Origin of the sequence: Roseivivax sediminis, from assembly GCF_900112685.1 — a bacterium.
In the GTDB taxonomy this organism is placed as follows: Bacteria; Pseudomonadota; Alphaproteobacteria; order Rhodobacterales; family Rhodobacteraceae; genus Roseivivax; species Roseivivax sediminis.
Genome location: NZ_FOMS01000005.1, coordinates 54,557 through 109,333, shown reverse-complemented (window position 1 = coordinate 109,333; position 54,777 = coordinate 54,557). Strand labels below are relative to the sequence as shown.

The 54,777-nt window shown below is 68.1% G+C and carries 54 protein-coding genes, 1 tRNA gene and 1 riboswitch; of the genes, 28 read left to right on the top strand and 27 right to left on the bottom strand.

The window, feature by feature from the left end; translation table 11 throughout:
- Positions 1-233: 233 nt before the first annotated feature.
- A complete protein-coding gene (locus tag F3H57_RS09450; protein WP_149755657.1) occupies positions 234-1,148 on the top strand; it encodes a UTP--glucose-1-phosphate uridylyltransferase in 915 nt (304 codons plus the stop codon).
- A gap of 100 nt (positions 1,149-1,248) precedes the next feature.
- Here the strand turns inward: F3H57_RS09450 and F3H57_RS09445 are convergent, their stop codons facing one another.
- Positions 1,249-1,956 carry a PAS domain-containing protein gene (locus F3H57_RS09445; RefSeq protein ID WP_149755656.1) on the bottom strand — a complete coding sequence of 236 codons (708 nt, stop codon included), beginning with the start codon at positions 1,954-1,956 and terminating at the stop codon, positions 1,249-1,251.
- A 205-nt stretch (positions 1,957-2,161) separates the two neighbouring features.
- On the opposite strand from F3H57_RS09445, the gene F3H57_RS09440 reads away from it, so the two are divergent.
- The 7 genes from F3H57_RS09440 (at position 2,162) to F3H57_RS09410 (ending at position 8,515) form a co-directional block, all read left to right on the top strand.
- Complete coding sequence (locus tag F3H57_RS09440; protein ID WP_149755655.1) at positions 2,162-3,052, top strand: YicC/YloC family endoribonuclease; 891 nt, start codon at positions 2,162-2,164, stop codon at positions 3,050-3,052.
- A gap of 5 nt (positions 3,053-3,057) precedes the next feature.
- Positions 3,058-3,702: a guanylate kinase gene (gene gmk / locus F3H57_RS09435; protein ID WP_149755654.1), complete on the top strand. Its 645-nt coding sequence runs from the start codon at positions 3,058-3,060 to the stop codon at positions 3,700-3,702.
- A complete protein-coding gene (locus F3H57_RS09430) occupies positions 3,699-4,220 on the top strand; it encodes a gamma carbonic anhydrase family protein (protein ID WP_149755653.1) in 522 nt (173 codons plus the stop codon). Before gmk ends, F3H57_RS09430 begins: the two co-directional genes overlap by 4 nt.
- A 50-nt stretch (positions 4,221-4,270) precedes the next feature.
- Positions 4,271-5,470: a trans-sulfuration enzyme family protein gene (locus tag F3H57_RS09425; RefSeq protein WP_149755652.1), complete on the top strand. Its 1,200-nt coding sequence runs from the start codon at positions 4,271-4,273 to the stop codon at positions 5,468-5,470.
- Positions 5,470-6,507, top strand: a complete 1,038-nt coding sequence (locus tag F3H57_RS09420) for an ATP-binding protein (protein WP_149755651.1) — start codon at positions 5,470-5,472, stop codon at positions 6,505-6,507. The genes F3H57_RS09425 and F3H57_RS09420 overlap by 1 nt, the downstream gene beginning before the upstream one ends.
- 78 nt (positions 6,508-6,585) lie before the next feature.
- A complete protein-coding gene (locus F3H57_RS09415; protein WP_149755650.1) occupies positions 6,586-8,055 on the top strand; it encodes a leucyl aminopeptidase in 1,470 nt (489 codons plus the stop codon).
- Between the two features lies 1 nt (position 8,056).
- Positions 8,057-8,515 carry a DNA polymerase III subunit chi gene (locus F3H57_RS09410; RefSeq protein WP_149755649.1) on the top strand — a complete coding sequence of 153 codons (459 nt, stop codon included), beginning with the start codon at positions 8,057-8,059 and terminating at the stop codon, positions 8,513-8,515.
- A 308-nt stretch (positions 8,516-8,823) separates the two neighbouring features.
- Here the strand turns inward: F3H57_RS09410 and F3H57_RS09405 are convergent, their stop codons facing one another.
- The 3 genes from F3H57_RS09405 to tkt all read right to left on the bottom strand — a co-directional run bounded on the left by F3H57_RS09405 (position 8,824) and on the right by tkt (position 12,962).
- On the bottom strand, positions 8,824-10,026 hold the full coding sequence (locus F3H57_RS09405) for a PQQ-dependent sugar dehydrogenase (protein ID WP_149755648.1): 1,203 nt from the start codon (positions 10,024-10,026) through the stop codon (positions 8,824-8,826).
- 96 nt (positions 10,027-10,122) lie between these two features.
- The gene (locus F3H57_RS09400) at positions 10,123-10,932 is read right to left on the bottom strand and encodes a hypothetical protein (protein WP_149755647.1); all 810 of its coding nucleotides are present in this window, start codon (positions 10,930-10,932) and stop codon (positions 10,123-10,125) included.
- A 14-nt stretch (positions 10,933-10,946) separates the two neighbouring features.
- Positions 10,947-12,962, bottom strand: a complete 2,016-nt coding sequence (gene tkt, locus F3H57_RS09395; RefSeq protein ID WP_149755646.1) for a transketolase — start codon at positions 12,960-12,962, stop codon at positions 10,947-10,949.
- A 192-nt stretch (positions 12,963-13,154) separates the two neighbouring features.
- Between tkt and F3H57_RS09390 the strand changes: the two genes are divergently transcribed.
- Together F3H57_RS09390 and F3H57_RS09385 are read left to right on the top strand one after the other, a co-directional pair.
- Entirely contained in the window at positions 13,155-13,658 is a 504-nt protein-coding gene (locus F3H57_RS09390; RefSeq protein WP_149755645.1) for a hypothetical protein, read from the top strand.
- Entirely contained in the window at positions 13,658-14,071 is a 414-nt protein-coding gene (locus F3H57_RS09385) for a cell division protein ZapA (RefSeq protein ID WP_149755644.1), read from the top strand. The genes F3H57_RS09390 and F3H57_RS09385 overlap by 1 nt, the downstream gene beginning before the upstream one ends.
- A gap of 37 nt (positions 14,072-14,108) precedes the next feature.
- Here F3H57_RS09385 and F3H57_RS09380 read toward each other — a convergent pair whose 3' ends face one another.
- The 6 genes from F3H57_RS09380 to F3H57_RS09355 all read right to left on the bottom strand — a co-directional run bounded on the left by F3H57_RS09380 (position 14,109) and on the right by F3H57_RS09355 (position 19,041).
- Positions 14,109-15,980 (bottom strand): DUF1217 domain-containing protein, encoded by a 1,872-nt coding sequence (locus F3H57_RS09380; RefSeq protein ID WP_149755643.1) that lies wholly within the window; start codon positions 15,978-15,980, stop codon positions 14,109-14,111.
- A gap of 73 nt (positions 15,981-16,053) precedes the next feature.
- Positions 16,054-16,425, bottom strand: coding sequence for a Grx4 family monothiol glutaredoxin (grxD, locus tag F3H57_RS09375; protein WP_149755642.1), 372 nt, complete (start codon positions 16,423-16,425; stop codon positions 16,054-16,056).
- Between the two features lie 49 nt (positions 16,426-16,474).
- The gene (locus F3H57_RS09370; protein ID WP_149755641.1) at positions 16,475-16,717 is read right to left on the bottom strand and encodes a BolA/IbaG family iron-sulfur metabolism protein; all 243 of its coding nucleotides are present in this window, start codon (positions 16,715-16,717) and stop codon (positions 16,475-16,477) included.
- An 84-nt stretch (positions 16,718-16,801) separates the two neighbouring features.
- Positions 16,802-17,611 carry an exodeoxyribonuclease III gene (gene xth / locus F3H57_RS09365; RefSeq protein WP_149755640.1) on the bottom strand — a complete coding sequence of 270 codons (810 nt, stop codon included), beginning with the start codon at positions 17,609-17,611 and terminating at the stop codon, positions 16,802-16,804.
- A complete protein-coding gene (locus F3H57_RS09360) occupies positions 17,608-18,615 on the bottom strand; it encodes a hypothetical protein (RefSeq protein WP_149755639.1) in 1,008 nt (335 codons plus the stop codon). The genes xth and F3H57_RS09360 overlap by 4 nt, the downstream gene beginning before the upstream one ends.
- A gap of 102 nt (positions 18,616-18,717) precedes the next feature.
- Positions 18,718-19,041 (bottom strand): HesB/IscA family protein, encoded by a 324-nt coding sequence (locus F3H57_RS09355; RefSeq protein WP_149755638.1) that lies wholly within the window; start codon positions 19,039-19,041, stop codon positions 18,718-18,720.
- 109 nt (positions 19,042-19,150) lie between these two features.
- Here F3H57_RS09355 and F3H57_RS09350 point away from each other — a divergent pair, with 109 nt between their 5' ends.
- From F3H57_RS09350 to scpB, 7 genes are all read left to right on the top strand, one after another.
- Positions 19,151-20,311 carry a deoxyguanosinetriphosphate triphosphohydrolase gene (locus F3H57_RS09350; RefSeq protein ID WP_149755637.1) on the top strand — a complete coding sequence of 387 codons (1,161 nt, stop codon included), beginning with the start codon at positions 19,151-19,153 and terminating at the stop codon, positions 20,309-20,311.
- A gap of 229 nt (positions 20,312-20,540) precedes the next feature.
- Complete coding sequence (locus F3H57_RS09345; protein ID WP_149755636.1) at positions 20,541-22,355, top strand: cation:proton antiporter; 1,815 nt, start codon at positions 20,541-20,543, stop codon at positions 22,353-22,355.
- Positions 22,356-22,427: 72 nt separating this feature from the next.
- Positions 22,428-24,173, top strand: coding sequence for an arginine--tRNA ligase (gene argS / locus F3H57_RS09340; RefSeq protein ID WP_149755635.1), 1,746 nt, complete (start codon positions 22,428-22,430; stop codon positions 24,171-24,173).
- Between the two features lie 85 nt (positions 24,174-24,258).
- Positions 24,259-25,257, top strand: a complete 999-nt coding sequence (locus F3H57_RS09335) for an SPOR domain-containing protein (RefSeq protein ID WP_149755634.1) — start codon at positions 24,259-24,261, stop codon at positions 25,255-25,257.
- On the top strand, positions 25,254-26,255 hold the full coding sequence (locus tag F3H57_RS09330) for a glycoside hydrolase family 3 N-terminal domain-containing protein (protein WP_149755633.1): 1,002 nt from the start codon (positions 25,254-25,256) through the stop codon (positions 26,253-26,255). The genes F3H57_RS09335 and F3H57_RS09330 overlap by 4 nt, the downstream gene beginning before the upstream one ends.
- A 2-nt stretch (positions 26,256-26,257) precedes the next feature.
- Entirely contained in the window at positions 26,258-27,052 is a 795-nt protein-coding gene (locus F3H57_RS09325; RefSeq protein ID WP_149755632.1) for a segregation and condensation protein A, read from the top strand.
- A 71-nt stretch (positions 27,053-27,123) separates the two neighbouring features.
- Positions 27,124-27,735: an SMC-Scp complex subunit ScpB gene (gene scpB, locus F3H57_RS09320; protein WP_149755833.1), complete on the top strand. Its 612-nt coding sequence runs from the start codon at positions 27,124-27,126 to the stop codon at positions 27,733-27,735.
- 71 nt (positions 27,736-27,806) lie between these two features.
- Here scpB and F3H57_RS09315 read toward each other — a convergent pair whose 3' ends face one another.
- From F3H57_RS09315 to F3H57_RS09275, 9 genes are all read right to left on the bottom strand, one after another.
- The gene (locus F3H57_RS09315; protein WP_149755631.1) at positions 27,807-28,400 is read right to left on the bottom strand and encodes a DUF1236 domain-containing protein; all 594 of its coding nucleotides are present in this window, start codon (positions 28,398-28,400) and stop codon (positions 27,807-27,809) included.
- A 187-nt stretch (positions 28,401-28,587) separates the two neighbouring features.
- Positions 28,588-29,661 carry a 2'-deoxycytidine 5'-triphosphate deaminase gene (locus tag F3H57_RS09310; protein ID WP_149755630.1) on the bottom strand — a complete coding sequence of 358 codons (1,074 nt, stop codon included), beginning with the start codon at positions 29,659-29,661 and terminating at the stop codon, positions 28,588-28,590.
- Positions 29,662-29,706: 45 nt separating this feature from the next.
- Positions 29,707-29,783: transfer RNA gene (locus F3H57_RS09305), tRNA-Pro, on the bottom strand.
- A 96-nt stretch (positions 29,784-29,879) separates the two neighbouring features.
- On the bottom strand, positions 29,880-31,226 hold the full coding sequence (locus F3H57_RS22515; RefSeq protein ID WP_223163028.1) for a MerR family transcriptional regulator: 1,347 nt from the start codon (positions 31,224-31,226) through the stop codon (positions 29,880-29,882).
- A 10-nt stretch (positions 31,227-31,236) separates the two neighbouring features.
- Positions 31,237-31,539 carry an integration host factor subunit alpha gene (ihfA, locus tag F3H57_RS09295; protein WP_149755629.1) on the bottom strand — a complete coding sequence of 101 codons (303 nt, stop codon included), beginning with the start codon at positions 31,537-31,539 and terminating at the stop codon, positions 31,237-31,239.
- A 246-nt stretch (positions 31,540-31,785) separates the two neighbouring features.
- Positions 31,786-32,757 (bottom strand): beta-ketoacyl-ACP synthase III, encoded by a 972-nt coding sequence (locus tag F3H57_RS09290; RefSeq protein WP_149755628.1) that lies wholly within the window; start codon positions 32,755-32,757, stop codon positions 31,786-31,788.
- Positions 32,754-33,887 (bottom strand): phosphate acyltransferase PlsX, encoded by a 1,134-nt coding sequence (plsX, locus tag F3H57_RS09285; RefSeq protein ID WP_149755627.1) that lies wholly within the window; start codon positions 33,885-33,887, stop codon positions 32,754-32,756. Before plsX ends, F3H57_RS09290 begins: the two co-directional genes overlap by 4 nt.
- 25 nt (positions 33,888-33,912) lie before the next feature.
- Positions 33,913-34,119, bottom strand: coding sequence for a 50S ribosomal protein L32 (gene rpmF, locus F3H57_RS09280; RefSeq protein ID WP_149755626.1), 207 nt, complete (start codon positions 34,117-34,119; stop codon positions 33,913-33,915).
- Between the two features lie 205 nt (positions 34,120-34,324).
- A complete protein-coding gene (locus tag F3H57_RS09275) occupies positions 34,325-34,900 on the bottom strand; it encodes a YceD family protein (RefSeq protein WP_149755625.1) in 576 nt (191 codons plus the stop codon).
- Positions 34,901-35,016: 116 nt separating this feature from the next.
- On the opposite strand from F3H57_RS09275, the gene F3H57_RS09270 reads away from it, so the two are divergent.
- The 3 genes from F3H57_RS09270 (at position 35,017) to F3H57_RS09260 (ending at position 38,200) form a co-directional block, all read left to right on the top strand.
- Positions 35,017-35,460, top strand: a complete 444-nt coding sequence (locus tag F3H57_RS09270) for an outer membrane protein assembly factor BamE (protein WP_149755624.1) — start codon at positions 35,017-35,019, stop codon at positions 35,458-35,460.
- A 102-nt stretch (positions 35,461-35,562) separates the two neighbouring features.
- Positions 35,563-36,297, top strand: a complete 735-nt coding sequence (locus F3H57_RS09265; protein ID WP_149755623.1) for a GNAT family N-acetyltransferase — start codon at positions 35,563-35,565, stop codon at positions 36,295-36,297.
- Positions 36,298-36,382: 85 nt separating this feature from the next.
- Positions 36,383-38,200: an ABC-F family ATP-binding cassette domain-containing protein gene (locus tag F3H57_RS09260; protein WP_149755622.1), complete on the top strand. Its 1,818-nt coding sequence runs from the start codon at positions 36,383-36,385 to the stop codon at positions 38,198-38,200.
- A gap of 133 nt (positions 38,201-38,333) precedes the next feature.
- On the opposite strand, the gene F3H57_RS09255 is transcribed toward F3H57_RS09260, so the two are convergent.
- Positions 38,334-39,215, bottom strand: coding sequence for a cytochrome c (locus tag F3H57_RS09255; RefSeq protein WP_149755621.1), 882 nt, complete (start codon positions 39,213-39,215; stop codon positions 38,334-38,336).
- Positions 39,215-39,667, bottom strand: coding sequence for a c-type cytochrome (locus tag F3H57_RS09250; RefSeq protein ID WP_149755620.1), 453 nt, complete (start codon positions 39,665-39,667; stop codon positions 39,215-39,217). The genes F3H57_RS09255 and F3H57_RS09250 overlap by 1 nt, the downstream gene beginning before the upstream one ends.
- Positions 39,668-40,032: 365 nt before the next feature.
- On the opposite strand from F3H57_RS09250, the gene pyrF reads away from it, so the two are divergent.
- Complete coding sequence (pyrF, locus tag F3H57_RS09245) at positions 40,033-41,196, top strand: orotidine-5'-phosphate decarboxylase (protein WP_223163027.1); 1,164 nt, start codon at positions 40,033-40,035, stop codon at positions 41,194-41,196.
- Between the two features lie 47 nt (positions 41,197-41,243).
- On the opposite strand, the gene F3H57_RS09240 is transcribed toward pyrF, so the two are convergent.
- Positions 41,244-41,705, bottom strand: a complete 462-nt coding sequence (locus F3H57_RS09240) for an Lrp/AsnC family transcriptional regulator (RefSeq protein WP_149755619.1) — start codon at positions 41,703-41,705, stop codon at positions 41,244-41,246.
- A gap of 214 nt (positions 41,706-41,919) precedes the next feature.
- Between F3H57_RS09240 and F3H57_RS09235 the strand changes: the two genes are divergently transcribed.
- Positions 41,920-42,804: a DMT family transporter gene (locus tag F3H57_RS09235; protein WP_149755618.1), complete on the top strand. Its 885-nt coding sequence runs from the start codon at positions 41,920-41,922 to the stop codon at positions 42,802-42,804.
- Between the two features lie 44 nt (positions 42,805-42,848).
- On the opposite strand, the gene F3H57_RS09230 is transcribed toward F3H57_RS09235, so the two are convergent.
- A complete protein-coding gene (locus F3H57_RS09230) occupies positions 42,849-43,742 on the bottom strand; it encodes a LysR substrate-binding domain-containing protein (RefSeq protein ID WP_149755617.1) in 894 nt (297 codons plus the stop codon).
- Between the two features lie 171 nt (positions 43,743-43,913).
- Between F3H57_RS09230 and F3H57_RS09225 the strand changes: the two genes are divergently transcribed.
- From F3H57_RS09225 to F3H57_RS09195, 6 genes are all read left to right on the top strand, one after another.
- Complete coding sequence (locus F3H57_RS09225; protein ID WP_223163026.1) at positions 43,914-44,759, top strand: DMT family transporter; 846 nt, start codon at positions 43,914-43,916, stop codon at positions 44,757-44,759.
- A gap of 98 nt (positions 44,760-44,857) precedes the next feature.
- Positions 44,858-44,974: riboswitch (TPP riboswitch) on the top strand.
- 99 nt (positions 44,975-45,073) lie between these two features.
- Positions 45,074-46,876, top strand: coding sequence for a phosphomethylpyrimidine synthase ThiC (gene thiC, locus F3H57_RS09220; RefSeq protein WP_149755615.1), 1,803 nt, complete (start codon positions 45,074-45,076; stop codon positions 46,874-46,876).
- An 864-nt stretch (positions 46,877-47,740) separates the two neighbouring features.
- A complete protein-coding gene (locus tag F3H57_RS09210; protein WP_149755614.1) occupies positions 47,741-48,031 on the top strand; it encodes a ribbon-helix-helix domain-containing protein in 291 nt (96 codons plus the stop codon).
- 97 nt (positions 48,032-48,128) lie between these two features.
- Positions 48,129-48,524, top strand: coding sequence for a VOC family protein (locus F3H57_RS09205; protein ID WP_149755613.1), 396 nt, complete (start codon positions 48,129-48,131; stop codon positions 48,522-48,524).
- Between the two features lie 74 nt (positions 48,525-48,598).
- Positions 48,599-49,123 carry a Twin-arginine translocation pathway signal gene (locus F3H57_RS09200; protein WP_149755612.1) on the top strand — a complete coding sequence of 175 codons (525 nt, stop codon included), beginning with the start codon at positions 48,599-48,601 and terminating at the stop codon, positions 49,121-49,123.
- A gap of 17 nt (positions 49,124-49,140) precedes the next feature.
- Positions 49,141-50,709: a GMC family oxidoreductase gene (locus tag F3H57_RS09195; RefSeq protein ID WP_149755611.1), complete on the top strand. Its 1,569-nt coding sequence runs from the start codon at positions 49,141-49,143 to the stop codon at positions 50,707-50,709.
- Between the two features lie 456 nt (positions 50,710-51,165).
- Here F3H57_RS09195 and F3H57_RS09190 read toward each other — a convergent pair whose 3' ends face one another.
- From F3H57_RS09190 to F3H57_RS09175, 4 genes are read right to left on the bottom strand one after another with little or no spacing between them, the layout of a single operon-like run.
- A complete protein-coding gene (locus tag F3H57_RS09190; protein WP_223163025.1) occupies positions 51,166-52,449 on the bottom strand; it encodes a TRAP transporter large permease in 1,284 nt (427 codons plus the stop codon).
- A complete protein-coding gene (locus F3H57_RS09185; protein ID WP_149755610.1) occupies positions 52,446-52,958 on the bottom strand; it encodes a TRAP transporter small permease in 513 nt (170 codons plus the stop codon). Before F3H57_RS09185 ends, F3H57_RS09190 begins: the two co-directional genes overlap by 4 nt.
- Entirely contained in the window at positions 52,955-53,755 is an 801-nt protein-coding gene (locus tag F3H57_RS09180; protein WP_149755609.1) for a maleate cis-trans isomerase family protein, read from the bottom strand. The genes F3H57_RS09185 and F3H57_RS09180 overlap by 4 nt, the downstream gene beginning before the upstream one ends.
- Positions 53,752-54,720: a TRAP transporter substrate-binding protein gene (locus F3H57_RS09175; RefSeq protein ID WP_149755608.1), complete on the bottom strand. Its 969-nt coding sequence runs from the start codon at positions 54,718-54,720 to the stop codon at positions 53,752-53,754. Before F3H57_RS09175 ends, F3H57_RS09180 begins: the two co-directional genes overlap by 4 nt.
- Positions 54,721-54,777 lie beyond the last annotated feature (57 nt).

Sequence of the window (54,777 nt, the reverse complement as noted above, 5' to 3'; positions counted from 1 at the left end):
AAAAGTTAACCAAAACATACCGAATTTGCGCCCCACGGGCGCCATATGCCGATGCAAGACCATGGTTAACCGCGTTCGGCAGGTATTTGTAAGCTTCTGAAATTGTTGAATCGCAACCGCGGGAACCCCGGATGCAGTTGCAGCATTTTTGACTTGTTCAGCCGAAGGCGTAGTCTCTTCGTCCAACGCCGCGCTGCGGCATTCGGTCCAACGTTCAAGGAGTCCCGAGACTTATGACCACACGACCCAAAGCCTATCACAGCCGAGTGCGCACCGCGATCTTCCCGGTGGCCGGGCTGGGCACGCGGTTCCTGCCGGCGACCAAATCGACGCCGAAAGAGCTGCTTCCGGTCCTCGATCGGCCGCTGATCCAGTTCGCCATCGACGAGGCCCGTGCCGCTGGGATCGAGAAGATGGTCTTTGTCAGCCACCCGTCGAAGGACGCGATCGAGCGCTACGTGGCGGAGGATGCGGACCTTGAGAACACGCTGCGTGCGAAGGGCAAGGACGACATCGCCGACATGCTGCGCGACAATGCGCTGACGGAAGGCGGCGTCGAGGTATCCTTCGTGATGCAGGACGAGCCGCTGGGTCTCGGGCACGCGGTCCTGTGCGCGGCCGGCGAGGCGCTGCCGGGGCCGGTCGCGGTAATCCTGCCAGACGATCTGATCCTCGGGGAGCCGGGCTGTATCGCAGAAATGATCGGGGCTTACGATCCGGAAAAGGCCGGCCATATGGTCGCGACGATGCAGGTGGCCGAGGACGAGGTGAAGAGCTACGGAATCCTGTCAGTGACGGGCCGCGACGGCCCCCTGATCCTGGCCGACGGCATGGTCGAGAAACCGGAACCGGCCGAGGCCCCCTCGCGCCAGGCGGTGGTCGGGCGCTACGTGCTCGACGGATCGATCTTCGACGATCTGCGCGGCCTGCCGCCGGGCGCTGGCGGAGAGATCCAGCTCACCGACGCGATCGCCAAGGGCGCGGGCACGGTGGGCATGTGCGGCTTCCGCTTCACCGGCACGCGCTACGATTGCGGGTCGAAGTCCGGGATGCTGCAGGCGACCATTGCCTATGCCGGGCAGCATCCGGAGTTCCGCGCGACGCTCGCCACGCTGGACCTGCCCACGGACGCAATGGCGGCCCAGTAAGCGGCCCGGTCACGACGCGAACCGGGGGCGGCGCGGTTTCCGCGTCGCCTCGGGTTTTGGCGAAACGAGGGCGGGCCGGGAGCGGCGCGTCGCCTATTGGTCAATCGTTGGAAACGACGAGGCGCAGATAGGGCTTGCGCGTCTTGTCCGCGTCCTCGGCCCGGCGCACGTGCTGAGCGGCCTCGAACGGGATCCGTGGTTCGGCAAAGCCCGGCATCCCCGCTTCGTCCGGCGCAGGCGCGTTGGCCGGCGCAGCGGAAATGGCGAGCGGCGCGAGGTGCAGATCGCTCAGATCGAACCGGCGCGGCACGCGGCCGATCTGGCCGATCGTGACCAGGGCGCCGAGCGCGCGGTCGACGGCCCCTGCCTCCGAGCGCAGCGGCAGGATCAGAAGATGCGCCCGCAGGTCCGGCCGACCGAGCCCCTGGGTCGCCCGAAATTCCGCGTGCAGCGCGCCCTCGCCCGAGAACATGCGTTCGATCCCGGTTCCGATGGCCCCGCGGCTGTCGGGCATTATGAAGGCGCTGAGCGGCAGGCCCGCAACCTCCATTCCCATAAGGTCCGACAGATGCGCGCCGGCGACCCGCAAGCGGGCGATGCGCGGTGCGATGCGCTCGGCCAGGAAAGCGAATTCCAGCGCGTCCTGGATGCCGCGTGGATCGACGCTGTCGCGGTGCGGCACGTCGCCGGTCTCGTCGGCAAGCTCCTGCCAGTAGGTTTCGATCAGGCGCAGCGGGCGCAGCCGCCGGGCGCGTTCGTGATCGGTCATGGATACCACCCGCGACGGGAACTTGCTGCGGTCGAACATCTTCCAGCCTCCTTGGCCTCGGCCGGCCGCGGAAGCTGTCGCCCCGATCGCAGCGTTGCCGGTGTTTCCTAATATTCTCTTAACATACCGTATCGCGTCCGAGTCGCGCCCCAATTCTGTCCCAAAGGTTAACGCCGGGCGGCGCGCTTGCCATGCCGCGCGGCCTCGCGTACCCCGCGCACGGAACACAAAGACGGGGGCGGGCATGGTGCAATCGATGACGGGCTTTGCCAGCGCGCAAGGCGCCGATGCGCATGCCGCCTGGGCCTGGGAGATCCGCAGCGTCAACGGCAAGGGCGTCGATGTCCGGTTGCGGCTGCCCGACTGGATCGAGGGACTCGAGCCTGACGTGCGCGCCGCGTTTCAGGGGCGGATCGCGCGCGGGTCGGTCACCGTGTCGCTCAAGGTCACGACCAAGGAGGGCAGCGGCGCTGCGACCCTCGATCCCGAGGCGCTGGACGCGGTGCTGGATGCGATGGCGCGTATCGAGGCGGAGGCGATGGCGCGCGGGATCTCTCTCGCACCCTCGACGGCCGCCGAGATCGTCGGCCTCCGCGGGATGCTGACCTCGGGGCAGGAAGCGCCGGACACCGCCACGCTGCGCGAGGCGGTGATGGCGGACCTGCCGCCGCTGGTGGAGGCGTTCGTGGCGATGCGCGCCGAGGAGGGCGCCGCCATCGCGGCGCTGCTCGATGCGCAGCTGGCGGAAATCGCGGCGCTGGTGGAGACCGCGCGCGCCGCCGCCATCGCTCGCGAGGGAGAACAGCGCGAGCGTCTGCGCCAGCAGCTTGAGCGGGTGACGCAGAACGCCGACGGCGCCGACCCTGACCGCGTTGCGCAGGAACTGGCGCTGATCGTCGTGAAATCCGACATCACCGAGGAGATCGACCGGCTGACCGCCCATGTGGACGCCGCCCGGCGCCTTCTGGCGGAGGACGGGCCGGTGGGCCGCAAGCTCGATTTCCTGATGCAGGAGTTCAACCGGGAGGCCAACACGCTGTGTTCAAAGGCCGGTTCGGCGCCGCTGACCGAGGCCGGACTCGGGCTGAAGACGGTCATCGACCGGATGCGCGAGCAGGTCCAGAACGTGGAGTGAGGCAGATGGAAACGCGGCGCGGATTGCTCATCATCCTGTCTTCGCCCTCGGGCGCGGGCAAATCGACGCTGGCGCGGCGGCTTCGCGCCTGGGATCCGAAAATCGTCTTCTCGGTTTCGGCCACCACGCGGGAGGCGCGGACCGGGGAAGTCGACGGCGCGGATTACCACTTCCTGCCGGAATCGGAGTTCAAGAAGAGCGTCGCGAATGGCGGGATGCTCGAACACGCCCATGTCTTCGGCAACTTCTACGGCTCGCCCAAGGCGCCGGTGCGAGAGGCGATCGACGACGGCTGCGATGTACTCTTCGACATCGACTGGCAGGGCGCGCAGCAGATCCGCAACTCGGAACTCGGATTGCACACGCTGTCGATTTTCCTGCTGCCGCCGTCCATCGCGGAGCTGAAGCGCCGGCTGGAGGCGCGGGGCCAGGACGCCGAGGAGGTGATTTCGCGCCGGATGCAGAAAAGCTGGGACGAGATCAGCCACTGGGACGGCTACGATTTCGTGCTGGTGAACCAGGACCTCGACGAGACCGAGGAAAAGCTCAAATCCATCGTAACCGCGGCGCGGCTGCGACGCAGCCAGCAGCCGGGCCTGACCGCACATGTGCGCCGGCTGCAATCGGAATTCGAGGAGGGACAGGCATGACGCTTTATGCGCTGGGGGACGACAGGCCGGTTGTGGCGGCGGATGCCTGGGTGGCGCCCGATGCGAACGTGATCGGAAAGATCGTGCTGGAGGCACGAACCTCGGTCTGGTTCGGAGTCACCCTGCGCGGCGACAACGAGACGATCCTCGTGGGCGAGGGCAGCAACCTTCAGGAAAACGTCGTCTGCCACACCGACATGGGCTTTCCGCTGACCATCGGGCCGAACTGCACGATCGGCCACAAGGCGATGCTGCACGGCTGCACGCTCGGGGAGAATACGCTCATCGGCATGGGCGCGATGGTGCTCAATGGCGCCAAGGTCGGCAGAAACTGCCTGATCGGTGCCGGCGCGCTGGTGACCGAGGGCAAGGAGATCCCGGACGGATCGCTCGTCATGGGCATGCCCGGCAAGGTGGTGCGGCAGCTTGACGAAGCGGCGATCCAGCGCCAGCGCGCCACCGCGCTACACTACCAGGAGAACGCCGAGCGCTATCGCGGCGGATTTCGGCCGCTGTGATGCGCCTGCGGCGTTGTGTTCGGTAGCATGTAACGGATGGAGATGTGGCGATGGCCGATGAGAAGGCGCCCCTGGTGAAATCCTCGCTCCTGCGGCCCGCCGGGCCGCACAAGGGCGCCTCGCAGCCGGTAGTGACGCCGATCATGCCGTCGGTGGTCTATGCCAGCGAGACGCCCGACGCGCTCGATGCGCAATACGAGGGGCGGGCAGAGGGCCACACCTATGCGCGCGAGGGACATCCCAACGCCGACGTGCTGGCCCGGCGCATCGACGCGTTGGAGGGGGTGAGCGGCGGTCTGGTGACCGGCTCGGGCATGGCGGCGGTGACGGCGGCGCTTCTTGGATTGTGCGGCAGCGGCGATCACGTTGTCGGGGGCGACCAGCTCTACGGCCGGTCGCTGCGGATGATGCGCGATGACCTGCCGCGCTTCGGGATAGACACAACGCTGGCCGACCCCACCGACGTCGCGGCGGTCGAGGCCGCGCTGCGCCCCGAGACACGGATGGTGCTGATCGAGGTCGTCTCGAACCCGACGCTGCGCATCGCCGATATCGAAGGCATCGCGGAGCTGTGCCGCGCACGCGGTATCCTGCTTGCGGTCGACAACACGTTCACCACGCCCGCCGCGGTGAAGCCCGCCGAATTTGGCGCGGATATCGTGATCCACTCCGTGACGAAGCTGCTGGCCGGCCATTCGGACGTCACGCTCGGCTGGCTCTGGGCGCGCGACGAGGACCGTCGCAAGGCGATCCGCGATTTCGCCGTGACCAGCGGCCTGACGCCAAGTCCGTTCGATTGCTGGCTGGCGGAGCGCGGACTACTGACCTTCGCGCTGCGCTACGCGGCGGCGCAGGACAACGCGGAAGCGCTGGCCCGGCATCTCGCCGGGAAGGACGGGTTGCGCCGGGTGCTCTACCCGACGCGCAGCGACCATCCAGACGCGGCACGCGCGCAGGCGGTGCTGCGCGGGCAGGGCGGGCACATGGTCACCTTCGAACTGGACGGCGGGCGCGAGGCGGCGAACGCCTTCACCGCCGGGGCCGAGGGGCTCGCCTTCGCACCGACGCTGGGGGACGTGGCGACCACGCTGTCGCATCCGGCCTCCTCCTCCCACCGGGCGCTCGGTGCGGAGGCACGGGCGGCCATCGGCATCTCGGAAGGCACGTTCCGCGTGTCCGTCGGGCTTGAGGAGCGCGCGGCGCTGCTGGACGCGATCGACCGGGGTCTCGACGCGGCGGCCAGGGCCTGATGGCCGCACCGCCGGGGAGCGTCGTCGCGGCGATCCCGATGCCGGCACTGATGATCGGCGCGGATGAGCGCATCGTCGCGGCCAACCAGGAGGCGCTGACACTTCTTGGGAGTGCCATCGAGGGGCGCCACTTCATCACCGCGATGCGCCAGCCCCAGACGCTGGACGCGGTGGAAAACGCGTTCCGCAGCGGCACCCCGGGCGAGGCCGTTTATCTCTCGAACGACGGGCGGCAGGACACCAGTTTCCGCGTCACAGCGCGGCCGGTGTCGGAGGGCGGGCTATCCGGCGTGATCGTCTGTTTCGAGGACGAGACGCACCGCGCCCATGCCGAGCAGATGCGCCGCGACTTCGTCGCCAATGTCAGCCACGAGCTGAAGACGCCGTTGACCGCGCTGATCGGCTTCATCGACACGTTGCGCGGGCCGGCACGGGCCGACGCGGCGGCGCGCGACCGCTTCCTCGGTATCATGGAATCGGAGGCCAACCGGATGAACCGGCTGGTCCGGGATCTTCTGTCGCTCAGCCGCGTGGAGGCCGAGGAGCGCGTGCGTCCGACCGAGCGGATCGACCTTGTCGCCCTCATCCGGGAGACGGCGCGGTCGCTGCAGCCGCTGGCGCAGGAGACCGGCGTGGAGGTGACCACCGAACTGCCCGCCGGGACGACCGATATCCTCGGCGACACGGATCAGCTTCGGCAGGTGCTCGTGAACCTTGTGGAGAACGCGGTGAAATATGCCGGGGCCGGGGCGGTGGTGCGGGTGTCGTTGACCGGTCCGGCCTACGAGCCGCGGGTGCGGGGGTACGGCGTGCGGATCCGGGTGACGGATACCGGGCCGGGGATCGACCCGGTGCATATCCCGCGCCTGACCGAACGGTTCTATCGCATCGACACCCACCGCTCGCGCGAACGCGGGGGCACCGGGCTGGGCCTTGCCATCGTCAAGCACATCGTCAACCGCCATCGTGGCCGGCTATTCGTCGAAAGCACACTGGGCGAGGGGACGGAGTTCACGGTGGTCCTGCCGGCGGGCTGACCGGCCTCCCCGCTCTGGCCATCGCCCCCCGAAGCCGCTAGGCCTGTGCGCCAGATGGACCGATCAAGGAGCCCCCGGATGACCGATCTTCGCGACTGCACCTTCCAGGCGACCGACCTCGACGCGCTGGCCGAGGCCCCGGGCCGCATCGCGGTGCTGATCCCGGCGGACGGCACGATGAGCCCCGGGGCGCGGCGGCTCAACCGCCTGACCAAGGGCGCCGTCGCGCGCGCCGTGGAGTCGGAGGGCTGGCAGAAGCTCGGCGCGGGCGACCGCATGTCGCTCGGCTTTCCGGCGGGGCTTTCGGCCGAGGGCGTGGACCTTGTCTGCCTTTCGCGCCGCCCCTCGCTGGCCGAGGCGCGCAAGGCCGGGGCGAGCATCGCCAAGGCCGCCGGTAGCGCGCCGGTGACGCTCCTGACCGAGAGCGTAAAGCACGCGCACGAGGTTGTGCTGGGGCTGATCCTGCGCTCCTACAAGTTCACCGCGCGCAAGTCCGAACCGGCGGAAACGCCCGGCGCGGTGACGGTCCACGCCTCCAAGCCCGATGAGGTGGAAGCCGCCTTCGCCGCATCCCGGGCCGTGGCCGAGGGCGTCGCCTTCACCCGCGACCTGGTGAGCGAGCCGGCCAACGTGCTGTCGACGACGGAATTCGCCGACCGGCTGGTGGCGCTCGGCGATCTCGGGCTCGAGATCGAGGTGCTGGAGGAAGACGAGATGGAGCGGCTCGGCATGGGCGCGTTCCTCGCCGTCTCGCACGGGTCGGAGACGCCGGCCAAGCTGGTGGTGATGAAGTGGATGAAGGGCAGCGACGAGCCGCCGCTGGCACTGGTCGGCAAGGGCGTTGTGTTCGACACCGGCGGCATCTCCATCAAGCCGAGCCAGGGCATGGAATCGATGACCATGGACATGGGCGGCGCGGGCACCGTCGCGGGCACGATGATGGCGCTGGCCAAGCGCGGCGCCAAGGCGAATGTCGTCGGTCTCGTCGGCCTTGTGGAGAACATGCCGGACGGGCGCGCCTACCGGCCGGGCGACGTGCTGACCTCCATGAAGGGCGACACGGTGGAGGTGATCTCCACCGACGCCGAGGGGCGGCTCGTGCTGGCGGACGTGCTGTGGTACGCGCAGGAGACATACAAGCCGGCCGGGGTGATCGACCTCGCCACGCTGACCGGGGCCTGCGTGATCGCGCTCGGCCACGAGAACGCGGCCTATTATTCCACCCACGAAGATTTCGGGAAGCGCTTCGCCAAGGCGGCGGAAGCCGAGGGCGAGGGCGCCTGGCAGATGCCGTTCGGCAAGGGCTACTTCGAGCAGATCAAGTCGGACGTCGCGGACATCAAGAACGCCGGCGGCCGGCCGGCGGGGTCGATCACAGCGGCGGAGTTCCTGAAGGTCTTCGTCAAGGACGAGGTGCCGTGGATTCACATCGACATCGCCGGCGTCGCCACTGTCGCCAAGGAGACCGCACTGGCCCCCAAGGGCGCGACCGGCTGGGGGGTGATGGCGCTCGACCGGCTGGTGCGGGACGCCTACGAGACGGAGTGAGATGGGCGCGGCCTATTTCTATCACCTGACGCGCCGGCCGCTCGAAGTCACGCTGCCGGTGCTTCTGGACAAGGCGCTCGGCGCCGGCTGGCGGGTGGCGGTGCGCGGCACGCGCCGCGACCGGCTGGAATGGCTCGACGAGAAGCTGTGGCTCGGGCCCGAGGACGGGTTCCTGCCGCACGGGCTTGCCGGCGGGCCGCACGACGCGGCGCAACCGGTGCTTCTGACCGACCGGGCCGAGGCGCCGAACGGCGCGCGCTGCGTCATGGCCATCGACGGCGCCGAGGTGGCGGCGGACGAGGTGCGGGTGCTGGAGCGTGTGTGCATCCTCTTCGACGGAGCGGACGCGGCGGCGGTGCAGGAAGCGCGAGGCCAGTGGAAGGCGCTGACCGGCGCGGGCTGCGCGGCGCAATACTGGTCCGAGGAGTCGGGACGGTGGGAGAAGAAGGCGGAGGCGTGAGGGGCGCGCTCTGCCTGCCATCTTACGTCAGATCAGCGAGATCCAACCCGCCCGAATAGCACCGAAGGTGCCGGGCGCGCGCCGGACCGGCCCTCCGGTCTGGCGCGATGTCACCCTTGTGCAGCGTTCGTATTGCGGAGGAATGTGGCCGGGATAAAGAGCGGACCTCAGATGTCGTGGCGCCAGCCCCCGGTCCGCCGCGCGCCCGGCACCTTCGGTGGCTCTTTGGAGGGTCGGTCGATCAAGGGCCGGCAATAGAACCGGGCAGGCCACAGGCCCGCCCCATTCTCAAACCTTCGACGTGCCGGTCAGCTTCCGCTCGCAGGCAGGATTTTTACGATCTCGCCATCCTCGAAATCGGTGATCGCGAGGAGGCCGCCGTCATCGTCCACCGTTACGTCGCGCACCCGGCCGAGGTCCATCTGCAGGCGCTCCTCCGCCACGACGGTGCCGCCGTCGAGTTCCAGCCGGACGATGCCGCCGGGGCTGAGCGAGCCGATGAAAAGATCGCCCTGCCAGTCGCTGAAGGCCGAACCGTCGTACATCGTCATGCCGCCGGGCGCGATCACCGGATCCCAGAAATAGACCGGCTGCTCCATGCCCTCCTGCTGCGCGATACCCTCGCCGACCTCGCTGCCGTTGTAGTTCTGCCCGTAGGAGATCACCGGCCAGCCATAGTTGAGGCCCGGCTCCACCGCGTTGAGTTCGTCACCTCCTGCGGGGCCATGCTCGATCACCCAAAGATCGCCGTCCTGCACCATCGCGCCCTGCGGGTTGCGGTGGCCATAGGACCAGATCGACGGTACCGCGCCCTCCTCGCCGACGAAGGGGTTGTCCTGCGGCACCTCGCCGTCGAGCGTCAGGCGGATGGTCTTGCCGTAGGTCTTGTCGAGATCCTGCGCGAAGACGCGGGTCTCGGGCGAGGAATGCTCGCCCGTCGTGATGTAGACATGGCCGTTACCGTCGAAATCCACCCGGCTGCCGAAATGCATCGGCACCGTGGAGCCCGGCTCCTGCACGAAGATCTCGGTCACGTCCTCGAGCGCGGTCATGTCCTCGCTGAGCGTGGCATAGGCGGCGGCAGTGGCCGAGAGGCCGTCGCCGACGGGTTTGGCATAGCTCAGGTAGATCCGGCGGCTGTCTTCGAAATCGGGGGCAAGCGCGACGTCAAGGAGCCCCCCCTGGCGCTGGTTCAGCACCTCGGGCACGCCGGAAATCGGGTCCGACACGATGCCGTCCCGCGACACCGTGCGGAGGCGGCCCGGGCGTTCCGTCACGAGATAACCCTGTTCGCCGGGCAGTACCTCGATGCCCCAGGGGTGGACGAGCCCGCCCGCGATCACCGTGGTGTCGAGCGTGATGTCGGTGGTCTCGAGCGGTGCGCGGAACTGATCTTCGGAGGCGGGCTCAAGGTCGGTGTTGCGCGGCCCGCGCTCGAACTCCTGCGCGGCGACGGGGCCGGCCGCGAGGCAGAGGGCGAGGGGGGCGCTTAGGGCGGTGAGATGGCGCATCGTGTCGTCTCCCTTCCAATGGTCGCGAGACGAGATAGGGCGCAGTGGCGTCGATGGCGATCACAACACGGTCAGAGACTCCGCGCCTGGCCGCTCTCACGAGTTGTCTACGAAGGTCATGCCCCGCTTGGGTTCGGTCTTCTTGTAGCCAGCGTTCGACAAGGTCTTCGCGATCGCTTCGTGATCGCCCTCCAGACCGAGCGTCTCGCTCAGGTCGCGCACGAAGGCCATCGGGCGGCGACGCACGATGTCCATGTCGCAGATGATCGACGGCACATTCTTCTGGCGGATCAGGAATTGCAGCGCCGGCACCCAGCGCAGGGCGGCATGGGTGATCTGTTCGATCCCGCCAGTATCGGTTTCCGAGCGCCGGACCATGGACTTGCCGGTGCCAACGGGATTGCGGACACAGAGCATCACGACCGGATTGCGCAGAAGCTGGACCAGCTCTTCGACATGATCGACGGCATGCGGGATCTTGAAGCCCCATCTTTCGTATGTCGCGTTCCGCTCCGCCACCAGTCTGGCGAAGTCCGGACGGCCCGACAGCGGACCCCACATGTACTGACGCGGCGGCATCGCTTCGCGCATGTCCACGTCTTCGAAGTTCAGGTGCTGGAGCCGCTCCCCGAGGAAGTACCCCTGTTCGAACAGCGTGTAGGCCGCGACGGAGGTCATGCCGCGCGCGGCGCCGCAGCAGATCAGCGTCTCCGAGCCGAGCGTCTCTTCCAGGAGTTTCGGGTTCACCACCAGGGAGACGCGCTTGAAGACGAATTCGGCATCGGTCCCGGTGGCATGCGGGTCGTGCAGGACATGAGACCGCGGCCCGCGGTCGCCGCCGAGTCGGCGTCGCAGCGTCCGCGCGCCTGCAATCAGGCGCGCGGGAAGGGACGGAAAGGAGCTCATTCGAGATCCGCCGGTCAGAGCAGCGATTTGACGCGCTCGGCCACCGCTTCGGCGGTGATGCCGAAATGGCCGAAGAGCTCTTCGGCCGGCGCGGAGGCGCCGAAGCCCTCCATGCCGACGAAAGCCGCTCTCTGCGCCTTGCCGCGTTCGCCGCAGAGCCAGCGGTCCCAGCCCATGCCGCAGGCGGCTTCCACGCCAACGCGCACCGGCCCGGCGGGAAGAACGCGCTTGCGATAAGCCTCGTCCTGCTGTGCGAAAAGTTCCCAGCAGGGCATGGAGACGACGCGCGTGCCGATCCCCTCGGCCTCGAGCGCCTCGCGCGCGTCGAGTGCGACGGAGACTTCGGAGCCGGTGGCCAGGATGATCGCCTGTCGCTTTCCGGTTGCGTCCGCAAGAACATAGGCGCCCTGTGCGGAGAGGTTTTTGGTCTTGTGATCGGTCCGCACGGTCGGCAGGCCCTGGCGCGTCAAGGACAGAACCGACGGCGTGCTCGTCTGGGTCAGCGCGATTTCCCAGGCCTCGGCCGTCTCCACGGTGTCGGCCGGGCGGAAGACCAGCGTGTTGGGCGTCGCGCGGCTGATCGCCAGATGCTCGATCGGCTGGTGCGTCGGGCCGTCCTCCCCGAGGCCGATGCTGTCATGGGTCATCACGAAGACGGTCGGCACCTGCTGGAGCGCGGCCAGGCGCATCGCGGGCCGGGCGTAGTCGGTGAAGCACATGAACGTGCCGCCATACGGGCGGATGCCGCCGTGCAGCGCCATGCCGTTCATCGCCGCGGCCATACCGTGTTCGCGGATGCCGTAATAGACGTAGCGGCCCTTGCGCTCCTCGATGTCGAAAACGCCCAGATCGGCGGTCTTGGTGTTGTTCGACCCCGTCAGGTCGGCCGAGCCGCCCAGCGTCTCGGGCATGACCGGGTTCACCACTTCGAGTACGTTCTCGGAGGCTTTGCGCGTGGCGACCTTGGGCGCGGTCTCGGAGGTCTGCTTCTTCAGCGCCTTGATGGTTGCCGAGAGCTTCTTCGGCGCTTCGCCGGCGAAGCTGCGGCGGAACTCCGCCTGACGTGAAGCCGAAGCGGCGGCAAGCCGCTCTTCCCAGGCCTCGCGCTCCCCCGCGCCGCGGCGGCCGAAGGCTTCCCATGTCTCTTTGATCTCTTGCGGGATCTCGAAGGGGCCGTAGCTCCAGCCGTAGAGCTCCTTGGCGTCGAGGAGCTGCTGGCCGTCGGTCAGGGCGCCGTGGCCCTTGGACGTGTCCTGCGCCGCATGGCCAAGCGCGATGTGCGTCTCGCAGGCGATCATCGACGGGCGCGGATCCTTCTTCGCCGCCTCGATGGCGGCGTCGATGGCGGCCGGGTCGTGGCCGTCGATTTCCTGCACGTGCCAGCCGGCGGCCTCGAAGCGCTTGGGCTGGTCGGTGCGGTCGGCGATATCGAGGGCGCCGTCGATGGTGATGCTGTTGTTGTCCCAGAAAGCGATCAGGCGGCCAAGCTGCTGACGCCCCGCAAGGGTGATCGCCTCCTGGCTCACACCCTCCATCAGGCAGCCGTCGCCGGCGATGACGTAGGTATGATGATCCATCAGCTTCTTGCCGAAGCGCGCGCGCAGGCTCTCCTCGGCGATGGCGAAGCCGACGGACATGGCGAGGCCCTGCCCGAGCGGGCCTGTCGTCGTCTCGATCCCCTGGGCGAGGAAATTCTCGGGGTGACCGGCGGTGCGCGAGCCGAGCTGGCGGAAATTGCGGATCTCGTCCAGCGTGATCTCCGGATCGCCCGAGAGGTACAGCAACGAGTAGAGCAGCATGGAGCCGTGGCCCGCCGACAGGATGAAGCGATCGCGGTCGGGCCAGTTGGGGTGCGCGGCGTCGAAGCGCAGGTGCTTCGACCACAGCACGGTGGCAACGTCGGCCATGCCCATCGGCATGCCCGAATGCCCCGACTTCGCCGCGGCGACGGCGTCGAGCGTCAGCGTTCGGATGGCCGCGGCGGTCATCCAGTGGTCGGGGTCGCGGCTGCGGAGCGTCTCGATATCCACCTCGGGCAGTCCTTTTCACGAGAAAACGGCGTCGGCTCCGCTCATATCAAGCCATGGGCGAAGATCAAGCACGGCCCGCAAGGCCTTGACAGCCCGGCACCGTGGCCCTTGCATTGGTCGGCAATTGGCGGCAGCGCGCCGGTGCGGTACGATTCGTGCGGCGGGCAACCAGACCAGAGAGGCAGCAGAGCGATGAACGAGATAGACGAGCTCCAGAGCCGGATCACGGCCGCGCTCGACCGGATCCGGATGGGAGTCGACCGGCTCGGCCTCCCTGCGGAGGCCACCGGCGCGGGTCCCGAGGAGGTCGCCGCGCTGCAGCAGGCGCTGGAGGAGGAACGGCTCGCCAATGCCCAACTGGAGGAACGCGTGCACGGCATCCGCGACAAGCAGGAGCGGCAGGTCTCCGAGTTGCGCGAGCAGGTCGCGGCGAGCCGCGAGGCGCTGGCGCAGCTCGACGGGGAACTGGGGCGTCTGCGGCAGGCCAACGAGGTGCTGTCGGCCACCATCGAGGAATTGACGACGACGGCGATGGCGGAAGGCGGAGGCGATCCTCACCTGGTGAATCAGGCGATGCGGGCGGAGCTGGAGGCGCTCCGTGCCGCCCGGGCCACCGACAAGGCCGAGAGCGCCGCGCTTGTCGCCACGCTGCAACCGCTTCTGGCGGATGCGGCCGAAAAGGAGGAGGAGGCGTGATGCCCGAGGTCGAGATTTCCATCGGCGGGCGCAGCTTCACCGTCGCCTGCCAGGAGGGCGAGGAGGAGTACCTCCACACCGCGGCGGCGATGCTGCACACCGAGGCGCAGGTGCTGGTGGACCAGCTGGGCCGCGTGCCGGAAGCGCGGATGCTGCTGATGGCGGGGCTGATGCTTGCCGACAAGACCGCCGGCATGGAGGAACGTGCGGAGGCGGCGGAGGCGAAGGTCGCCGCGCTGAACGCCGAACTCGTGGCGCTGAAGGACGCGCCGGCCCCCGCGCCGCCGCCGCCAGAAAGGATCGAGGTGCCGGTGCTGCCCGCGGGCGTGACCGACACGCTGGCCGAGCTTGCGGCGCGAGCCGAGGCGCTGGCCGCGGATGTGGAGGACAAGGCGGTGGAGCGCGAGGGCTGAGCGCCGATGGCGCGCCACGGCCGAGCTGTGATCGCGCTCAGATGATCCGGCCGGCCGAGCCGGACAGCAGCATCATCACCGGATTGGCGGCGGCAGCGTTGTCGGTGGCGGCTGTTGACACGGCTGTCAGGTAGCGCTGGCGCAGCGTGTCGATCGTGTCGGACGAGACCAGGTCCGCCAGTCGGGACGTGCCGAACTGGCGTGCAGAGCGCTCCTTGAGATCCCCCAATTGCCGGTCGAGGTCGAGCGCGGCGAAGCTCTGCGGCAGGCCGAAAGTGGTCTCGAATGCCGCACGCAGCGGCTTGGACGCCATCACCGCGTACCAGCGCGCGTCGTTGGTGGACACGCGCGAGACGACATCCGCCAGTTCGCGTTCGAGTGACATCGCAATGCGCAGCTCGGGATCGATCTCGCCCACCGAAATCTCGAACTGGCGTTCCAGATAGGCCTCCGTGATCGCTTCGCCGAAGCCGGGAGGATAGGTGCGGCCCGCAGGTTCGGGCTGGAAATTCATCGCGTCGTAGAGCGCGCGGTAGCGCGGATCGTCGGTGAATTCGATCCCCGCATTCTGCCCGCCTTCGTAGGAACGCAGCACGATCTGCGCGAACCGCGCCTCCGAGGCCCCCTGCGGCAGCCCGAAGAAGTTGGTGGTCGCCAGCATCAGTCGCGCGTCCTTGAAGAGCCCGTCGACATCGGCCGCCTGCCGCGTGGCCTTTTGCGTCGCGGTGATGAGGTTCCCGATTCGCTCCTGCGCTTCCGCGCGCGGGGTGCCGGCGGCGATCTCGGCGAAGCCGAACGCCTCGGCGATGGCGCGGTAGCGCGGATCCTCCTGCTGGTTCGCCACCGAAGCGGGGTCCGTCAGATCGCTGTCGAGGACCTGCTCGAATAGGTCCAGATCGACGTCCTGTAGCCCGAAGACGTCGAACACGGACTGCAGGAGCGCCTCGTCCGAGAGCAGCGCCTCTGCGGTTGTCAGCGTGTCGAGTTTGCCCGAGACTGCCTCCGCGAAGCCGTAGACGGAGGCGCTGGCGGCGGCGCGGGCCTCGAAATCGAAGGCGGCGGCGAGATCGCGCCAGGCCGGATCGCCCATCCGGTTGGCAAGGGAGGCCGGGTCGTCCAGATCGCTGTTCAGTACGTCGCGCAGCACGAAGCGATTGTCGATCTGGTCCTCCAGCCCGAAGACCCGCAGGGTGCTGCGCAGAAGCCCCCGGTCGGATAGAAGATCGTCGGCGGAGCCGAGGCCCTGCAGCTTGCTGGCCACCTCGTCGCTCACGCGGGCGACAAGGTCTGCGGATATCGCGCTGTGCTTGCCCTGGAACGCGCGGGCCAGCGAGACGTAGCGCAGATCGCCCAGACGGTTCACCAGGGAATTCGCGTCGTCCGGGTCGGACGTCAGTACCTTTTGCAGGAAGACCTTGCGCGAAGCGTCGCCTTCGAGGTCGAAGGCCTTCAACGTCCGGGCCAGGAGCGCGTCGTCGGCCAGGAGGGCCGCCGCGCTCGGCACCGATTTCAGCGCGGCCCGGACGTCTTCGGCGGCACTGCTTCCGGGCAGCCGCGCGCCGCCCTGGCCGCCGAAGTTGAACGCTTTGGCCAGTGCGAGGTAGCGCTTGTCCGCCAGACGGTTGGCGAGCGACGTCGGATCGCCGATATCGGAGTCCAGCACCTTCTGCAGGAACACGCGGTTGTCGATGTCCTCGCCCAGACCGAAGGCGCCGAGGGCGACGCGGAGAAGTTCCCTGTCGGCGAGAAGATCGTCCGACGTTTCGACGCTGCCGATACGGGACTCGAACGCCTGCATATCGCGCGCGAGACGGGGCGAGCGCGCGAAGGTGTCGAGCTGCGTCTCGCGGGTGCGTTCCAGAAAACTGTAGCCGACAAGCCCGCCGCCGACGATTGATGGTGTAAACACGGCTGCGCCCTCCAGACCCCCGCCATGACGATTGGCGAGAGCCTAGGGGCAAAAACTGAACGCTTTGTTACCGTCAGCCGTTGGCTTCGCGGATCTTCTCTGCGGCGTCCTTGTCGTAAGCCACGCCGTTCTGGTCGAAGACCTGGTCGAGCTCGCCCGACAGCGTCATCTCGGTGATGATGTCGCAGCCGCCGACGAATTCGCCCTTCACGTAGAGCTGCGGGATCGTCGGCCAGTCGGAATAGTCCTTGATGCCCTGACGAATTTCCTCGTCGGCGAGCACGTTCACGTCGGTGAATTCCACGCCCATGTAGTTCAGGACGCCCGCCACGCGGCTGGAGAAGCCGCATTGCGGCATCGTCTTGGTACCCTTCATGTAGAGAACGACGTCGTTCGCCTTGACGGTCTCCGCGATGCGGGTCTGTGCGTCGGTGGTGGTGGTCATTTCGTCCAACCTTTCGGTCTATGGGGCGCCGGCACTGGCCGGCGCGCGATCATTCCGGCACCTTGGTGGTCAGCGCCAGCGCATGCAACTCGCCGTTGGCACCGTCCATCTTGCCCTTGAGGGCAGCATAGACCGCCCGTTGCTGCTGCACCCGGTTCTGGCCGCGGAAGCTTTCGTCGATCACCTCGGCGGCGTAGTGATTGCCGTCCCCGGCAAGGTCGGTGATCGTGACCTTTGCGTCCGGAAACGCCTCCCGGATCAGCGCCTCGATCTCGTTTGCCTCGATGGCCATGTCGTCTCCCGGCTGGATGCTGCTCTGACATCGGAATGTAGGCCAGCCCAAATCCGCGCACAAGGGACGGGCGGGCGGCGGCGGTCAGGCGGCGAGGTCGACCCAGACCGGCACGTGGTCGGACGGCTTCTCGCGGTCGCGTTCGTCGCGGTCGATGCCGGCATCGGTCAACAGGTCGGCCGCCTCGGGCGTCAGCAGGACATGGTCGATGCGGATGCCGTTGTTCCGCTCCCACGACCGCGCCTGATAGTCCCAGAAGGTGTAATGCCCCGGGCCGGGCTGGCGCGTGCCGATCGCCTCGGTGAAACCGAGGTTGAGCACCCGGCGGAAGGCCGCGCGGCTGTCGAGCAGAAACAGCGCGTCGCGCACCCATTCCTTCGGGTTGGCGGCGTCCTCTTCCTGCGGGATGACGTTGTAGTCTCCGGCCATGAGCGCCGGCATTTCCGCGGCGCGCAGGTCACGGGCGCGCGCCTCCAGCCGCGCCATCCAAGACAGCTTGTAGCCGTACTTGCCGGTCGCCTCGGGCCGGCCCGCCGCATCGAAGCTCACCGGGTTGCCGTTCGGCAGATAGAGGCCGCAGACCCGCACCGACCGGTGCTTTCCGGTGACGGTCGCCTCGATCCAGCGGGCGTGGTCGTCGTCCTCGTCACCCGGCAGGCCGCGCGCGACATCGCCCATCGGTAGCTTCGACAGGATGGCGACGCCGTTGAAGCTCTTCTGGCCGTGCGTCTCGACGGCGTAGCCGCGTGCCTCGATCTCCGCGGCCGGGAAATTCTCGTCGAGCGACTTGATCTCCTGCAGGACGACAACGTCGGGCGCGGCGCGGTCCAGCCAGTCGATGAGAGCAGCGAGGCGGGCCTTGATGCCGTTGATGTTGAAGGTCGCGACTTTCATGGCTGGATCCGTTTCAGATTGGCGCCCGGGACCTTCCCGTTGCGGATCATGCGCATCATGGCGTCATGCCGCAAGGAGCCATGGGTGAAGATCGCGCCGAGCACTTCCAGCGCCTTGTCGGAATACTTGGGCACCCGGCCGACCACATGCGGGATCATGAAGAAGGGCAGGGCGTTCTTGTCGCTCCGCGTTTCCCAGAAATAGCGTTCCTGGTTCTGGGTCAGCACCACGTCGGGGCGTACCATGTCGACGATTTCGCGGTGCATGAAGCGCGCGCGGCAATGCACGGTCACCTCGAAAATCCGGCCAAGGATCGGCAGCATGATCTGGGTGGAGCTGGTGCCGAAGACCAGCAGCGTCTGCCGGACCAGCGGATCGGAATTGACCACCGCCCGTACGGTGCCTTCGTTGCCGGCCGGTTCAAGACCGTTGTGATACTGCGTCGTGGCGTGGTTCGGCGGCATGAAGGACGCCATTTCGGACCGGGCCGGTTTGAGCTTCAGGCCCAGATCGCCATTGTAGGAGCGTTCGACCAGTTCCTCGCGCCATCCGCCAACCGTCGGGGCATGCTCGGCAAGGCCGATCTCGCACAGGAACGCTTCGGCGACCTTGAGCTGTCCGATCGTGTTCCAGTGGCTGTCGGTGACGAAGTAGTCCTCGCGCCCAAGATAGGGCGCCGGCCAGATGAAGGGCGTGTCGAGTTCTTCGCGTACCGCGGCACCGATGGAATAGAGGTTCCGCACCGGGTGGTCTTCGGCCATCACCACCTGTTTGTCGGGCGACAGAAGATGCGCGTAACGGACCCGGCGCTCGTCGCAATAGGCGCGCCGCTCTTCCAGGTTGCGGGCGAAGGCATCGCGTTCCAGAGGCTTCAGAGGACGCTTGCCCTGCGCCTGGTCGTAGAGCTTGTGGCCGCCCTGGTGGATGAAGAGCGTCCCGTTACGTCCTATGAGAACGTCATTTTCGACTTCCGGACGAAATTTGGCACCCAGCTTTGAGAACATCGCCCACGGCCTTCCCTGATCGTCGCAGCCACAGAATCGGCCGCCTCCGGCCGCTTTAGCCGGTCGCGCTGCCGATTGCACCCGGGCCGCGTGCGGCCGGTGCTACATCGCGAAACTGGTGCCGCAGCCGCACGAGCTGGCGACGTTGGGGTTCTCGATCACGAAGCGCGCGCCGATCAGTTCCTCGGTGAAGTCGATCACGGCGTTCTCGAGGAAGGGCAGGGAGATCTCGTCGACCACGACCTTCTGGCCCTGGCCCTCGAGCACCAGATCGCCATCCTCGGGCGCGTCGAGCTTGATGTCGTACTGGAAGCCCGAGCAGCCGCCACCCTCGACGGCCACGCGCAGCGCGTGCCCCTCCTTCGAGGCGCCGATCTCGGCGAGGCGGGCAAAGGCGCGATCGGTGACTTTCGGCGGCAGGTGCATCTGGCGGCTCCTCTTCTCGGGCGGCGCGGTTTCCTTCCCGCGACGCTTGAAATATATGGGCTTCGCGAGCCGGTCTCAAGGACGCCTGACAGGAGCAACGATCCCCGACATGCGTGCGCCCTTCGCCTGCGATCCCGCCCGGTCCCGCGGCCGCCTGCACCCGGAAGAAGAGAGCGCCTTCCGCTCCTGTTTCCAGCGCGACCGCGACCGGATCATCCACGCCTCGGCCTTTCGACGGCTCAAGCACAAGACGCAGGTCTTCGTGGAGCACGAGGGCGATTTCTACCGCACCCGGCTGACCCATTCCATCGAGGTGGCGCAGGTGGCGCGCACGATATCGAACGCGCTCGATCTCGACACCGACCTGACCGAGGCGGTGGCGCTGGCGCACGACCTCGGCCACACGCCGTTCGGCCATACCGGGGAGGACGCGCTCGACGCGCTGATGGCGCCCTACGGGGGGTTCGACCACAACGCGCAGACGATCCGCATCGTTACCGCGCTGGAGCGGCACTACGCGGAATTCGACGGGCTGAACCTGACCTGGGAGACGCTGGAGGGCATCGCCAAGCACAACGGGCCGGTGACCGGTGATCTGCCCTACGCGCTGGCCGAATACGACGCGGTTCACCCGCTGGAGTTGCCCACTCATGCCGGTGCAGAGGCGCAGGTTGCGGCACTGGCCGACGACATCGCCTACAACAACCACGACCTGCATGACGGGCTGCGCGCGCGGCTCTTCACCGAGGCGGACATCGCGGCGCTGCCGGTCGTCGGCGCGGCCTATGCGGAAGTCGACCGGCTCTATCCCGGGCTCGAGGCCGCGCGCCGGCGCCACGAGGCGCTGCGACGGGTGTTCGGCGCCATGGTCGCCGACGTGATCGGGACGGCCTCGGCGCGGCTGGCGGAGGCGGCGCCAGAGTGTCCGGAGGCGGTGCGCCGGCTCGGGGCGCCGGTGATCGCCTTCTCGGCGGAGATGCACGCGGCGATCCAGGAGATACGGGCGTTCCTCTTCGAGCGGATGTATCGCGCGTCGTCGGTGATGGAGCAGCGCATGCGCGTCACCGCGGCGGTCAACGACCTCTTTCCGATCTACCTGGAGCGGCCGGAGCTTATGCCGGGCCGCTGGCAGCCGCAGATCGCCGCGGCCTCGGGCCCTGCGGCGCTTGCGCGGCTGGTGGCGGACTATATCGCGGGCATGACCGACCGATACGCGCTGCAGAGTCATGCGCGGCTGACCGGGGTCGACGTGATGACCGACGCGACCTGAGCCGCCCGCCGGTGCGTGTGGCAGATTGCGGGAGCGAGGGGCCAGCCCCTCGCGCTCCCCGGGATATTTATGGGCAGATGAAGCCAGGGGTGCGTCTGCCCGGCGTGGGACGCGCGGGCGGAGAGGCAGGCGGCGCGGCCCGGGGGGTATGAGGGCGAGGCATATAAGTCTCGCAATCCTGCCCCGGCGGGCTAGACCGCAGGTCCGGGACATCTGAGGGAGATTCAACATGGCGACCGGAACCGAGGGCGGACTGGCGCCGCTCCTGGGCTTTGCGCTTGTCGGCGGGCTCGGCGTCGGGGCGCAGTGGCTGGCCTGGCGGCTCCGGATGCCGGCGATCGTGCTGATGCTGGCGGCGGGGCTCGCGGTCGGGCCGGGGCTGGGGCTGCTCGATCCGGGGCGGGATTTCGGCGACCTGTTGCAGCCGATGGTGGCGATCGCGGTGGCGATCATCCTGTTCGAGGGCGGGCTCAGCCTCAACGTGCACAGCCTGTCCGATGCGGCGGCGGGGGTGCGGCGGCTGGTGGTGCTGGGGGCGCCGCTGGGCTGGCTTGCCTCGGCGGCGGCGCTGCACTGGGGCGCCGGGCTGAGCTGGGAGACCTCGGCGGTCTTCGGCGGCATCATGATCGTCACCGGGCCGACGGTGATCGCGCCGCTTCTGCGGCAGGCCCGGCTGCGGCGGCGGCCGGCGGCGCTGCTGCAATGGGAGGCGATCGTCAACGATCCGGTGGGCGCGCTGGCCGCGGTGCTCGCCTTCGAGGTGGTGCTGGTGCTGCGCACCGCGACCGGCGTTGGCGAGGCGGTGGTCGACCTGGCGCTCGGCATCGCGGTCGCCTCGGCGCTTGGCCTCGCGGCCGGTTGGGCGCTGGCGCGCGGCTTCGCGCGGGGACGCGTTCCCGAATACATGAAGGTGCCGGTGCTCTTCGCCTCTGTGCTCGGGGTCTTCGCGCTATCGGACTTCGTGCTGCACGAGTCGGGGCTTCTGGCGGTGACGCTCATGGGCCTGTGGATCGCGAACGTAGAGCTGCCGTCCTACGTGGAACTGCGCCGCTTCAAGGAACACGCGACCGTGCTGCTGGTGTCGGGCGTGTTCATCCTGCTGGCTGCCGACATGGACCGCGCGACGCTCGCCGCGCTCGACCTGCAGGCCCTTCTCTTCGTGCTGGTCGTGGTGCTTGTGGCGCGACCGGTGGCGGTCCTGCTGTCGCTCGCCGGGTCGGACGTGCCCTGGCCGGAGCGGCTGCTGGTCGCCTTCACCGGCCCCCGCGGCGTGGTGCTGGTCGCCGTCGCCGGGCTCTTCGGTGCGCGGCTGGCGGAGATCGGCGTGGCGGACGGCGCCGCGATGGCGCCGCTTGCCTTCGCGCTGGTGGGGGCGACCGTCGTCCTGCACGGCTTCACGCTGGCGCCGCTGGCGCGGTTGCTGGGGCTGACCGCGGCAGACCGGCCGGGCGTGCTGATCGTCGGCGGCGGGCCCTGGTCGGTGGCGCTGGCCGAAGCGCTGGCCAAGCTCGACCTGCCGGTGATGATCGCCGATCCCAACCATGCGCGCCTGCGCGCCGCCCGGGAGGCCGGGATCGACACGTTCTTCGGCGACGTGCTGTCCGAGGGCGCCGAACACCGGCTCGACCTCGTGCGCTACGAGCAGATCGTCGCGGCCACCGACAACGACGCCTACAACACGTTGGTCACCACCGACCTCGCGCCCGAATTCGGCCGCGAGAAGGTGTTCCAGCTGCGCCGGTCGCAGGACGCCTCGCGCCGGCACGCGCTGCCGGCAACATTGGGCGGGCGGGCGATCGGCGCGGACGAGACCTTGGAGGACGCGCAGGCCCGGCTGCGCGAGGGGTGGGAGTTCCGGGTGACCACGCTGACCGAGGAATTCGACCTCGCCGCCTGGCGCGGCAAGAATCCCGACGCGATCCCGGTCGCGACCCTGGACGAGGCCGGGGAGCTGCGGTTTCTCGGGCCGGAGGACGCCCCGCAGGAATCGGACACGCGCCTGATGTCGCTGTCGCCGCAGCGCGAGGAGCGGCGCGGCGCGTGACTGGATCGCCTTGCGTTGACGCCCTGACCGCCCGTGGATAGACGAGCGGTCAATGATCCGGGACACAACACCATGAACCTCTTCACCGATATCGGCGTGCTGGTGACGGACGCGATCGGCGCGCTCGTCGCCGAGGGCACGCTGCCCGAGGGCCTGAACCTCGCCCCCGTGACCGTGGAGCCGCCGCGCGATCCGGCTCATGGCGATATGGCGACGAACGCCGCGATGGTGCTGGCCAAGCCGGCGGGGCAGAAGCCGCGCGACATCGCAGAGGCGCTGGTGCCGAAGCTCTCGGCCGACCCCCGCGTCGCCACCGCCGAGGTCGCGGGGCCCGGCTTCATCAACCTGCGGCTCGCCGGCAAGGTCTGGCAGGAAATCGCGCGCGACGTGCTGACCGAGGGCGCCGATTACGGCCGGTCGCTGATGGGCGAGGGCAAGTCGGTGAACGTCGAATACGTCTCGGCCAACCCGACGGGGCCGCTTCACGTGGGCCACACCCGCGGCGCGGTGTTCGGCGATGCGCTGGCCTCGTTGCTCGATTACGCGGGCTATGACGTCACGCGGGAATACTACATCAACGACGGTGGCGCGCAGGTCGATACGCTCGCGCGGTCGGTCTACCTGCGCTACCTTGAGGCGCACGGGCGCGAGGTGGAGTTCGCGGACGGCACCTATCCCGGCGAATACCTGATCGACGTCGGCGCGGCGCTGAAGGCCAAGGTCGGCGACGCCTACGTGGATGCGCCCGAGGAAAAATGGCTCGATGAGGTCCGCGAATTCGCCACCGAGGCGATGATGGACCTGATCCGGGCGGACCTGAAGCTTCTCGGCGTGGAGATGGATCGGTTCTTCTCGGAGAAGTCGCTCTACGGCACCGGCCGGATCGAAGAGGCCATCGGTGCATTGCGCGCCAAGGACCTGATCTATCGCGGTACGCTGGAGCCGCCGAAGGGCAAGACCCCCGAGGATTGGGAGCCGCGCGAGCAGACGCTGTTCCGCTCCACCGCGCATGGCGACGACGTCGACCGGCCGATCATGAAGTCGGACGGGGCGTGGACCTATTTCGCCCCCGACATCGCCTATCACTGGGACAAGGTGGGCCGGGACTACGATCTGCTGATCGATGTGTTCGGCGCCGATCACGGCGGTTACGTCAAGCGGATGAAAGCGGCCGTCTCGGCTCTGTCGGACGGGACCGTGCCGCTCGACATCAAGCTGTGCCAGCTCGTCAAGCTGTGGAAGAACGGCGAGCCGTTCAAGATGTCCAAGCGGGCAGGGACCTTCATCACTCTGCGCGACGTGGTCGAGCAGGTCGGCCCGGACGTCACCCGCTTCGTGATGCTGACGCGCAAGAACGATGCGCCGCTCGACTTCGATTTCGACAAGGTGCTGGAGCAATCCAAGGACAACCCGGTCTTCTACGTGCAATACGCCCATGCGCGGATCTGTTCGGTCCTGCGCAAGGCGCGCGAGGCCGGGATCGACGTGGACGACCCGGTACTGGCCGGGGCGGACCTCTCGGCCATGACCCACGAGGCGGAGCTCGCGGTGGCGAAAAAGCTGGCCGAATGGCCGCGCCAGGTGGAGATCGCCGCGAAGACGTCGGAGCCGCACCGGGTGGCCTTCTACCTCTACGATCTCGCCTCGGATCTGCACGCATTGTGGAACCGCGGCAACGATGTGCCCGAGCTGCGTTTCCTGCAGGAGGACGACCCGGACACCAGCCGCGCGAAAATCGCGCTGGCGCGGGCGGTGTCGGTTGTCATTTCGGCGGGTTTGGGTATCCTCGGCGTCACACCGGTGGAAGAGATGCGCTGAACCAACAAAGCGCGCGGCCGGTGGCGAGGCAGAGCAGGACACCGGCGGCGGCGCCAAACCGCCAGAGGCCGGCCGAGAGGCAGTGATGGCGGATATCTACACCACCGGCCTGGAAGAGGCCGCAGCTCCGGGTGAACGGGGGTTGATCGCGCGGGCCACCAGTTACGCAGGCGCGGCAATGTCGTTGGGCCTGGTCGTCGGGATCGGCATCTGGGGCACGCAGATCATCCTGCGCGACGTCAGCGACATTCCCGTGGTGAAGGCGGCCGAGGGGCCGATGCGGATCGCCCCCGACCGGCCTGGCGGCGAGCCGGCCGATCACCAGGGGCTTTCGGTCAACGCCGTGGCAGGCACCGGCACCGCCGCGAAACCCGCCGACACGCTGCGCCTTGCACCCGGCGCCGATCCCCTGACCGACGAGGACGTGGCCTTTGCCGAGATCGCGCCCCGAAGCGCCGAGGCGGCGGCGACGCCCGCCGCGCAGGCGCCGCTTCCCTCGCTCGCGGAACTGACCGAAAGCGCGGAGAGTCCAGAGGCCGCGTTGCAGGCGTTGGCTGACCAGCTGGCCGCCGGCGCCGCGCCGCTCAGCGATCTCGAGCCCGAAGCGGACAGGACCGCCAGGGCGGTGGATGCCGCCGTGGCCGAGGCGATGGGAGAGACACCGGACATGACCGTCAAGGCCGCGTCGATCATTCCGGCGAGCGTGCCGGGCGTTGCCGTGTCCCTGCGCCCGACGGTGCGCCCGGCGAGCCTGTCGACCAGCCGCCCGGTCGCCACTCCGGCCGTTCAGGAAAAGCCCGAGACGCCCGAGATCGCCGCCGCGGAAATCGCCGACGGCACACGGCTGGTGCAACTCGGCGCCTATGACAGCGCCGAGACCGCGCGCAGCGAATGGGATCGGCTCGAGGCGCGCTTCGAGGAATACATGGACGGGCACGCCCGCGTGATTCAGCGTGCCTCCTCGGGCGGCAAGACTTTCTACCGCCTTCGCGCGCACGGCTTCGAATCGCTGTCGGATGCGCGCCGCTTCTGCGCCGCCTTCGTTGCCGGCAACGCCGACTGCATCCCGGTGGTCGCGCGATGAGTTACGGCGCCGCGATCCTCGGCTGTGCCGGGACGCGGCTCTCGGGGGCGGAGAAGCGGTTCTTCCGCGACGCCGACCCGTTCGGCTACATCCTGTTCGCGCGCAACCTCGAGGACGCAGGCCAGATCCGCGCCCTGACGGCGGAGCTGCGCGAGGCGGTGGGCCGCGCGGCGCCGATCTTCATCGACCAGGAGGGCGGCCGCGTGCAGCGCCTGCGCCCGCCGCTGGCTCGCGACTGGCCGCCGCCCTTCGACCATGTGCGCCAGCACCGCCTGCACGCGGGACGGGCGATGTACCTGCGCTACCGCATCATCGCGGCCGAGCTGCGCGCGCTCGGCATCGACGGCAATTGCGCGCCGATGCTCGACGTCGCGCGGCCGGATACGCACCCGTTCCTGCGCAACCGCTGCTACGGCGAGACGCGCGATCTGGTGATCGAGATCGGCCGCGCGGTGGCGCAAGGGCATCTCGACGGCGGCGTCCTTCCGGTGATGAAACACATGCCGGGCCACGGCCTCGCGCAGCGCGACAGTCACCATGCCCTGCCGAGGATCACCCAAAGCGATGCGGAGCTCGACGCCACCGATTTCGCCGCTTTCAGGCCCTTCGCTGACCTGCCGCTCGGCATGACCGCGCACCTGGTGTTCGAGGCGCTGGACCCCGAGCCGGCGACCGTGTCGCCCCGGATGATCGCGCTGATCCGCGAACGGCTGGGCTTCGACGGCTTCCTGATGACCGACGACATCTCCATGGAGGCGCTTTCGGGCAGCGTGCCGGAGAGGGGGCGCGCATCGATCGAAGCGGGCTGCGACGCGGTGCTGCACTGCAACGGCGACATGACCGAGATGCTGGCGCTGATGCGCTATGTCGGCACCATGGGCGACGCGGCGGAGGCGCGGGCCGAGGCCGCGCTCGCCGCCCGCCGCGCGGCGCCGGACGTTGACATCGCGGACCTCGCGGACCAGCTTGAGGCGCTTCCCACCGAACGCCCGGCCTGACCATGACCGACGACCAGGACAGCCAGATCGCGCATATGAGCGTCGCCGAACGGCTCGACGCCGAGGCGCTGATCGTGGATGTCGACGGCTTCGAGGGGCCGCTCGACCTGCTGCTCACCCTGTCGCGGACGCAGAAGGTGGACCTGCGGCGCATCTCCGTGCTGGAACTCGCCCGGCAATACCTCTCCTTCGTAGAGAAGGCCAAGGAGCTGCGGATCGAGCTCGCGGCCGACTACCTCGTCATGGCCGCCTGGCTCGCCTTCCTGAAATCGCGCCTTCTGCTGCCCCCCGATCCGGCCGAAGAAGGCCCGACGGGCGAGGACATGGCCGCGCACCTGGCCTTCCAGCTCGAACGGTTGCAGGCGATGCGCGAGCGGGCCGCCGAGCTCATGGCGCGCGACCGCCTGGGGCGCGACGTCTTCGCCCGCGGCCAGCCCGAACGGGTGGAGCGGGCGCGCCGCATCGACTACACCGCGACGCTTCTCGATCTCATGCAGGCCTATGCGCGGATCCGCACGCGGGACGAGTTTCGCCCCTTCGTGATGGACCGCGACCGCGTCTACACGATGGAGCAGGCGCTGGAGCGGATGCGCGGGCTGATCGGCTTCGCCGGCACCTGGACCGACATCGCCTCCTACCTGCCCGAAGGCTGGCACGACGATCCGGTCAAGCGCCGCTCGGCGACCGCCGCGACCTTCGCCGCCTCGCTGGAACTGGTGAAGGAGGGCAAGCTGTCAATCCGCCAGTCCGACACCTTCGCGCCGATCGAGGTGCGCCGGACGGAGCGGCCGTCGTGACCGGTCCGGCCGAGGATTCTCCGGACGGCTCGGAGGACGTCCCGCGCGAGACGCTTTTCGACGCGCCGGTGATGGCCGAGCAGGAGCGCATGGTCGAGGCCATGCTCTTCGCCTCGGCCGAACCGCTCACCGTGCGCGCCCTCAACGACCGGATGCCGCATGGCTGCGATGCGGCCGAGGCGCTTGTGCTCCTCAGGCGGCGCTACGATGGCCGGGGTGTGCGCGTAGTGCGCGTGGGCGACGCCTGGGCGATCCGCACCGCACCCGATCTCGGTTTCCTCATGCGCGAGGAGACGGTGGAGACCCGCAAGCTGTCGCGCGCGGCGATCGAGACGCTGGCCATCATCGCCTATCACCAGCCCGTAACCCGCGCCGAGATCGAGGAGATCCGCGGCGTATCGGTCTCGCGCGGGACGGTCGATCAGCTTCTCGACATGGAGTGGATCCGCTTCGGCCGCCGCAAGATGACGCCGGGCCGCCCGGTCACGTTCGTGGTGACCGAGGCGTTCCTCGACCATTTCGGGCTGGAGAACGCACGCGACCTTCCGGGCCTGAAGGAGCTGCGCGCCGCAGGCCTGCTCGAGAGCCGCCCGCCGGTTGGCGATGCGCCGCAGGCAGGCGAGGGCGATGTCGACGCCGAGGACCAGAGCGAAAGCGGGCAGAGCGAGCTTTTCGAGGATTGACCGGCGGCCGCGCGCCGCATCAGTCCCGAGCGCGCGGAAAGGTCCCGGCCGCGAGGGCCGGGACCATCCGATCAGCGCAACACCTGCACGATGCGGCCGGTTGCCGGATCGACGATGACAGGCTGCTGATTCACCACGACGTAGGAGACGTCCGCGTCGGGCACGCGATAGATCTCGACGCTTTCGGGGAGGGTCGCGCCGACCGCGACTTCACCGTCGAGCCAAACCGGATCCACCGGGTTTTCGCGGACGTAGGTCACCGTGGTCTCATCGACGGTGCCGACGCTCACGGCGGCCGGATCGCCGGCGGTGATCGTGCCCACGGTCTCCTCGGCGGGAACCGCGTCCGCCTCGTAGATCACCGTCTCCACGGTCGGAGCTTCGGTGATCGCCATCGGCTGCTCTTCCACGGGCGTTGTCAGGTAGGTGGAATAGGCCCAACCGCTCATACCGTCATGGATGACTTCGCACCATGCGCCGTCCTCGAGACAGCCGGCCACGTCGACGCTCTCGCCGCTCGGGATGATGCCTTGCGTGGCGTATTGCGGGCCGGGTCCTGCGCGGAAGTTGAGATCGGTGGTCGCCGTCGCGGCGGTCTGCGCGGCGAGCGGGGTGGCCAGGACGCCGAGCGTGGCTGCGGCCAGGATGTAGCTCTTGGTGGTCATGGGTACGTATCCCTTTTCGAGATTTGGGTCGGAGCCCGTGCGGGCCCAGCCGCCCAGCGGGCTGCCTGGCACAACAAGGCTACGTGGCGCCGCGCCGTTCCGCGCCGCCGGACCCGTGTTTCAGGAATTGGGCCGTCTTCCGCCCGGCCGGCACGTGCCATGGGCGCCGCGCCGCCGGTTCCCTCGCTCAGGCGCGGAAATGCTTGGAGAGCTTGAGCCCCTGGCCCTGGTAATTCGAGGCGATGCCGTCGCCGTAAAGCGTGCGCGGCACCGTGTCCATACGCTCGTAGACCAGCCGTCCGACGACCTGCCCGTGCTCCAGCACGAAGGGCGCCTCGTGGCAGCGCACTTCCAGCACACCGCGCGATCCGCTCCCGCCGGCGCCGCCATGCCCGAAGCCGGGATCGAAGAACCCTGCGTAATGCACCCGGAATTCGCCGACCATGGCGAGGTAGGGCGCCATTTCGGCGGCGTAGCCCGGCGGTATATGCACCGCCTCGCGGCTGACCAGGATGTAGAACGCGTCGGGATCGAGGATGATCCGCCGCTCGCTCGTGCGGATCTCTTCCCAGAACTCGGCCGGGTCGTAATGCCCGATCCGGTCGAGGTCGATCACCCCGGTATGCGGCTTGGCACGGTAGCCAACGAGCCCGCCGGCATCTGCACTGAGATCGACCGAAAAGCCCAGGCCCTCGCCGATCACCGCCGGTCCGCTCACAAGCGTTTCGGCCGCGTGGAGATCGGCCAGTTCGGTATCGTCCAGTACCGAGCGACCGCGCCGGAAGCGGATCTGGTTGAGACGCATGCCCGGTCGCACCAGCACGGAAAAGGAGCGCGGGCAGATCTCGGCGTAAAGCGCCCCGTCGTAGCCGGCGACGATGCGGTCGAACTCCGTCCCGCCATCGGTGATCGTGCGGGTCAGAAGGTCGAGCCGTCCGGTGGAGGACTTGGCGTTGGCCACCGCCGCCACGTCGGCCGGAAGGCGCGCGCGCTCCATCAGCGGGACGACGTAGACACAGCCCTTCTCCAGCACCGCGCCCTCTGTCAGGTCGACCCGGTGCATCTCGAATTCCGCGATCCGCTCGGCGACGCTGCGCCCTTCGCCCGACAGGAACGAGGCGCGCACCCGGTGCGCGACGCGCCCGAGCCGCAGGTCGAGACTCGCCGGCTGGATCTGACCGGGCGCGAGCGGAGTCTCGGCCGACAGGGCGCCGGTCTCGAAGAGCGATTCAATCTGCTGGAGCGCCAGGACGCCGGTCATCGCGGTCGCTCCTCACTCTGCCGTTCGGTTCGGTGCGGGGAAATTTGGTCGGGCTAGCAGGACTCGAACCTGCGACCTTCCGTCCCCCAGACGGACGCGCTACCAGGCTGCGCCATAGCCCGACTTGGTGTCGGGTGTCATACAAGGTTTGCGCGCCGTCGCAACCCCTTCGCGGCGGAAAATCGGCACGCCGTTCACGCTGCTCCCGGTTCATCGTCCTAGCGGTCGCGGAACGCGCTGAGCCGCTCTACAAGCGGTGCGATCCGGGCCGCCTGCGCGGCCGTCAGGCGGTTGATCCGCGCCACGTGGAAGAGAGGCCCGGGCGGCGGCGGCAGATCCTCGGGCTGGGGCCTGTCGGGCGCGGCCGCGATCGCCGGGGAGGCCGCTTCTTCCCGGGCGTCCACGGGGTCGTGCGGGGTCTCCGCGGTGTCTCCCGGGATCGCGGCGGGCCTGCCGGTGCCGGATTCGGCGGCGTGCCCGGCCTCGGTCTCGAAAGGTTCCGCCGGACCGGTCAGGTCGGCCGCGGCGATCCCTGTGTCGACCTCGGTGTGCTCCGCGGGCGGCGCCGGCGGGGGTGTGTCGTCCGCGCTCCCCGCCTCGTCACCGGCTCCGGGGCGCTCGGACAGGGGCGTGCTCAGGAAGGACGGCACGTGGCCCGCGGCGACGGGAAAGAGGTCGCCCTGTGACGTGTCGAGCGCCTCTGCACCGGGCTCGCCCACGGCCGGCGCTTCGGGCGCAACGGCAAAGCCCGTGGCCGCTTCGTCGCTCTCAGCGGATGGCAGGCCGTCGGAGGCGCGCGCGCCATCGTCGCCGGAATCGGCGGCCTCGGGGGATGTATCGGTGCCGGTCCCGACATCGAGACCGGTCACCGGGAGCGGGGGCCTGTCCGCGCCGGTTTCCTCTCCGCTGGTCTCATCGGTGTCGATATCCGGCGCCGGCGCATCGGCGTGATCGCGCGCCGTCGCCGCGACATCCAGCTCGGGGCGCGGATCGGCCGGTGGCTCGGGCAGGGCGCCCGGATCAAGTGCCGGCTCGGCCGCTCCGGACGCGTCCGATGCGCCATCGCCCGCGGCCTCCCCGGCCTCGCGCATCGGTTCCGGCGCGGTCCGGACCGATTTGTCGGCAAGCGCCCCGGCCTCCTCGACCGCGGTGCCCTCGCCGGCCGCGGCCGGCGTGGTTTCCTCCGTGGCCGAACGTTCCGCCTCGCCACGCTCCGTGGGCGTGTCGACCTCACGGGCACGCGCCTCTTCCGGATCAGGTCTGGCCGTCACCGCCTCGATGTCGGGCCCGTCCACGGCAGGAGAAAGCGCCGCGACAGCCTTCACGCCCTTGTCCGACAGCATTTTCTGCACACCCTTGATGGTCATGCCGTCGTCGTGCAGCAGCTTCTTGATGCCGCCGAGCAGTTCCATGTCGGCGGGCCGATAATAGCGCCGCCCTCCGGCACGTTTGACCGGCTTCACCTGGGTGAACTTGCTTTCCCAGAAACGCAGGACATGCGCCGGAGTATCGAGCCATTCCGCGACTTCGCTGATGGTGCGGAACGCGTCGGGGGACTTCGCCATGCCGTCGGCCTCAGGCCTTGTTGCCGGCCGCCACGCGCTCTTTCATCAGATGCGAGGGCCGGAAGGTCAGGACCCGGCGGGGCTGTATGGGGACTTCCTCGCCGGTTTTCGGGTTGCGGCCCACCCGGGCAGCCTTGTCGCGTACCGAGAAGGTGCCGAAGGAGGAGATCTTCACCTGCTCGCCCTCGACCAGCGCATCCGACATGTGCGTCAGCACCGACTCCACGAGTTCGGCGCTTTCGTTGCGTGACAGTCCGACCTCGCGAAACACCGCCTCGCTCAGATCCATGCGCGTGAGTGTCTTTTCGCCCATCCGTCCCTCCCGGTTTTGCCGAAGAGTGAACGCGGCGCATTTCCGAGTCAATATCAACGGGTTGCGAAACGACCTTGGAGTGCACGTCGGCATGCGCGCAAATCGGGCACGATCTACCTGCGATCCTGGCCGGACAAAGGGCGTCCGACCCAGCGCACGCAGCGACCTGAATTCATCTGCCCGGAAATATCCCGGGGAGCGCGAGGGGCTGGCCCCTCGTTCCCGCAAGCTGCCAAAGGCGCTCCGTTACCAGCGCAGCACCACCGCGCCCCAGGCGAGCCCGCCGCCTATCGCTTCGGTGACGATGAGATCGCCGCGCTGGACCTGGCCGCGGGCGGCGCCCACCGACAGCGCCAGCGGGATCGACGCGGCCGAGGTGTTGCCGTGGTCCTGCACGGTGACCACAACCCGCTCCATGCTCAGTCCCAGCTTCTTCGCGGTGCCCTGAATGATGCGGATATTGGCCTGGTGCGGCACGACCCAGTCGATCTCGTCCGCGCGCACCCCCGCTTTTTCCATCGCTGCCTCGGCGGTCGAGGCGAGCTTTTCCACCGCGTGGCGGAAGACCTCGCGCCCCTGCATGCGCAAATGGCCGGTCGATTGCGTGGACACGCCACCGTCGACATAGAGGATGTCGCGGTGCCGCCCGTCGGAATGCAGGTCGGTGGCGAGAATGCCGCGGTCGGCGGGTGTGCCGTCCCCCTCGGCGGCTTCCAGCACCAGCGCGCCGGCGCCGTCGCCGAACAGCACGCAGGTCGACCGGTCGCTCCAGTCCATGATGCGGCTGAAGGTTTCCGCCCCGATCACCAGTACGCGCCGCGCCTGGTCCGAGGCAATCAGGGCGGAGGCGTTCGACAGCGCGTAGACGAAGCCGGCGCAGACCGCCTGCACGTCGAATGCGAAGCCGTTGGTCATGCCGAGCTCGGCCTGCACCATGGTCGCGGCCGAGGGGAAGGTGAGGTCCGGCGTGGAGGTGGCGACGATGATCGCGTCGATTTCGGAGACGTCCCGTCCGGCATCGGTGAGGGCGGCGCGCGCGGCGCGGGCGGCCATGTCAGACGTGGTCTGTCCCTCGGCCGCGAAATGGCGCCGTTCGATTCCGGAGCGTGCGCGGATCCATTCGTCCGTGGTATCCAGGGTTTTTTCGAACTCGGTGTTCTCGACGACCCGGTCCGGAAGATAGTGGCCGCATCCGGCGACGACCGCGCGTAGCGTCATGGGTTGGTTCCGTCCTTCGCGGCGTGTGCAGATTCATACGCCGCGACGGCATCCTGTGTCTGCTCGGCGGCGGATGCAACCCGTGCCGCAATCCTGTCGGAAAAGCCAGACTGGGCCAGGCGGAAGGCCAGCTTCACCGCCGCCGACACGCCGGTCGAATCAGCGGATCCGTGCGATTTCACGACGGTGCCGTTCAGCCCCAGGAACACCCCGCCGTTCACTCGCCGCGGGTCGATCCGCTTCTTCAGGCGGCGCATCGACGTCAGCGCCAGGAGCGAGGCGATGCGCGAGAGCGGGGTATATGCAAATGCCTCTTTCAGCAGGTCGCCGATCAGGCTCGCCGTGCCTTCGCCGGTCTTGAGCGCGACATTGCCGGTGAAGCCGTCCGTGACGATCACGTCGCAGCGCTCACCTGGGATGTCGCCGCCCTCGACGAAACCGACGAAATCGAACGTGTCGCCTGCGGCCGCTTCGATGAGATCGTGGGCGCTGCGCAGCTCGGGCCGGCCCTTGTGCTCTTCGGTGCCGACGTTGAGAAGACCGACCCGCGGACGCGAGAGCGCGAGACCGTTGCGCGCGTAGGAGGCGCCCATCAGCGCGTATTGCAGAAGGTCTTCGGCCTCGGCGCGGATATCGGCGCCGACATCGAGCATGACGTTGAATTTCTGCGGATTGCGCGAGGGCCAGAGCACGGCGATGGCCGGGCGATTCACCCCCGGCAGTTTGCGCAGGCGGACCATCGACAGCGCCATGAGCGCGCCGGTATTGCCGCAACTCACCGCGACGGTCGCCTCCTTGTTGCGCACCGATTCGAGCGCCGACCACATGGAGGTGCCCTGGCCGCGACGCATCACCTGGCTCGGCTTGTCCTCCATCGTGACGATCTCGGTCGCGTTCACGAAGGTGCAGCGACCGTCAAGATGACGGGCGTAGAGCCGTTTCGCCGCCAGCCGCCGCAACTCCGCCTCGTCGCCATGCAGGATGAAGCGGATGTCGGGATTTTTCTGCGCCGAATTGGCGATGCCGGCGATCACGGCCGCCGGACCGCGGTCGCCCCCCATCGCATCGACAGAAATCACCACGGGGCCGGAGCCCGCAGCCGCCGCGTCGGGTCTTGGCCGAGAGGTCATGGCGCGGGCCTACCGGGCACTCTGATCAGGCGGCGTCGTCGTCCAGGTCGATCTCGTCGCCGGCGGCGATGACCTCACGCTCGGCGTAGTGGCCGCAGGAGGGGCAGACGTGATGCGGGCGCTTCAGCTCGCCGCAATTGCCGCACTCATTGGGGTTCGCGCCCCGGAGCCCGTCATGCGCACGGCGGTTGTTGCGGCGCGATTTCGATACTTTGTTCTGTTGGACGGCCATGTCTCAACCTCGGTGCTGTCTGAGGGCGGGGCGCCTGCGGCAACGGGCCGCGCACGATCCCCCCGTGAATGTCGGAAATCACCGCGCACATAGTGCCCAGAGAGGGGCGGTGACAACCCTGAATCTCTCGTGAGGGCGCGAACATACGCAGCAAATCGCAAATGACAAGACGATTTCCCGCCGAAATCGTGCCAGGGCCGGTCCGTCAGGCGTCTCCGCCGCCGCTGTCGCCGCCGGTGAGCCGGCCGCGCAGCGCTTCCAGCCCGGCAAAGGGCTTGAGATCGGCATCGCGGATCGGCGCGGCGCCGTCGGGTTCGGCGGTGCGGCCCTCGAACTCGGCCTCCGCGGCGCGCGGATATTCCGGCACCGCCAGCGCAAGCGCCTCGTGCATCACCGCCTCGGGTGCGATCTCCTCGCCCAGGGGCTCGAGCGTTTCGTCCTCGGGCATCTCGACCTCGGCGCCGGCCTCGGCGGGTTCAAGTTCGGAAGGCGGCACATAGGCGCGGGCGACCTCGGTCTCGATCCGCGTGGTGACGGGGGCGAGCGTGACCACGCATTCCTGCACCAGCGTGGCGCCGAGTCGGCCGGTGAGGTGGAAGCCGCGCTTTCCGACCGGCCGGATTTCGCCGTCGAACGTGAGCTTGCGCAGCCCAAGAAGGCCGAGTTCCGTCGCGAGCGCGTCGCGCGCGGAAGCGTCGGGGACGACAGAGAACGCGATTGGCCGTCTTTGCGGCAGGTCGGCCGTGCGGAACGGACCGCTGGAGGGGGTGTCGGAGACCATGGGCGGGTCGGGTTTCCTTTACTTGATTGATCCTGCGTCCTTGTATATCCGCAATAAAAGTCGGACGCAGCCGATGACAAGGGGACAGGATGCGGGGCAGGGGTGTGACAGCGAACATGCGCACAGTCGCGGTGATGGCGCTGGCGGTTGCCGCGTTTTCGGGCTGCACCGCGCAGTACCGCAATCACGGCTACATCCCGCCCGAGGAGGAGCTGGCCCGCATCGTGCCTGGAATCGACACGCGCGCGACGGTCGAAGATGTCGTCGGCGTGCCGACCTCCGAAAGCATGCTGGCCGACCGCGGCTATTACTGGGTATCGAGCCGCATGCGCTCATTCGCCTGGCAGCGCCCGGAAGTCGTGCAGCGCCAGGTCGTGGCGATCTCGTTCGATCCCGGCGGCGTCGTGCAGGGGGTGGAGCGCTACGGGCTGGAGGACGGACGCGTGGTGCCGATCACCCGGCGCGTGACCGACAACGCCGACAGCGATATCGGTTTCATCCGTCGTCTGTTCGGCAATATCGGCGGGCTGCAGCTGTCGGATCTGGCGAACCGGAACTGAGCCCGGCACGCCGCACGGCCAGCCGCCCTGCGCCTCTCGCGATGGCGTAGCACAGGCGCGGACGTGGAACGAGTGTCCGGACCGGCCAGACGGGGGCAAGCCATGCTGGACCTCATCAAGGGGCGCTACCGCGTCCGGATGGCCGGGACCGCAAGCGACGTGGCCGCGGCGCAGCGGCTGCGGCACCTCTGCTTTCGCGGAACGGCGGACGGTCTGGACAGGGACGGATTCGACCCGCTCTGCCTCCATGTTCTCGTCGAGGAGCGCTCCGGCGGACGGCTGGTCGGTTGCTTCCGGCTGCTGCCGATCAACGGCGGCGCGGAGATCCAGCGCTCCTATGCCGCACAGTTCTACGAGCTGTCGGGCCTGCAGGATTTCGATGGCCCGCTGCTGGAGCTCGGCCGATTCTGCATCCACCCGGAGGTGCACGACGCCGACGTGCTGCGCGTCGCCTGGGGCGCGATGACCGCCTATGTGGACCGCGAGGGGGTGGAGATGCTGTTCGGCTGCGCCTCCTTCGCGGGAACGGACTGGGGCGCCCATGTGGACGCCTTCGCGATGCTGAAGGCGTGCCATCTCGGGCCGTCACGCTGGCTGCCGCAGGTCAAGGCGCCGGACGTTTTCCGCTTCGGGCAGGGGCTGCGGCGCGCGCCCGATGCGAAAAAGGCGATGCTGGGCATGCCGCCGCTTCTGCGCAGCTATCTGATGATGGGCGGCTGGGTCAGCGATCATGCCGTGGTCGATCCGGACATGAACACGCTGCACGTCTTCACCGGGGTCGAGATCGGCCGTATCCCCCCGGCTCGCAAGCGTTTGCTTCGGGCCGTCGCCGGATAGTCCCTCGAGCCCGTGCGAGCTTCCTCACCCGGGCGCGCTTCGCACGATTGTTGACGCCGCCGCGGCCGCGGGGTAGCGCCCGCACATGGCCCAACCCCCGCTCCTGCAGCTTTCCGACATCTCCCTCACCTTCGGCGGCGCGCCGGTCTTCGACGCGCTGAGCCTCGTCGTCCAGCCCGGCGACCGCGTGGCGCTCGTGGGGCGCAACGGATCGGGCAAGTCGACGCTGATGAAAGTCATGGCCGGCCTCGTGGAGCCGGACCGCGGCGACCGCGTCGTGCCGCCCGGCGCCGGCGTCGGCTACATGGAGCAGGACCCGGACCTCTCCGGCTTCGAGACGCTCGGCGATTTCGCCGCCGCGACGCTCGATCCGTCGGAGGCCTACCGGATCGAGGCCGCGTCCGAGGGTCTGAAGTTCGATCCCGCCAAACCCGTCGCCGCCGCCTCGGGCGGCGAGCGTCGGCGCGCCGCGCTTGCCCGGCTGATGGCCGAGGATCCCGACCTGATGCTGCTCGACGAGCCGACCAACCACCTCGACATCGAGGCGATCGGCTGGCTCGAGCGCGAGCTCAAGGCAACCCGCAAGGCGTTCGTACTGATTTCGCACGACCGGCGCTTCCTGTCGGAGCTCACGCGCGCGACCCTCTGGATCGACCGCGGCGCGGTGCGCCGGCAGGAACAGGGGTTCGCCCATTTCGAGGCCTGGCGCGACAAGGTCTGGGACGAGGAGGACCAGCAGCGCCACAAGATGGACCGCAAGATCAAGGCCGAGGCGCGGTGGGCCGTCGAGGGCATCAGCGCCCGGCGCAAGCGCAACCAGGGCCGCGTGCGGGCACTGCGGGACCTGCGCGCCGAACGCGCGAACATGACCCGCCGGCAGGGCACCGCGGCGATGGATCTGGCCTCCGGCCCGACCTCGGGCAAGCGGGTGATCGAGGCCGAGGGCCTCTCGAAACGCTACGACCAAAAGACGATCTGCAGCGACTTCTCCCTGCGCGTGCTCCGCGGCGACCGCATCGCCTTCGTCGGCCCGAACGGCGTCGGCAAGACCACGCTGATCAAGATGCTCACCGGCGAGGTCGCGCCCGATTCCGGGACGGTCACGCTCGGCACCAACCTCGTGCCGGCGATCTTCGACCAGGCCCGCGCCCGGCTCGACGAGAATGCTACGCTCTGGGAGAATCTCACCGGCGATCCCGAGATGCGCGTCTCCGGCAAGGCCGATCAGGTGCTGGTGCGCGGAGAGCCCAAGCACGTCGTCGCCTATCTCAAGGATTTCCTCTTCGACGAACGCCAGGCTCGCGCGCCAGTGCGCTCGCTCTCGGGCGGGGAGAAGGCGCGGCTGCTGCTGGCGCGGATCATGGCGGCCGAATCGAACCTTCTGGTCCTCGACGAGCCGACCAACGATCTCGACGTGGAGACGCTGGATCTGTTGCAGGATCTGCTCGGCGAGTACGACGGCACGGTGCTCCTCATCAGCCACGACCGCGATTTCCTCGACCGCGTCGCCACCGCGACTGTGGCGATGGAAGGCGATGGCCGCGCCACTGTCTTTCCCGGCGGCTGGTCCGATTACCAAAGTCAGCGCCAGCCCGCCGCCGCCCCGGCAGAGCCGCGCAAGACTCAGAAACCCGGCGCCGCGTCCGCCGGCAAACGGAAAGGGGGCGCCACCTCCGGGCTCAGTTTCACCGAGCGTCACCGGCTTGAGGAACTGCCCTCGGTGATCGAACGGCTCGAGGCGGAGCTCGCCAAGCTAAACGCGCTCCTGACCGATCCCGATCTTTACGACCGCGAACCGGTCAAGTTCCGCAAGGCGACCGAGGCGCTGTCCGAACGCGAGGCAAAACTCGCCGCCGCCGAAGAGGAATGGCTCGCCCTCGAAGAAAAGGCCGGCGCCTCCTGACCCCCGCCCGCCGGGCGTCCAGCGTCGATCAGGGGCGCCTACGGGCCTTCATCTGCCCGAAAATATCCCGGGGGTGCGGGGGCTGGCCCCCGCTCCCGACCTTGCGGTCGCGCAGCCGGCGCACCCGCGCGCCTCACCCCTCCGGCAGCGCCTTGAGATAGGCCGCGACTGCCGCGCGATCCCCCGCCGGCAGCTGCGCGAAATTGTCCACCACAGCGACCATGTGTCCGCCGACGCTGTCATAGGCCGGAGTGAACCCCGATTCGAGGTAATAGGCGATGTCGTTCGCCGACCAGTCGAGCGCCCCCGGCCTGAGCGACGGGATGCGTCCGTCTCCGGCCGGGTTCGCGGCGCCGCCGAGCCAGTCGCCGGTGTCGAGCCCGCCCAGCGCCCCGCGCGGCGTGTGGCACTCGCCGCAATGCGCCAGCACCTCCACGAGGTAGCGACCGCGCTCCAGTTCCGCAGTATCGGCCGGCATCACCCAATCCTCCGAGAGGTAGAGCGTATTCCAGAGGCCGAGGCCCCGGCGGATGTTGAAGGGAAAGCCCACCTCGTGCGCGGCGCTCGGCGTCGGGTCCGCCGGCAGGGTTCGCATGTAGGCCCAGAGGTCGGCGATGTCCGCATCCGCCATCCGCGTATAGGCGGTGTAGGGAAAGGCCGGATAATAATGCGTCCCCTCGGGCGACACGCCCCGCGTCAGCGCACCGGCGAAGTCCGCCAGGGTCCAGTCGCCGATCCCCTCGGACGACGGCGAGATGTTGGGCGCAACGAAGGTGCCGAACTCCGACGGGAATCGCTGGCCGCCGGCGAGCACCAGCTCGGCCTCGCCCTCGGCCTCCGGCGCGTGGTGGCAGGAGGCGCAGCCGGCGGCGATGAACACCGTCTCGCCGGCGGCGGCATCGCCTTCGAGCCCCTCGAAACGGGCCGCGTCCACGGGCTGCGCGCGGGTCAGCCAGAGGCCAGCCGCGCCGATCAGGACGATCAGCGCGGCGAGCGGTATCAGCAGTTTGCGCATCACTCGGGCGACGCGCGATACTCGTCATGGCAGTTCTTGCAGGCATTGCCCACAGGGCCGAGCGCGGGCCCGAGCGCCTCGCGGCCGTTGCCCGCGACCTCCTGCATGCCGGCGGCGGCCTCGCCCAGATCTGCCCATTTCGCGCCGAGATCGTCGACGTTCTCCCAGATCGCCGGCAGCGCGCGTGTGCCGTCGAGGGCTTCGTTGTCCGAGCCTTCCGGGAAGAGCGGCAGCGGATTGATCGAGGTTATCGCGACGAGGTTGTCGGCGGCCATTTGCGCCTGCTCGGCGTCGTACTCGGTCTCGCCCTTGGCCATGTCGCCGATAATGCCGAGGTTGATCGCAAGGATCTGGAACATGCCCTGACGGCCCTTGAGGGGGCCGTCGAAATCCTGCGCGACGGCGGGGGTGGCGATGGCGAGGGCCGCGACGAAGGCGGTGCTGCGGATCATGGCTGTGCTCCCTGTGTGTCGTTGACGCACGGGCACGTTAAACGCCGGAAATGACACGGCAATGCGCGTATTGCGCAGGGAGGCGGCGCCGGTCCGGTGAGTTGTCCGCCCTGACTTGCCGGGATGCTCATTCCGATCAGAGACTTGCGGCCCGACGCTGGCCCATCGCGTGAAGTCGCTTGCCCCGGGCGGGACATATCCGTTCACCCGAACGTGATGCCGGCACGCGTCGCCGTTTTCTCCTGCCACTTGCGTCGGGCGCCGCGCTCCGCCGCGCGGACACGGCGTTGCCTGCCGGGCCGGCGTGGCTTAGGGCAGGTGTCGCCGGACGGGCCGGGGCCGGTGGAGAACGGGGACGACAGCGCATGTTCGACAGGATGATCGACACTCTCGCGGCGGGAGATCAGGCCGCGCTCGACCGTCTGGTGCGGATGGCGCCGGGCCTCGCCGCGGGCGATCCGGACCGGGCGGCTGCCTACCTCGCCCTCGGCGCGGCGGCACGGGAGGCCGGTGCCGTCCACCCGGCGCCGGGGCCCGAGATTCTGGCGCTGTTCGAAACCGGCTGCCGGCGACTCGATGCCGCCTGGCAGAGCGGGGATGCCGCCGAAGCGCTGCGCGCGCTCAACGCGGTGGTGTACGATCTTGCGCGGCTGGAGCCGCCGGCGCGCGAGGCCGCCGCGCCCGCGACGTTTGCAGAGCGGTTCGCCGATCTCGCGGCGCGGCGCTCGGGCTTCTGCATGGGAATGGACCCCTCGCCGCAGGTGTTGCGGGACTGGGGCCTGCCGGTGAGCGTGGCCGGTCTGGCCGACTTCGTGTCAATCGCGCTCGAGGCGGCGGAGGGCAGCGTCGCGGTGGTCAAGCCGCAGGTGGCCTTCTTCGAGGCATTCGGCCCGGCCGGCATGGCAGAACTCGGACGACTGATCTCGGGCGCACGGGCGCGCGGTCTCCTTGTCATCGCCGACGCCAAGCGCGGCGATATCGGCACCTCCAGCGCCGCCTATGCGCGGGCCTGGCTCGGTCCGGGCGGGTTCGACGCGGATGCGGTCACGCTCAACACCTATCTGGGTCTGGGCGCGCTCGGGCCGGTGTTCGAGCGCGCCCAGGAGGTCGGCGGCGGTACCTTCGTGGTGGTGCGCTCCTCCAATCCCGAGGGTTCGGCGCTTCAATCGGCGGATATGGGCGGGCTGCCGCTGGCCGACCGTGTGGCGGACGCGATGCGCGAGCGGAACGCGCAGCTTGCTCCGGGCGGGGTCGGTCCGGTCGGCGCGGTAATCGGCGCCACGCTCGGCGCCGAAGCGGCCCGAACCGTACAGCGCTTGCCCAACGCGCTCTTCCTGGTGCCGGGCCTCGGCCAGCAGGGTGCGACCATGGACGATCTCGCGAAGCTCTTCGGCGCCGCCGGACCGCGCGTGGTGCCGACCTCTTCGCGCGCCGTGCTGGCAGCGGGACCGCGTGTGGCCGCGCTGAAGGCCCGGCTGGCCGAGGAGACCGCCGCGGCGATGCCGCTGCAGGAGGCAGCGGCGGCCTAGATGGCCGTGTCCGCGCCACCCCGGGCATCTGCCAGGCGCCGCTTGTCCTAGAGAGGAAGCTGCGTGGTGTATTTCAGTTCGTCGAGCAGGACGGAACTCTGGATCTCCTGAACCCCGGGCAGCAAGACGATCTGGTCCCGCAGCAGCGTGTGAAAATGATCCATGTCCCGCACGACGACGCGCACGTTGAAATCGTAGTCGCCCAGCATGAGCTGCACCACCTGCACCTCGGGAATGCGCAGCACGGCCCGCTGGAACTGGTCGAAGGATTTTCGGCCGTGGGAGGTCAGCTTGATACGCACAAGGACGATGGCGTTGAAGCCGAGTTTCTTGCGATCGAGGATCACCGTCTTTCCGAGAATGATCCGGGTCTCCGTAAGCCGGGAGACGCGCCGCGAGCAGGGGGACTGTGACAGACCGATCCGTTCGGCGATTTCCGTGACCGAGAGCGTTCCGTCCGACTGCATGACCCGCAGAATGCGGCGGTCCACGTCGTCGATGTCGTGCATGAGATCCCCCCTTGATCGGCATTTTCTCGCTGTCTTTTGCTGATTTCAGGCGATTTTCCAGCAAGAAAGCAAGAAGAAGACCGTGATCTCTGCATAACATAGACGCAGGGAGGTAGCTTCGATCTGTTGCGGCTGCCGGCGCATGCGGTGGCAACGCGAGGCCGGCGCGCCCATCCAGGTGGCGGCGGACTAGGACCGCAGGGGGACGACGAGAATGAACACCGCAGCCTCCGGCGCAGTCGGGCCTCATACGCAGGGCATCTTGCTGATGTGCTTCGGGGTGGCGTGTCTGAGCGCCAATGATGCGATCGCGAAGACGCTGACCGCCGGGTATTCCCCGCTTCAGATCCTGTTCCTTCGCAACCTGATCGCGCTGCCCGTCACCATCGCCATCACATTGGTCATGGGCGGTCCATCGGCCCTGCGCTCGCACCGGCCGCTTGCCCATCTGCTGCGCGGTGCGCTCTGGGTCGTGGCCGCGATGATGTTCTTCACCAGCTTCATCTATCTCGGGTTGGCCGAGGCCACCGCGCTGATCTTCGGCGCCCCGTTCTTCATCACCCTGATTTCCGGGCTCTTCCTGGGGGAGGAGGTCGGTTGGCGGCGCTGGCTGGCGGTACTGGCGGGGTTTGTCGGGGTGCTCGTGGTCATCCGGCCGGGCGGAGCGGCGTTTCAGCCAGTCTCGCTGCTGCCGGTCGCGACGGCGCTTGTCTACGCCCTGCTGATGCTCAGCGCCCGTTGGGTGGATCGCCGCGAGAGCGTTTGGACCCTGCTTGTCTACCTTACCGGGGCCGGGGCGTTGCTGAGTGCGCTGGTCGTGCCCTTCGTCTGGGTTCCGGTCCGCGCCGGCGACCTCTGGCTGTTCGCCGGAATCGCCTTGTTCGGCACCGCCGGCATGACGATGATGACACAGGCCTTCCGCATCGCTCCGGCGGTGGTGGTGGCGCCTTTGGATTACACGGCCCTTCTTTGGGCCACGCTCTTCGGATGGCTGATCTGGCGCGACAGCCCCGACGCGATGACCGTCGTCGGCGCGGCGATCATCATCGCCAGCGGCGTGTTCACGATCCTTCGCGAGCACCGGCAGGCCGGGGCCTGAATCCCCCTGGCGGCTGTCGGGGACCTGTGCCGGGAAGCGATACGTCAGGCCAGTTCCGCCTTCAGCCATGCGATGAGGCTGTCCACGGCGGCATGGCTGCCGCGCCGGGAGCCTCGAAAGACCGAGATTTCGCTCGGCCTGTCGACCGACAGATTGCACGCGGCTCGCAGCTTGCCGTCCTCGATCAGTCCGGCGACCGTTCTGTTCCAGCCAAGTGCGACGCCTTGTCCGGCGACCGCGGCTTGCAGGACGAGCGGATAGCTGTCGAACGACACCTTCCGCAGCCGGGAGGTGTGGGGGAGCCCGGCCGTTGCGAGCCAGTCCGGCCAGTCGAACCAGTCCTGCGGCGTGACGCGGTGCGACAGGAGCGGCAGCTCGAGAAGCGACGCAGGGGCAAGCGGACCGGGGTGATCGGCCAGCAGTGACGGGGCGCAGACCGGAAAGATCGAATCCGCCGCCGTGAAGAGCAGCCGCGCCGCACCCGAGGCACGGCCCGTGGTCTGCAGAGCGACATCGAAGGGTTCGGTGGCTTGCGTGAGCGGCGCTATCGCGCTGACGAGCTGAAGCTGCACGTCAGGGTGGCGGGCATGGAAGCGGGACAGGCGCGGCATCAGCCAGTAGAACGCCTCGCAAAGCTGGCAGCGCAGCACGACGGTGCCCGGCGCGCGGCTGCCCCGCAGGCTGGCGACTTCGGACCGGATGGCCGCGAGCGCGTCACCGACGACCCGCCCCAGCCGCCGACCTTCGTCGGTCAGGAACACGGCGCGGTTCCGGCGCTCGAAGAGGCGGAGGCCCAGCTCTGCCTCGAGTTGTCCGATCTGGCGGCTGACGGCGGTCTGCGTCAGTCCCAGTTCATCGGCGGCGCGGGTGAAGCTCTCCAGCCGGGCGGCGGCCTCGAACGGGCGTAGCCGGGTGAGCTGGACATCATCGTTTTGCATGCGCTGAACTCATGTATTTCTCCACGATTATCATTTTATGCAGGCAGTTTCGAGTGATCACATGCGCTCATGACATCAATTCGTTCGTTCTGGCGGCATCCTCCTGCGCAGATTTCGGGGATCGGCGCAATCACCGCCGGGGTCCTGCTGCTGTCGTTGTCCGATGCGCTGGTGAAGCTGAACAACGGGGCGCTGTCGCTGGGGCAGGTTCTCACAGTCCGGTCCGCAGTGGCCGTCCTGTGCCTCGGCGCCGTCCTTCGCTTGTGCTCTCGGGCGGGCAGGGGGAGGGGCGTCAATGGCTGGGTGTGGCTGCGCAGCTTTTGCCTGGCCCTGATGTGGGGCTGCTATTACGCCGGATTGCCCGGGCTGCCCTTCTCCATCGCGGCGGCCTGCTACTACACCGCGCCGATGTGGATGGCGCTGCTGTCGTCGACGCTGCTCGGGACACGCATTGGCGCGCGCGGGGGGCTTGCGATCCTGCTGGGTCTTGCCGGCGTCTTGACGATCCTGCGGCCGGGAATGGACGACGTGTCGCCGCTTGTCGGTCTGCCATTGTTGGCGGGCTTTCTCTATGCCCTTGCGGCCGTCATCACGCAGGGCCGCTGCCGCGATGTGCCGGCGATTGCGATGGCGCTGAACCTCAACCTCGTGCTCGTGCTGGCGGGTTTCGGTCTCCTGGCCGCACTGTCGTGGCTTGGCGGCCATGACGACGCAGGTTTCCTGCTGTCGGTCTGGCCGAAACTGGCGGCGTCGGGCTGGGCGTTGCTGATCGGTCTGGGCGTTTTGCTCGCCGTCATCACTGCGCTTGTCGCCAGCGCGTACCAGTCGGCGCCGGCGCCGGTGATCGGGCTTTTCGACAACGGATATCTTGTGTTCGCGTTGCTCTGGAGCGGCGCGATCTTCGGCGCCCGGCCCGGTCCGGTCGACATCGTGGGTATCGCGCTGATCGGCGGCGGAGCGCTCCTGGCCTCCATCGCCTCCACCAACTCCCATCCGGGCCGAATGGAAGCGGCTTGATCGTGTTGCCGTGCAAGGAGCGGTCGCCGCATTCGTCCGCGGCCGACTTTACCGCCTTGGGGATATTGACAAGCCCCGACGTTGCCGCGCAGTCTGGCTTCACTCACCCGGGGGGTCCCGACAAGGGGCTGAGATACTGCTGGCGCATGCAGCGCAGTGACCCGACGAACCTGATCCAGTTCACACTGGCGTAGGGATGGTGCACCGACTGCATGGGCCTGGGGCCCGATATGCCACGGGCGTGTCGCGTTCGGTATTCTCCATTCAGCGCGGAACTGGGTCTCCAACGCTTCGAGCTGTGGAGGCTCCGACCGATGAAAGACCTCACTCCGGCCGTCACCACGGGCCCGCTGCCCGCCTCTCGCCGCGTCTGGCACAAGGGCCTGCTGCACCCCGAGATCCGCGTGCCGATGCGCGAGATCGACCTCCATCCCACGGCGGGCGAGCCGCCCGTCACCGTCTACGACAGTTCCGGCCCCTATACGGATCCGGCGGCCGAGGTCGCCATCGACCGCGGCCTGCCGCGGCTGCGCGCGGACTGGATCGCGGCGCGCGCCGACACCGAGTCCTATGACGGGCGTGACCCGAAGCCAGAGGACAACGGCTTTGCCGAAGGCACGAGGCTGACGCCCGGATTCCCGGTGCGCAACAGGCCGCGCCGCGCCACGGAAGGCCGCGCGGTCACGCAGATGGCCTATGCCCGCGCGGGGATCGTCACGCCCGAGATGGAGTTCGTTGCCATCCGCGAGAACCTCGGCCGGGCGGCCGCGAAGGAGGCGCTCTCGCGGGGCGGCGAGGGCTTCGGCGCCGAGATCCCTGATTTCATCACGCCGGATTTCGTGCGTGATGAAGTGGCGAGGGGGCGCGCGATCATCCCCTCCAACATCAACCACCCCGAGGCCGAACCCATGGCGATCGGGCGCAACTTCCTCGTCAAGATCAATGCCAATATCGGCAATTCGGCGGTGACCTCCTCGATGGCGGAAGAGGTCCAAAAGATGGTCTGGGCCACCCGTTGGGGCGCCGACACCGTCATGGACCTGTCGACGGGGCGCAACATCCACAACATACGCGACTGGATCATCCGCAACAGCCCGGTGCCGATCGGGACCGTGCCGCTCTATCAGGCGCTCGAGAAGGTCGGCGGCGTCGCCGAGGATCTGAGCTGGGAGGTCTTCCGCGACACGCTGATCGAACAGGCCGAGCAGGGGGTGGATTATTTCACCATCCACGCGGGGGTGCGGCTGCACATGATCCCGATGACCGTGGACCGGGTCACGGGGATCGTGTCGCGGGGCGGCTCGATCATGGCCAAGTGGTGCCTGCACCATCACCGCGAGAGCTTCCTCTACGAGCATTTCGACGAGATATGCGACATCGCGCGCGCCTATGACGTCTCCTTCTCGCTCGGGGACGGGCTGCGGCCGGGCTCCATCGCGGATGCCAACGACGCGGCCCAGTTTGCGGAGTTGGAAACCCTCGGAGAGCTGACGCAGATCGCCTGGGCGAAGGATTGCCAGGTGATGATCGAAGGGCCGGGCCACGTGCCGATGCACAAGATCAAGGAGAACATGGACAAGCAGCTCCGCGATTGCGGCCAGGCCCCGTTCTACACGCTGGGGCCGCTGACCACGGACATCGCGCCGGGCTACGATCATATCACCTCCGGCATCGGGGCGGCGATGATCGGCTGGTTCGGGACGGCGATGCTCTGCTACGTGACGCCCAAGGAGCACCTGGGCCTGCCGGACCGGGACGACGTGAAGACCGGCGTGATCACCTACAAGATCGCGGCGCATGCGGCGGACCTGGCCAAGGGACATCCGGCGGCGCAGATCCGCGACGACGCGCTGTCGCGGGCGCGCTTCGAGTTCCGGTGGGAGGATCAGTTCAACCTCTCGCTCGACCCTGAAACCGCGCGGTCGATGCACGACGAGACCCTGCCGAAAGAGGCCCACAAGGTTGCGCATTTCTGCTCCATGTGCGGTCCGAAGTTCTGCTCGATGCGGATCAGCCACGACATCCGTGCCGAGGCGCAGAAGGACGGTCTCGCGCGCATGGCCGAGAAGTTCCGGGAGCGCGGCGATCTCTATATCGCGCTGGACGACAAGCCGTAGCCAAGGGGCGCACGCCGGCCCGGGTGCCCGGGCCGGTCCGACGCTTGCCTGAGGGGCGGATGTCGGAGTCTCGCTTACGCGCGCACCAGATCCCGGTGCCGTGCCGTGCCGGGGCGGGGCGGCGGCTCACCCCCGCGGTGACAACGGAACATGCGAACACGCCAGACACGGAGATGGCCTCGATATCGGCCCGGAGCCCCGAGCCGCGCGAAGGGTCCGTGCCGGCGATGGTCGGGAGGTTGGCGAGGATTTCGGCACCTCGGATCTCAGGGCGGGGGATCCGCCCGCCACCTGCGCCGCAAGGAAGTCCAGCGCGAGGTTGGCGTTCTCGAGCCTGTCCGGGCCTGTCCTCCGGACCTCGGCGGATCGGAGAGGACCCGCTGAGACGGCGCGTTCCGTCGGGAACTCGTGGAACGGCGCGCCCTGCGGAACCTGCCTCGTGCATCAGCACGAAAGCCGCCGCAAATGCGGCGATCCTGCCCACCAACCGGTCTGTCCCGCACTTCGCTGCATGCGCTCCGGTCCCGCCATGCGGCGAAACGCCGTGTTCGCCTGCCAGGTCTGCGACGTTCGGCGCAGCGCTAGCGCGCCGAGTTCGCCTCTGCGCGTGGCGCCGTCTTCTGACGAATTGCTTCGCAGTTTCGTCGGGCCGTATTGTGGCTGACGCCGAGACCGGCTGCGATCTCGCGCCTCGCCATGCTGTGGGCGCCGCCGTCGTCAAGACCGTCGGGCCGGCTTTCGACAGTCAGACGCACGAGACCGGCGGGGCTGGTAGCAATTGACCATTCGTTACTGTCGTGGAAGCTTCTTGGAAGAAGATTGGTATCTGCTTGCTTGGGCAATGCAGACGATGGGGGGTCTACCATGTGTCAAGTCTTCGCGGGACAAGATCCCGTACGCTACGCCTCGACCACACGGCGGCTCCGTCTCAACGGGCAGAGCACGAGCATCAGGCTCGAAAACGCGTTCTGGGATACGCTCGACGAGATCGCCGCCGGTGAAGGTGTCTCCACGCCCTGCTTTCTGTCGACGCTGCATGCCGAAGTTCTGGAACTGCGCGGAGAGCCCGAGAACTTCACCTCGCTTCTGCGCACGACCTGCCTGATTCATCTCGGTCAGTCGTCGGCCTCCGGCCTCGCCGTCGCGGCGGAGTGACATACGACCAAAGGCGCGCTCGTGTAGTATCCGTCTACTACCCCTGACCGGGGCCGGTTTGCCTATCCTGTGAGCCTATCACGCCACAGGAGGAAGCATGGCGAAGGCCATACACAGCATGATCCGGGTACTCGACGAGGAGCGCTCCGTCGCATTCTACCGGAAGGCTTTCGGTCTGGAGGTCGCGGACCGGCTCGACTTCGACGATTTCACGCTCGTCTACATGTCGAACGCGGAATCGGACTTCGAGGTCGAGTTCACGGTCAACAAGGACCGGACCGAGCCCTACGACCTCGGCGACGGCTACGGCCATCTGGCCGTGTCGGTCGAGGATCTCGACGCCGAGCATGCGCGCTTCGAGCGCGAGGGGCTGGCACCGCGCAAACTCGTGGAATTCGCCCCGGGCGGCACGCTGGTCGGCCGTTTCTTCTTCGTCGCGGACCCCGACGGCTACCAGATCGAAGTGCTGGAGCGAAGCGGACGCTTCAAATGACGTGAGGACGTCCCGGCCCGAACGCGGAAGAGGAGCCGCGGGGCCGAACATCACCCAAGGGAGGAGAGCCCAACATGATCGAGACACGGTCTCTGAAAACGCTGACGCGTCGCCAGCTTCTGTCGCGCGGTGTCGCGGCCGGTGCCGGGCTCGTCGTCGGTTCCGGCTTCGTCGCCGGCCACGATGGGGCGTGGGCGACGGAAATGGACGCGATGAAGCCCGAGAGCTTCGCCACCCTCGTCCGGATGGCGCGCGACATCTATCCCCACGACAGGATCGGGGATCAGTACTACGCGGCCGCGATGAAGGGCTACGACGTCCCCGAAGAGGTCGATTTTGCACAAGACGGCATCGAGGTGCTTGAGGAGACATCGCGTGCCGCGGGGTTCGACAGCTATCTGAACGTCGGCTGGGAGGCCGACCGCGTCGCCATCCTGCGCGGCATTCAGGAGACCGAGTTCTTCCAGCGCGTGCGCGGCGGGCTCGTCACCGGCCTCTACAACCAGAAAGAGGTGTGGCCGATCTTCGGCTATCAGGGCGAGTCGTATTCAAAGGGCGGCTACATGCACCGCGGCTTCGACGACATCACGTGGATCTGAGGCGGGAGGAGACTGACATGGTTGCACCGTTCGAACTCACCGACGACAACGTGGTCGTCATCATCGGCACGGGCGCGGGCGGTGGCGTCCTGGCCAACGAGCTCGCGCAGAAGGGCGTGAGCGTCGTCGCGCTCGAGGCGGGCGGACGCTACCTGCCCGACGATTACGTCAACGACGAGTGGGCCAGTTTTGGTCAGCTCGCCTGGACCGACACCCGCACCACCTCCGGCGACTGGCGCGTGGCCAAGGATTTCTCGAACCTCCCGGCGTGGATCGTGAAGGCGGTTGGCGGCACAACCACCCACTGGGCGGGCGCGTCGCTCCGCTTTCAACCGCACGAATGGAAAGCCCGCTCGAGCTATGGCGAGGTGGAGGGCGCGAACCTTCTGGACTGGCCGATCGACGCAGACGAGATGGCGCCGTTCTATACGCGTGCCGAGGACAAGCTTGGCGTGACGCGCACCAACGGCATCCCCGGCCTACCCGGCAACAACAACTTCAAGGTGTTCGAAGCCGGCGCGAAGAAGATCGGCTACAAGGAGGTCCACACCGGCCGGATGGCGATCAACAGCCAGGAGCGCGCCGGACGGATGGCCTGCCAGCAGACCGGGTTCTGTTTCCAGGGCTGCAAGTGGGGCGCCAAGTGGTCGGCGGCGTACACGGACATTCCAGCCGGCGAGGCCACGGGCTACCTCGAAGTCCGTGAAAAGGCTCACGTCGCACGGATCCTGCACGACGCCAGCGGCAAGGTGACCGGTGTCGAGTACTTCGACGAAGCCGGGGAGTTGCAGATGCAGCGCGCGCGCGTCGTCTGCGTGGCCGGCAATTCTTTCGAAAGCCCGCGCCTGCTGCTCAACTCGCATTCCTCCATGTTCCCCGACGGCCTCGCCAACAGCTCCGGGATGGTCGGCAGGAACTACATGCGGCACCTGACCGGGTCGGTCTACGGAATCTTCGAGAAGCCCGTGCACATGTATCGCGGCACGACCATGGCCGGCATCGTGCAGGACGAGGCGCGGCACGATCCGTCGCGCGGTTTCGTCGGTGGCTACGAACTCGAGACGCTGTCGCTTGGTCTGCCATTCATGGCCGCGTTCCTTGATCCGGGCGCATGGGGCCGCGAGTTCACCACGGCGCTCGACAGCTACGAGAACATGGCTGGGATGTGGATCGTGGGCGAGGACATGCCGCAGGAAAGCAACCGCGTTACGCTCTCGGATGCCGAGGATCGGTTCGGTCTCAAGGTCGCGAACGTGAATTACAGCGACCACCCGAACGACAAGGCGATGCGGGATCATGCCTACAGACAGGGCGCGGCGATCTACGATGCGGTCGGTGCGACGCGGACCCTGCCGACACCGCCCTATCCCTCTACGCACAACCTCGGAACAAACCGCATGTCGGAGCGGCCCGAAGACGGTGTCGTGAACCGCAACGGCCGGGCGCATGACGTGCCGAACCTCTATGTTTCGGACGGATCTCAGTTCACCACTGGCGCGGCCGAGAACCCAACGCTCACGATCGTTGCACTTGCGATACGTCAAGCCGAGCACATTGCGAGCGAGATGAACCAAGGGACGCTCTAGGCGGCTACGTGATCGACACCCCGCAGGTCTCTGCGGGGTGTCGATCTCTCGCGTCGGTTCTCGAAGCCGGCATTGCATGGTTTGGATAGGAGCTGTCTATCTGACCCCACCTTCCTCCATCATGAGGTCTGCTCTCCTTCAAGCGGCGGGTTTCACATCCGGTAGCCGCCAGGATCAGCAGTGCAAGCGGGGTGCGCTGCTGATCTGGCCGCACCCCGACATGATCCGGTTGGCGCCGTGCGAACGCAGGTCCGCAACAACGCCAACGCGCGCGGCGAATTCGTTTCTGCAACGGCTGGACGTCGGGAAATACGTCACGGCCCGGTCACCGATGCCACAGGGGCAGCGTTCAGATCTGGCTGCAGAAAACGTTCCTTCCATTTGGCAACCCGGCGGCGCCGTGGTTCGCTCCCGGCTCGAAACACTCGACGAATGGTCTGCAACACGGTGCCGCCATCACCGTTGCAACAGCCCCGGAAGCCAGAGCGAGATTGAAGGCACGAGGACCAGGAGCAGCAGGAACCCAATCAGCGTCGCGAGGAAGGGCATGTTGGCCTTGGTGACGGCAACCACCTCCTCCTGCCCGATGCGCGCGGCGACAAGCAGCGCCAGGGCAACGGGTGGCGTCACCTGGCCAATCGCCACGGTCACCACCATCAGAACCCCGAAATGTACAAGGTCCACGTCCAGCGCCATCAACGACGGAAGCAGAACGGGCATGATCATCGGGATCAGCGGGTCGAGGATCATCCCAGCGATCAGGGCCAGGAGCAGCAGGGCCAGAACCTGAAGGAAGACGGCCTCGAACGGGAACAGGACAGTCATTAGATCGGCCAGCGCCACCGGCACGCGGGCCTGGGACAACGCCCACCCGAGGGCGGTCGAAAGCCCGACCACCATCAGCACCTCACCGGTCAGGATCGCGGCATCGACGGCGACCCGGTAGAGGCCCTTGAGGTCAAGGCTGCGGTACACCGCCATCGACAGGAAGAGGGCGTAGGCGACCGCGAACGCGCCTGCTTCGGAGGGTGTGAAGAGACCGAAAACCAGCCCGCCGAGGATCAGTGCCGGCATCCCCATCGGCAGGACCGCCGCGCGGCCCGTCCGCAGAAGCTCGCCCCAGGTGAAGCCTTGCGCCGGTTTCCAGCCGTGCTTGCGCGCGAGGATCGCGACGGTGCCCATGAGTACAAGCGCCATCAGCAGGCCGGGCACTGCACCGGCAAGAAACAATGCGCCGAGGGAGGTGCCGGTCACCGCCGAATAGAGGATCATCGGCGATGACGGGGGGACCAGCACGCCGACCCCCGAGGTCGTCGCCGTCAGAGCCGCGGCGAAGGGTCCAGGGTAGCCCGCGGCTTTCATCTTGGGGATCACCACCGACCCGCTGCCAGCAAGATCGGCGACCGAGGTGCCGATCATCCCGCCGAACATGAGGCTCACCCCCACGTTCACATGCGCAAGGCCACCCCGCATCCAGCCGAGGAGCGCGCCCGCAAAGGCAAACAGCCGGTCGGCGATACCGCCCGCGTTCATGATACCGCCTGCCAGGATGAAAAGCGGCAGCGTGACGAGAATGGCGTCGGACAGACCGGTCAGCGTCTGTTGCGGCATTGCCAGCATCCAGCCGCCGGAGAAGGTGAGGAAGAACATCACCGAACTGGCCAGCGCCACGATGATCGGAAAGCCCGCGAGCGCCAGAACGCACAGCGTCGCGATGGTCCAGAGGGCCAGTCCCATCATGGCCGGACCGCCCGAAGGGCAGCGCGTATGGCCCGCCAGATCAGGACCAGCGCTATCCCCGCCATCGAGACCATGAGCGCCGAGATGCCCAGGCCCTTGGGGAGCCGCAGGATCGGTGAAACATCTCCGCCGAAGAGGCCGAGGTAGCCCCGGATCTGCCAGGCGAAGAAGCCGAGCGCCGCGGCCCCGACAATGCCGCAGGCCCCCTCCAGACAGCGCCGCCCGGCCGGCGGCAGTCGCAGGACCAGCACGTCGCAGGTAATCAGCGTGCCGCGCATCGCCCCCAGCAGCAGGCCGACGGACGCGATCCAGATCATCACCGAGATCACCGCCTCTTCGGTCCAGGGCAGTGGCGAGCTGAAGAGATAGCGGCCAAGCGCATTGGCCAGCACAAGCAGCGTGATGATTGCCATCAACCCTGCCGCCAGCACCTCGAGCGCGTGGCTCAGGACCGGCGGTAGCGGCGCCCGGCCGGTCGTGCCGGAGAAAAAGCGCTTGGCCCCGATCATGCCCCGACCCCCGGCAGACCGCAGCGGAAGAGCCGTCCGTAGTCAGGACAGTCGTCCTCGACCCCCGCGAGTCTCAGGGCGTGCCAGAAGGACGCCTGAACCGCGCTCACCACCGGTTTTCCCAGCTCTTCTTCAAGTGCGCCGATCACGGCGGCAGAGCGGAAATTGGTGCAGCTGATGAAGACCGCCTCGGCGTCCGGGTGATCCATCGCGCAGACCATGTCGAAAATCTTCTCTAGCGGCACCTCGGCCAGCGCCTGGTCCTCGTCGATGCGGAGATTGTCGGAGGCGAGCACCTCGTGCCCATTCTCGCCCAACCACCGGATCGCCCGTTCGTGGACCGCGTCCACGTAGGGCGTGGCCAGGACCACGGGCCCGACGTCCAATGCCTTCAGCGCTGCGAGAGAGCCGGTCGAGGCCGTGTTCACGGCGATGCCCGGTGCCCAGTTCTTCAGTTTGGCGGTCAGGGCTTCGTCGTAGGCGGTGCCGTGCAGGAACGATCCCGACGTGCCGCCGAAGCAGAGCACGTCGATCGGGGCAGAGGCGAGAAGGCGCGCCGCCTCTTCGAGCTGCGGCGCATCCATCATCGCCTGGATGCCCTCGACGTTCACCTTGGGCAGCTTGATGCGCGTCGTGTGGACCGACACCCCGCGCGGGGCCATCGCCCACATCTCGTTTTCCATGACGACCGACGAGGCCATGAAGATCAGGCCGATACGGGCCCGCTCGCCATAGCCGTCATAGGCGAAAGCGGGAGCCTTGCGGCCCCCGTTCTGTGCGATGTCGTTGGTATTCATTCGAGGCTGCTCTCGACCTGGCTCAGGAAATCCTCGCCGACGATCTCGGCAAAGTCAGCGCGAAGCGGGGCCGCGGCCTCCTTGAAGGCGGCGATATCGGGGGTGTTCACCTCCATCCCGGCTTCCTCGAATTCAGCGACGAGGGACGCATCGCTCTCGTCCGAAAGCGTTCGGGTCGCCTCGGCGCCGGCTTGCGCGGCGGCCATCACCGTCTCCTGTTCCTCGGCGCTCAGCTCATCCCAGGTCGAGCCCGACATGGCGAGCGTAATCGGCGTGTAGACGTGATTGGTCAGGGAGACGTAGTCCTGCACCTCGTCGAAAGAGAATTCCTTGACCACCGACAACGGGTTTTCCTGCCCGTCGATCACGCCCTGTCGCAGGGCGACGTAGACCTCTCCCAGCGCCATCGGCGTCGGGGCCGCGCCGAGCGCCTCGAAGGCCATGATCCGGGTCTGTGATCCGGGGGTGCGCAGCTTCAGCCCCTCGAGGTCCTCGGGCGTGTTGATCGGGCGGACGGAGTTGCTGATCGCCCGGAAGCCGAGCTCGCCGAAGGCCAGCACCTGCAAATCGTTGGTCTCGCGCAGGGAGGTGGCAAGCATCTCGCCCAGCTCTCCGTCGAGCGCCTCTCGGGCAACGGTCTTGTCGTCGAACAGGAACGGCAGGTCGAAGACGGCGAACTTGCTGTCGAGTTCGACCACGTCGGACCCGATAGGCACCACGTCCACCTGTCCGGCGCGGAGCAGCTCGGTCAGCGCGGCCTCGTCGCCGAGCGCACCGCTCTCGTAGTAATCCGGTGTGAAACCGCCGGCAGCTTCGATCTCGTCTCGAAATGTCGAGAGCATGACGTTCAGGGGATCGCCAGGCGGAGTTTCGACCGCCATTCTCAGATCGGTCTGAGCAATGGCCGATGGTGCGGCGAAGGCAGTCACGGCCGCCGCGAGGGCCAGTGGCAAGTATCTATTCATCTCTTGTCTCCTGTTGGGACACGATTTTCTCTGGTCCAATTCGTAGGACACTTTTTC

Excerpts from the sequence above, each read along its gene's own strand:
- F3H57_RS09385 (WP_149755644.1), top strand. The coding sequence starts at position 13,658 with ATGCCCGAGGTCGAGATTTCCATCGGCGGGCGCAGCTTCACCGTCGCC.
- grxD (WP_149755642.1), bottom strand. The coding sequence starts at position 16,425 with ATGACCACCACCACCGACGCACAGACCCGCATCGCGGAGACCGTCAAG.
- plsX (WP_149755627.1), bottom strand. The coding sequence starts at position 33,887 with ATGACCTCTCGGCCAAGACCCGACGCGGCGGCTGCGGGCTCCGGCCCC.
- F3H57_RS09425 (WP_149755652.1), top strand. The coding sequence starts at position 4,271 with ATGGCCGATGAGAAGGCGCCCCTGGTGAAATCCTCGCTCCTGCGGCCC.
- F3H57_RS09350 (WP_149755637.1), top strand. The coding sequence starts at position 19,151 with ATGCGTGCGCCCTTCGCCTGCGATCCCGCCCGGTCCCGCGGCCGCCTG.
- F3H57_RS09420 (WP_149755651.1), top strand. The coding sequence starts at position 5,470 with ATGGCCGCACCGCCGGGGAGCGTCGTCGCGGCGATCCCGATGCCGGCA.
- F3H57_RS09360 (WP_149755639.1), bottom strand. The coding sequence starts at position 18,615 with ATGTTCTCAAAGCTGGGTGCCAAATTTCGTCCGGAAGTCGAAAATGAC.
- F3H57_RS09275 (WP_149755625.1), bottom strand. The coding sequence starts at position 34,900 with ATGGTCTCCGACACCCCCTCCAGCGGTCCGTTCCGCACGGCCGACCTG.
- F3H57_RS09400 (WP_149755647.1), bottom strand. The coding sequence starts at position 10,932 with ATGAGCTCCTTTCCGTCCCTTCCCGCGCGCCTGATTGCAGGCGCGCGG.
- F3H57_RS09190 (WP_223163025.1), bottom strand. The coding sequence starts at position 52,449 with ATGATGGGACTGGCCCTCTGGACCATCGCGACGCTGTGCGTTCTGGCG.
- F3H57_RS09415 (WP_149755650.1), top strand. The coding sequence starts at position 6,586 with ATGACCGATCTTCGCGACTGCACCTTCCAGGCGACCGACCTCGACGCG.
- F3H57_RS09255 (WP_149755621.1), bottom strand. The coding sequence starts at position 39,215 with ATGCGCAAACTGCTGATACCGCTCGCCGCGCTGATCGTCCTGATCGGC.
- F3H57_RS09265 (WP_149755623.1), top strand. The coding sequence starts at position 35,563 with ATGCTGGACCTCATCAAGGGGCGCTACCGCGTCCGGATGGCCGGGACC.
- F3H57_RS09210 (WP_149755614.1), top strand. The coding sequence starts at position 47,741 with ATGTGTCAAGTCTTCGCGGGACAAGATCCCGTACGCTACGCCTCGACC.
- F3H57_RS09250 (WP_149755620.1), bottom strand. The coding sequence starts at position 39,667 with ATGATCCGCAGCACCGCCTTCGTCGCGGCCCTCGCCATCGCCACCCCC.
- ihfA (WP_149755629.1), bottom strand. The coding sequence starts at position 31,539 with ATGGGCGAAAAGACACTCACGCGCATGGATCTGAGCGAGGCGGTGTTT.
- scpB (WP_149755833.1), top strand. The coding sequence starts at position 27,124 with ATGGCCGAGCAGGAGCGCATGGTCGAGGCCATGCTCTTCGCCTCGGCC.
- pyrF (WP_223163027.1), top strand. The coding sequence starts at position 40,033 with ATGTTCGACAGGATGATCGACACTCTCGCGGCGGGAGATCAGGCCGCG.
- F3H57_RS09450 (WP_149755657.1), top strand. The coding sequence starts at position 234 with ATGACCACACGACCCAAAGCCTATCACAGCCGAGTGCGCACCGCGATC.
- F3H57_RS09200 (WP_149755612.1), top strand. The coding sequence starts at position 48,599 with ATGATCGAGACACGGTCTCTGAAAACGCTGACGCGTCGCCAGCTTCTG.
- F3H57_RS09405 (WP_149755648.1), bottom strand. The coding sequence starts at position 10,026 with ATGCGCCATCTCACCGCCCTAAGCGCCCCCCTCGCCCTCTGCCTCGCG.
- F3H57_RS09345 (WP_149755636.1), top strand. The coding sequence starts at position 20,541 with ATGGCGACCGGAACCGAGGGCGGACTGGCGCCGCTCCTGGGCTTTGCG.
- rpmF (WP_149755626.1), bottom strand. The coding sequence starts at position 34,119 with ATGGCCGTCCAACAGAACAAAGTATCGAAATCGCGCCGCAACAACCGC.
- F3H57_RS09205 (WP_149755613.1), top strand. The coding sequence starts at position 48,129 with ATGGCGAAGGCCATACACAGCATGATCCGGGTACTCGACGAGGAGCGC.
- F3H57_RS09335 (WP_149755634.1), top strand. The coding sequence starts at position 24,259 with ATGGCGGATATCTACACCACCGGCCTGGAAGAGGCCGCAGCTCCGGGT.
- F3H57_RS09355 (WP_149755638.1), bottom strand. The coding sequence starts at position 19,041 with ATGCACCTGCCGCCGAAAGTCACCGATCGCGCCTTTGCCCGCCTCGCC.
- F3H57_RS09290 (WP_149755628.1), bottom strand. The coding sequence starts at position 32,757 with ATGACGCTACGCGCGGTCGTCGCCGGATGCGGCCACTATCTTCCGGAC.
- F3H57_RS09440 (WP_149755655.1), top strand. The coding sequence starts at position 2,162 with ATGGTGCAATCGATGACGGGCTTTGCCAGCGCGCAAGGCGCCGATGCG.
- F3H57_RS09175 (WP_149755608.1), bottom strand. The coding sequence starts at position 54,720 with ATGAATAGATACTTGCCACTGGCCCTCGCGGCGGCCGTGACTGCCTTC.
- F3H57_RS09330 (WP_149755633.1), top strand. The coding sequence starts at position 25,254 with ATGAGTTACGGCGCCGCGATCCTCGGCTGTGCCGGGACGCGGCTCTCG.
- F3H57_RS22515 (WP_223163028.1), bottom strand. The coding sequence starts at position 31,226 with ATGGCGAAGTCCCCCGACGCGTTCCGCACCATCAGCGAAGTCGCGGAA.
- F3H57_RS09180 (WP_149755609.1), bottom strand. The coding sequence starts at position 53,755 with ATGAATACCAACGACATCGCACAGAACGGGGGCCGCAAGGCTCCCGCT.
- argS (WP_149755635.1), top strand. The coding sequence starts at position 22,428 with ATGAACCTCTTCACCGATATCGGCGTGCTGGTGACGGACGCGATCGGC.
- gmk (WP_149755654.1), top strand. The coding sequence starts at position 3,058 with ATGGAAACGCGGCGCGGATTGCTCATCATCCTGTCTTCGCCCTCGGGC.
- F3H57_RS09270 (WP_149755624.1), top strand. The coding sequence starts at position 35,017 with ATGCGCACAGTCGCGGTGATGGCGCTGGCGGTTGCCGCGTTTTCGGGC.
- F3H57_RS09260 (WP_149755622.1), top strand. The coding sequence starts at position 36,383 with ATGGCCCAACCCCCGCTCCTGCAGCTTTCCGACATCTCCCTCACCTTC.
- F3H57_RS09445 (WP_149755656.1), bottom strand. The coding sequence starts at position 1,956 with ATGTTCGACCGCAGCAAGTTCCCGTCGCGGGTGGTATCCATGACCGAT.
- F3H57_RS09370 (WP_149755641.1), bottom strand. The coding sequence starts at position 16,717 with ATGGCCATCGAGGCAAACGAGATCGAGGCGCTGATCCGGGAGGCGTTT.
- F3H57_RS09410 (WP_149755649.1), top strand. The coding sequence starts at position 8,057 with ATGGGCGCGGCCTATTTCTATCACCTGACGCGCCGGCCGCTCGAAGTC.
- F3H57_RS09310 (WP_149755630.1), bottom strand. The coding sequence starts at position 29,661 with ATGACCGGCGTCCTGGCGCTCCAGCAGATTGAATCGCTCTTCGAGACC.
- F3H57_RS09195 (WP_149755611.1), top strand. The coding sequence starts at position 49,141 with ATGGTTGCACCGTTCGAACTCACCGACGACAACGTGGTCGTCATCATC.
- F3H57_RS09235 (WP_149755618.1), top strand. The coding sequence starts at position 41,920 with ATGAACACCGCAGCCTCCGGCGCAGTCGGGCCTCATACGCAGGGCATC.
- F3H57_RS09325 (WP_149755632.1), top strand. The coding sequence starts at position 26,258 with ATGACCGACGACCAGGACAGCCAGATCGCGCATATGAGCGTCGCCGAA.
- F3H57_RS09240 (WP_149755619.1), bottom strand. The coding sequence starts at position 41,705 with ATGCACGACATCGACGACGTGGACCGCCGCATTCTGCGGGTCATGCAG.
- thiC (WP_149755615.1), top strand. The coding sequence starts at position 45,074 with ATGAAAGACCTCACTCCGGCCGTCACCACGGGCCCGCTGCCCGCCTCT.
- F3H57_RS09185 (WP_149755610.1), bottom strand. The coding sequence starts at position 52,958 with ATGATCGGGGCCAAGCGCTTTTTCTCCGGCACGACCGGCCGGGCGCCG.
- F3H57_RS09390 (WP_149755645.1), top strand. The coding sequence starts at position 13,155 with ATGAACGAGATAGACGAGCTCCAGAGCCGGATCACGGCCGCGCTCGAC.
- F3H57_RS09430 (WP_149755653.1), top strand. The coding sequence starts at position 3,699 with ATGACGCTTTATGCGCTGGGGGACGACAGGCCGGTTGTGGCGGCGGAT.
- xth (WP_149755640.1), bottom strand. The coding sequence starts at position 17,611 with ATGAAAGTCGCGACCTTCAACATCAACGGCATCAAGGCCCGCCTCGCT.
- F3H57_RS09230 (WP_149755617.1), bottom strand. The coding sequence starts at position 43,742 with ATGCAAAACGATGATGTCCAGCTCACCCGGCTACGCCCGTTCGAGGCC.
- F3H57_RS09315 (WP_149755631.1), bottom strand. The coding sequence starts at position 28,400 with ATGACCACCAAGAGCTACATCCTGGCCGCAGCCACGCTCGGCGTCCTG.